This is a genomic window from Chloroflexota bacterium, from assembly GCA_020850535.1.
Lineage (GTDB): Bacteria > Chloroflexota > UBA6077 > UBA6077 > JACCZL01 > JADZEM01.
In genome coordinates this window covers 1-56,213 of the sequence record JADZEM010000068.1, presented here as the reverse complement: position 1 = coordinate 56,213, position 56,213 = coordinate 1, and the positions used below count along the sequence as shown (strand labels likewise).

General features: G+C 71.3%; 56 protein-coding genes. 27 read left to right on the top strand and 29 right to left on the bottom strand.

Going from position 1 to position 56,213, the window contains the following annotated elements; genetic code table 11:
* Positions 1 to 80 precede the first annotated feature (80 nt).
* The 3 genes from IT306_10210 to IT306_10200 are packed head-to-tail and all read left to right on the top strand — an operon-like array spanning position 81 to position 4,040.
* The gene (locus IT306_10210; GenBank protein ID MCC7368786.1) at positions 81 to 737 is read left to right on the top strand and encodes a hypothetical protein; all 657 of its coding nucleotides are present in this window, start codon (positions 81 to 83) and stop codon (positions 735 to 737) included.
* Positions 721 to 1,773 carry a class I SAM-dependent methyltransferase gene (locus IT306_10205; protein ID MCC7368785.1) on the top strand — a complete coding sequence of 351 codons (1,053 nt, stop codon included), beginning with the start codon at positions 721 to 723 and terminating at the stop codon, positions 1,771 to 1,773. Before IT306_10210 ends, IT306_10205 begins: the two co-directional genes overlap by 17 nt.
* Complete coding sequence (locus IT306_10200) at positions 1,770 to 4,040, top strand: hypothetical protein (GenBank protein ID MCC7368784.1); 2,271 nt, start codon at positions 1,770 to 1,772, stop codon at positions 4,038 to 4,040. The genes IT306_10205 and IT306_10200 overlap by 4 nt, the downstream gene beginning before the upstream one ends.
* A gap of 286 nt (positions 4,041 to 4,326) precedes the next feature.
* Here IT306_10200 and IT306_10195 read toward each other — a convergent pair whose 3' ends face one another.
* From IT306_10195 to IT306_10150, 10 genes are all read right to left on the bottom strand, one after another.
* Positions 4,327 to 4,488: a DUF2933 domain-containing protein gene (locus IT306_10195; GenBank protein MCC7368783.1), complete on the bottom strand. Its 162-nt coding sequence runs from the start codon at positions 4,486 to 4,488 to the stop codon at positions 4,327 to 4,329.
* 341 nt (positions 4,489 to 4,829) lie between these two features.
* Positions 4,830 to 5,066 (bottom strand): heavy-metal-associated domain-containing protein, encoded by a 237-nt coding sequence (locus tag IT306_10190; GenBank protein ID MCC7368782.1) that lies wholly within the window; start codon positions 5,064 to 5,066, stop codon positions 4,830 to 4,832.
* 219 nt (positions 5,067 to 5,285) lie between these two features.
* On the bottom strand, positions 5,286 to 6,017 hold the full coding sequence (locus IT306_10185) for a DUF305 domain-containing protein (protein ID MCC7368781.1): 732 nt from the start codon (positions 6,015 to 6,017) through the stop codon (positions 5,286 to 5,288).
* Positions 6,018 to 6,191: 174 nt separating this feature from the next.
* Entirely contained in the window at positions 6,192 to 6,497 is a 306-nt protein-coding gene (locus IT306_10180; GenBank protein MCC7368780.1) for a hypothetical protein, read from the bottom strand.
* 58 nt (positions 6,498 to 6,555) lie between these two features.
* Positions 6,556 to 7,221 carry a hypothetical protein gene (locus IT306_10175; protein ID MCC7368779.1) on the bottom strand — a complete coding sequence of 222 codons (666 nt, stop codon included), beginning with the start codon at positions 7,219 to 7,221 and terminating at the stop codon, positions 6,556 to 6,558.
* A 478-nt stretch (positions 7,222 to 7,699) separates the two neighbouring features.
* Complete coding sequence (locus IT306_10170; protein ID MCC7368778.1) at positions 7,700 to 8,062, bottom strand: hypothetical protein; 363 nt, start codon at positions 8,060 to 8,062, stop codon at positions 7,700 to 7,702.
* 142 nt (positions 8,063 to 8,204) lie between these two features.
* Complete coding sequence (locus IT306_10165; protein MCC7368777.1) at positions 8,205 to 9,338, bottom strand: DUF1513 domain-containing protein; 1,134 nt, start codon at positions 9,336 to 9,338, stop codon at positions 8,205 to 8,207.
* Between the two features lie 196 nt (positions 9,339 to 9,534).
* Positions 9,535 to 10,248: a cytochrome C biogenesis protein gene (locus tag IT306_10160; protein ID MCC7368776.1), complete on the bottom strand. Its 714-nt coding sequence runs from the start codon at positions 10,246 to 10,248 to the stop codon at positions 9,535 to 9,537.
* A gap of 4 nt (positions 10,249 to 10,252) precedes the next feature.
* Positions 10,253 to 10,597: a cupredoxin domain-containing protein gene (locus tag IT306_10155; GenBank protein MCC7368775.1), complete on the bottom strand. Its 345-nt coding sequence runs from the start codon at positions 10,595 to 10,597 to the stop codon at positions 10,253 to 10,255.
* A 294-nt stretch (positions 10,598 to 10,891) separates the two neighbouring features.
* Positions 10,892 to 11,332, bottom strand: a complete 441-nt coding sequence (locus tag IT306_10150; protein ID MCC7368774.1) for a hypothetical protein — start codon at positions 11,330 to 11,332, stop codon at positions 10,892 to 10,894.
* Between the two features lie 176 nt (positions 11,333 to 11,508).
* Between IT306_10150 and IT306_10145 the strand changes: the two genes are divergently transcribed.
* Positions 11,509 to 11,838 carry an MFS transporter gene (locus IT306_10145; protein ID MCC7368773.1) on the top strand — a complete coding sequence of 110 codons (330 nt, stop codon included), beginning with the start codon at positions 11,509 to 11,511 and terminating at the stop codon, positions 11,836 to 11,838.
* A 100-nt stretch (positions 11,839 to 11,938) separates the two neighbouring features.
* Here the strand turns inward: IT306_10145 and cadA are convergent, their stop codons facing one another.
* From cadA to IT306_10105, 8 genes are all read right to left on the bottom strand, one after another.
* Positions 11,939 to 14,092, bottom strand: a complete 2,154-nt coding sequence (gene cadA, locus IT306_10140; GenBank protein ID MCC7368772.1) for a cadmium-translocating P-type ATPase — start codon at positions 14,090 to 14,092, stop codon at positions 11,939 to 11,941.
* Positions 14,093 to 14,102: 10 nt separating this feature from the next.
* Positions 14,103 to 14,426 (bottom strand): helix-turn-helix transcriptional regulator, encoded by a 324-nt coding sequence (locus tag IT306_10135; protein MCC7368771.1) that lies wholly within the window; start codon positions 14,424 to 14,426, stop codon positions 14,103 to 14,105.
* A 115-nt stretch (positions 14,427 to 14,541) separates the two neighbouring features.
* Entirely contained in the window at positions 14,542 to 15,879 is a 1,338-nt protein-coding gene (locus IT306_10130) for a HAMP domain-containing histidine kinase (GenBank protein ID MCC7368770.1), read from the bottom strand.
* Positions 15,880 to 15,978: 99 nt separating this feature from the next.
* Positions 15,979 to 16,653 carry a response regulator transcription factor gene (locus tag IT306_10125; GenBank protein ID MCC7368769.1) on the bottom strand — a complete coding sequence of 225 codons (675 nt, stop codon included), beginning with the start codon at positions 16,651 to 16,653 and terminating at the stop codon, positions 15,979 to 15,981.
* 212 nt (positions 16,654 to 16,865) lie between these two features.
* Positions 16,866 to 17,663, bottom strand: coding sequence for a prolipoprotein diacylglyceryl transferase (gene lgt, locus IT306_10120; GenBank protein MCC7368768.1), 798 nt, complete (start codon positions 17,661 to 17,663; stop codon positions 16,866 to 16,868).
* A 16-nt stretch (positions 17,664 to 17,679) separates the two neighbouring features.
* The gene (locus tag IT306_10115; protein ID MCC7368767.1) at positions 17,680 to 18,729 is read right to left on the bottom strand and encodes a multicopper oxidase domain-containing protein; all 1,050 of its coding nucleotides are present in this window, start codon (positions 18,727 to 18,729) and stop codon (positions 17,680 to 17,682) included.
* A 133-nt stretch (positions 18,730 to 18,862) separates the two neighbouring features.
* A complete protein-coding gene (locus IT306_10110; GenBank protein ID MCC7368766.1) occupies positions 18,863 to 19,360 on the bottom strand; it encodes a hypothetical protein in 498 nt (165 codons plus the stop codon).
* 156 nt (positions 19,361 to 19,516) lie between these two features.
* On the bottom strand, positions 19,517 to 19,705 hold the full coding sequence (locus tag IT306_10105; protein MCC7368765.1) for a zinc finger protein 385: 189 nt from the start codon (positions 19,703 to 19,705) through the stop codon (positions 19,517 to 19,519).
* Between the two features lie 729 nt (positions 19,706 to 20,434).
* Between IT306_10105 and IT306_10100 the strand changes: the two genes are divergently transcribed.
* The 12 genes from IT306_10100 (at position 20,435) to IT306_10045 (ending at position 31,297) form a co-directional block, all read left to right on the top strand.
* Positions 20,435 to 20,551 (top strand): YHS domain-containing protein, encoded by a 117-nt coding sequence (locus IT306_10100; GenBank protein ID MCC7368764.1) that lies wholly within the window; start codon positions 20,435 to 20,437, stop codon positions 20,549 to 20,551.
* 68 nt (positions 20,552 to 20,619) lie between these two features.
* On the top strand, positions 20,620 to 20,982 hold the full coding sequence (locus IT306_10095) for an NADH-quinone oxidoreductase subunit A (protein MCC7368763.1): 363 nt from the start codon (positions 20,620 to 20,622) through the stop codon (positions 20,980 to 20,982).
* 4 nt (positions 20,983 to 20,986) lie between these two features.
* Complete coding sequence (locus IT306_10090) at positions 20,987 to 22,306, top strand: hypothetical protein (protein ID MCC7368762.1); 1,320 nt, start codon at positions 20,987 to 20,989, stop codon at positions 22,304 to 22,306.
* Positions 22,303 to 23,235 carry an NADH-quinone oxidoreductase subunit H gene (locus IT306_10085; protein MCC7368761.1) on the top strand — a complete coding sequence of 311 codons (933 nt, stop codon included), beginning with the start codon at positions 22,303 to 22,305 and terminating at the stop codon, positions 23,233 to 23,235. Before IT306_10090 ends, IT306_10085 begins: the two co-directional genes overlap by 4 nt.
* A complete protein-coding gene (locus tag IT306_10080; protein ID MCC7368760.1) occupies positions 23,172 to 23,801 on the top strand; it encodes an NADH-quinone oxidoreductase subunit J in 630 nt (209 codons plus the stop codon). The genes IT306_10085 and IT306_10080 overlap by 64 nt, the downstream gene beginning before the upstream one ends.
* 66 nt (positions 23,802 to 23,867) lie before the next feature.
* Entirely contained in the window at positions 23,868 to 24,173 is a 306-nt protein-coding gene (gene nuoK / locus IT306_10075) for an NADH-quinone oxidoreductase subunit NuoK (protein MCC7368759.1), read from the top strand.
* Positions 24,170 to 26,122 carry an NADH-quinone oxidoreductase subunit L gene (locus IT306_10070; protein ID MCC7368758.1) on the top strand — a complete coding sequence of 651 codons (1,953 nt, stop codon included), beginning with the start codon at positions 24,170 to 24,172 and terminating at the stop codon, positions 26,120 to 26,122. The genes nuoK and IT306_10070 overlap by 4 nt, the downstream gene beginning before the upstream one ends.
* 55 nt (positions 26,123 to 26,177) lie before the next feature.
* A complete protein-coding gene (locus tag IT306_10065; GenBank protein ID MCC7368757.1) occupies positions 26,178 to 27,683 on the top strand; it encodes an NADH-quinone oxidoreductase subunit M in 1,506 nt (501 codons plus the stop codon).
* Positions 27,684 to 27,832: 149 nt separating this feature from the next.
* The gene (locus tag IT306_10060; GenBank protein MCC7368756.1) at positions 27,833 to 29,236 is read left to right on the top strand and encodes an NADH-quinone oxidoreductase subunit N; all 1,404 of its coding nucleotides are present in this window, start codon (positions 27,833 to 27,835) and stop codon (positions 29,234 to 29,236) included.
* Between the two features lie 48 nt (positions 29,237 to 29,284).
* Positions 29,285 to 29,998 carry a methyltransferase domain-containing protein gene (locus IT306_10055; protein MCC7368755.1) on the top strand — a complete coding sequence of 238 codons (714 nt, stop codon included), beginning with the start codon at positions 29,285 to 29,287 and terminating at the stop codon, positions 29,996 to 29,998.
* 4 nt (positions 29,999 to 30,002) lie between these two features.
* Positions 30,003 to 30,770, top strand: coding sequence for a sulfite exporter TauE/SafE family protein (locus tag IT306_10050; protein MCC7368754.1), 768 nt, complete (start codon positions 30,003 to 30,005; stop codon positions 30,768 to 30,770).
* An 86-nt stretch (positions 30,771 to 30,856) separates the two neighbouring features.
* Positions 30,857 to 31,297, top strand: a complete 441-nt coding sequence (locus tag IT306_10045) for a DedA family protein (GenBank protein ID MCC7368753.1) — start codon at positions 30,857 to 30,859, stop codon at positions 31,295 to 31,297.
* An 851-nt stretch (positions 31,298 to 32,148) separates the two neighbouring features.
* Here the strand turns inward: IT306_10045 and IT306_10040 are convergent.
* On the bottom strand, positions 32,149 to 33,561 hold the full coding sequence (locus IT306_10040; protein MCC7368752.1) for a 4Fe-4S binding protein: 1,413 nt from the start codon (positions 33,559 to 33,561) through the stop codon (positions 32,149 to 32,151).
* Between the two features lie 11 nt (positions 33,562 to 33,572).
* Positions 33,573 to 34,490, bottom strand: coding sequence for a hypothetical protein (locus tag IT306_10035; protein ID MCC7368751.1), 918 nt, complete (start codon positions 34,488 to 34,490; stop codon positions 33,573 to 33,575).
* 88 nt (positions 34,491 to 34,578) lie between these two features.
* Between IT306_10035 and IT306_10030 the strand changes: the two genes are divergently transcribed.
* Positions 34,579 to 35,397, top strand: coding sequence for an IS5 family transposase (locus IT306_10030; GenBank protein MCC7368750.1), 819 nt, complete (start codon positions 34,579 to 34,581; stop codon positions 35,395 to 35,397).
* Between the two features lie 339 nt (positions 35,398 to 35,736).
* Here the strand turns inward: IT306_10030 and IT306_10025 are convergent, their stop codons facing one another.
* A complete protein-coding gene (locus tag IT306_10025; GenBank protein MCC7368749.1) occupies positions 35,737 to 36,393 on the bottom strand; it encodes an isoprenylcysteine carboxylmethyltransferase family protein in 657 nt (218 codons plus the stop codon).
* A 169-nt stretch (positions 36,394 to 36,562) separates the two neighbouring features.
* Positions 36,563 to 37,180, bottom strand: coding sequence for a sortase (locus IT306_10020; protein MCC7368748.1), 618 nt, complete (start codon positions 37,178 to 37,180; stop codon positions 36,563 to 36,565).
* 369 nt (positions 37,181 to 37,549) lie between these two features.
* On the opposite strand from IT306_10020, the gene IT306_10015 reads away from it, so the two are divergent.
* Complete coding sequence (locus IT306_10015; GenBank protein ID MCC7368747.1) at positions 37,550 to 38,662, top strand: C39 family peptidase; 1,113 nt, start codon at positions 37,550 to 37,552, stop codon at positions 38,660 to 38,662.
* Between the two features lie 52 nt (positions 38,663 to 38,714).
* Here IT306_10015 and IT306_10010 read toward each other — a convergent pair whose 3' ends face one another.
* The 4 genes from IT306_10010 to IT306_09995 form a co-directional block, all read right to left on the bottom strand.
* Positions 38,715 to 39,161, bottom strand: a complete 447-nt coding sequence (locus IT306_10010) for a rhodanese-like domain-containing protein (protein MCC7368746.1) — start codon at positions 39,159 to 39,161, stop codon at positions 38,715 to 38,717.
* Positions 39,162 to 39,208: 47 nt separating this feature from the next.
* On the bottom strand, positions 39,209 to 40,399 hold the full coding sequence (locus tag IT306_10005; protein ID MCC7368745.1) for a redoxin domain-containing protein: 1,191 nt from the start codon (positions 40,397 to 40,399) through the stop codon (positions 39,209 to 39,211).
* A gap of 106 nt (positions 40,400 to 40,505) precedes the next feature.
* The gene (locus tag IT306_10000; GenBank protein ID MCC7368744.1) at positions 40,506 to 41,291 is read right to left on the bottom strand and encodes a L,D-transpeptidase; all 786 of its coding nucleotides are present in this window, start codon (positions 41,289 to 41,291) and stop codon (positions 40,506 to 40,508) included.
* Between the two features lie 326 nt (positions 41,292 to 41,617).
* Complete coding sequence (locus IT306_09995; GenBank protein ID MCC7368743.1) at positions 41,618 to 43,099, bottom strand: HAMP domain-containing histidine kinase; 1,482 nt, start codon at positions 43,097 to 43,099, stop codon at positions 41,618 to 41,620.
* An 887-nt stretch (positions 43,100 to 43,986) separates the two neighbouring features.
* Here IT306_09995 and IT306_09990 point away from each other — a divergent pair.
* From IT306_09990 to IT306_09980, 3 genes are all read left to right on the top strand, one after another.
* The gene (locus IT306_09990) at positions 43,987 to 44,289 is read left to right on the top strand and encodes a hypothetical protein (GenBank protein MCC7368742.1); all 303 of its coding nucleotides are present in this window, start codon (positions 43,987 to 43,989) and stop codon (positions 44,287 to 44,289) included.
* Between the two features lie 199 nt (positions 44,290 to 44,488).
* Complete coding sequence (locus IT306_09985; protein MCC7368741.1) at positions 44,489 to 45,013, top strand: hypothetical protein; 525 nt, start codon at positions 44,489 to 44,491, stop codon at positions 45,011 to 45,013.
* A gap of 125 nt (positions 45,014 to 45,138) precedes the next feature.
* Positions 45,139 to 45,501: a hypothetical protein gene (locus tag IT306_09980; protein ID MCC7368740.1), complete on the top strand. Its 363-nt coding sequence runs from the start codon at positions 45,139 to 45,141 to the stop codon at positions 45,499 to 45,501.
* Positions 45,502 to 45,846: 345 nt separating this feature from the next.
* Here IT306_09980 and IT306_09975 read toward each other — a convergent pair whose 3' ends face one another.
* From IT306_09975 to IT306_09965, 3 genes are read right to left on the bottom strand one after another with little or no spacing between them, the layout of a single operon-like run.
* The gene (locus tag IT306_09975) at positions 45,847 to 47,454 is read right to left on the bottom strand and encodes a ThiF family adenylyltransferase (GenBank protein ID MCC7368739.1); all 1,608 of its coding nucleotides are present in this window, start codon (positions 47,452 to 47,454) and stop codon (positions 45,847 to 45,849) included.
* Positions 47,444 to 48,025: a Mov34/MPN/PAD-1 family protein gene (locus IT306_09970; GenBank protein ID MCC7368738.1), complete on the bottom strand. Its 582-nt coding sequence runs from the start codon at positions 48,023 to 48,025 to the stop codon at positions 47,444 to 47,446. The genes IT306_09975 and IT306_09970 overlap by 11 nt, the downstream gene beginning before the upstream one ends.
* Entirely contained in the window at positions 48,022 to 48,783 is a 762-nt protein-coding gene (locus IT306_09965; GenBank protein ID MCC7368737.1) for a hypothetical protein, read from the bottom strand. Before IT306_09965 ends, IT306_09970 begins: the two co-directional genes overlap by 4 nt.
* Before the next feature lie 203 nt (positions 48,784 to 48,986).
* Here IT306_09965 and IT306_09960 point away from each other — a divergent pair, with 203 nt between their 5' ends.
* The 6 genes from IT306_09960 to IT306_09935 all read left to right on the top strand — a co-directional run bounded on the left by IT306_09960 (position 48,987) and on the right by IT306_09935 (position 55,669).
* Positions 48,987 to 49,748: a sigma-70 family RNA polymerase sigma factor gene (locus IT306_09960; GenBank protein MCC7368736.1), complete on the top strand. Its 762-nt coding sequence runs from the start codon at positions 48,987 to 48,989 to the stop codon at positions 49,746 to 49,748.
* A 14-nt stretch (positions 49,749 to 49,762) separates the two neighbouring features.
* Positions 49,763 to 50,386, top strand: coding sequence for a hypothetical protein (locus IT306_09955; protein ID MCC7368735.1), 624 nt, complete (start codon positions 49,763 to 49,765; stop codon positions 50,384 to 50,386).
* A gap of 9 nt (positions 50,387 to 50,395) precedes the next feature.
* Positions 50,396 to 50,848, top strand: coding sequence for a hypothetical protein (locus IT306_09950; protein ID MCC7368734.1), 453 nt, complete (start codon positions 50,396 to 50,398; stop codon positions 50,846 to 50,848).
* Positions 50,845 to 51,711, top strand: coding sequence for a helix-turn-helix transcriptional regulator (locus tag IT306_09945; protein MCC7368733.1), 867 nt, complete (start codon positions 50,845 to 50,847; stop codon positions 51,709 to 51,711). Before IT306_09950 ends, IT306_09945 begins: the two co-directional genes overlap by 4 nt.
* Positions 51,712 to 51,716: 5 nt before the next feature.
* Positions 51,717 to 55,175, top strand: coding sequence for a UvrD-helicase domain-containing protein (locus IT306_09940; GenBank protein MCC7368732.1), 3,459 nt, complete (start codon positions 51,717 to 51,719; stop codon positions 55,173 to 55,175).
* Between the two features lie 191 nt (positions 55,176 to 55,366).
* Positions 55,367 to 55,669 (top strand): DUF2188 domain-containing protein, encoded by a 303-nt coding sequence (locus tag IT306_09935; GenBank protein MCC7368731.1) that lies wholly within the window; start codon positions 55,367 to 55,369, stop codon positions 55,667 to 55,669.
* Positions 55,670 to 56,213: the final 544 nt, after the last annotated feature.

Sequence of the window (56,213 nt, the reverse complement as noted above, 5' to 3'; positions counted from 1 at the left end):
CCGGCTGACGCGCGCCTCGACGCGGCCGGCGAGGCTGGTCGGAGCTTCTGGCCGCTCACTTCACCCATCGGAGGTAGCTAATGGCGATGTCTGTCACGATCCCCTCGACGACGCCTAAGGGGGAGCCTCTGCCCATCCTGCAGGCCGGCGGCTTCACGGCGACCGTCGACGCCTTCGCCTGGGAGCCTGACCCCGACCCGGCCGCCCGCCGGATGCAACTCTGGTTCCTCTCGCTGCTCGGGCCGCGGCAGGCTCTCAAGGCGCTCTGGGCGCGCCTGCTCAAGGGCGAGCCGGCGACGCTCAGCCGGGAGGCGCTCGGGCAGGCGCATGTCTGCGTGCTGGCGCCCGAGGGACCCCGGACCTGGCGCGCCTACACCGCCAGCCTGACGGCAGCGGCCGGCCACCAACTGGTGCTGCTACCCGAGACGGCCCGGTACGCGGCGGCGCGCGAGGACTTCCTGCTCCTGCCGCGCGCCGAGGCGGAGGCTCCGCTGCTCCACTGCCGCTTCCTCGACCGCCGGGTGGACCTGCCACTCCACGCGGGCTGGCACGGCTGGCTCTGGGAGCGGGCGGTCCGGAGAGGTGAGGCGACCGCGCTGGAGGCCGAGGGCATCCGGGCCTACCGCTGCGCACCCAACGTGGATGCGCTCGCCGCCGACCTCTCGGCCGCCGTCCGGAGCGGTCGCCTGCGGGTGCCCGACGGGACGGAGGGGGATCGCGGTGGCGCGCCTCGCTAGCCAGGCCGTCGCCGGCTTCTTCCCGACCCCGCCCGGGGTTGTCGCGGCGCTCGGCCACCACTTGACCGCCGCGGCCGGGGGCGCGAAGCGGGTCGTCCGCGTGCTCGACCCGTGCGCCGGGACCGGCGAGCCCGCGGCGACGCTCGCGCGGGCGCTCGGCGGCGAGAGCTACGGCATCGAGCTCAACGCCGAGCGGGCCGAGCAGTGCCGCGCCCGCCTCGACCACCTGCTCGCCACCTGCGCCTTCTCGGTCCGGCTGGCCAACGGGGCGTTCTCGCTCCTGTGGCTGAACCCGCCGTACGACGCGGACGACGAGGGGCGTCGCCTCGAACACGCGTTCCTGACCGCCCTCTCGCGGGCGCTCTGTCCGGGCGGCGTGCTGGTCTTCCTCATCCCCCAGGCGCGCCTGGCCGTCTCGGCCCGGTACCTGGCGGCGCACTACACCGGCTTCCGGGCCTACCGCTTCCCCGACCCCGAGTTTGCCGCCTTTCGCCAGGTCGACCTGCTAGCGACGAGGAAGGCCCGGGCGACGCCCGACCCGCAGGCGCAGGCCCGCCTGGAAGCGTGGAGCGGCGCCGGGCTGCCGCCGCTTCCCGACGGGCCGGACGGGCCGCCGGTGGTGGTGCCCGCCCTCCCGCGAGCGGACGTCCTGTTCGCCCCGCTCGCCTTCGACCCGCACCATGCCGCGCAGGAGGCGCGGCGGCGCGGCGTCTGGGCGCAGCCCGCCTTCGCCGAGCAGCTCTGGCCGACGGAGGAGCGCCCGGTGCGGCCGCTGATGCCCTTGCGGCGCGGCCACCTGGCGCTGCTGATCGCCGCGGGGCTGCTGAACAACGTCGTGCTGCGCCAGGGCGGCCGGCGCGTCCTGGTGAAGGGCCGCGCCCGCAAGGAGCTCGTCCCGGTCGAGAGCGACGAGCCCGACACCGAGGTCGCGTGCGAGGTGCTGCGCACCTCCGTCGTCGTCCTAGACCTCCACTCGGGCGCGCTGGAGGTCGTCGAGCAGGGCGGCGCGGTCGAGCCGGAGCAGAGGGCGGCGTGAAGCTCCGGGAGTTCCTGGACGCCTATCGCGACGCGATCGAGGACGCCGTGGTGCGGACCTACCCGCCGCTCTACGACGCCGACACGCGCCGCGCCCGCGGCTTCGACCTCCACCGACTCCTCCGCCGGCCGCTCGGGGGGCAGGCCGACGCGATCCGCGCTACCGCCCTGTCGCTCCGACGCCAGCCCGGCACGATCCTCGTCGGCGAGATGGGCTGCGGGAAGTCCACGATCGCGGCAGCGGCGGCTTACCTGGCCGACTGCCGGCGGGTGTTCGTCCTGAGCCCGCCGCACCTGGTCCGCAAGTGGCGGCGGGAGATCGAGCGGACCGTCCCGGGCGCCCGGGTGGCGATCGTCCGCTCGATCCGGGACCTTGAGGGCACCCGCGCGCTCGGCGGGGCGGTCCAGTTCGTGGTCTGCTCGCGCGAGCAGGCCAAGCTCGGCTACCGCTGGCGGCCGGCCGCGGTCACCCGGCTCGCGCGCGGCCCGGGCGGGGCGGCGGTGCTCGACCAGACCGGCACCGTCGCCCGCCTCCACTGCTGCCCGACGTGCTTCGCGCCGATCGTCGATGACGAAGGCGTGCCGCTCGCGTGGGCCGACCTGGAGCAGAAGAAGCGACGCTGCGACCCGTGCGGCGGCGCGCTCTGGGAAGCTGACCGGACCGGTCCCCGTCGGATCCCCCTCGCCGACTACCTGCTGCGGCGGATGCGCGGCCACTTCGACCTGCTCATCGCCGACGAAGTGCATGAGCTGAAAGGGCGAGGGACCGCGCAGGGGCTGGCCGGGGCGGCGCTGGCCGAGGCCTGCCCGCGGACGCTCGTCCTGACCGGCACGCTGCTGGGCGGCTACGCCTCGACCCTCTTCCACCTGCTCTACCGCTTCAGCCCGGCGATCCGGACGGAGTTCGCCCACGGCGAGGAGGCCACGTGGGTGGCGCGCTACGGCTACCTGGCCCGCATCACCAAGCGCGACCCGGACGCGCGCGTCGACGACGGGCGACGGTCCAAGCGGCGGACCTACCAAACCCGGGTCGTCGAGAAGCCAGGCGTCACCCCGCCGATCCTCTTCCACCTGGTCGGCAACACCGTCTTCCTGCGGCTGCGGGACGTCGCCCGGCACCTCCCGCCTTACGAGGAGCAGGTGCTGCTGGTCCCGCTTGATGAGGCGGCCACCACCGAAGAGCCATCCCAGGCAGGCTGCTACCGACGGCTCGCGGCCGACCTGCGCTCCGCGGTGCAGCGGGCGCTCAGGGCGGGCTCGAAGCGCCTGCTCGGCACCTACCTCCAGGCGCTCCTTTCCTATCCAGATGCCTGCACGCGCGAGGAGGTCGTCCTCGACCCGACGACGAACGAGGTGCTCGCCCACGCGCCCGCCCTGCCGGACGACCGGCTCTACTCCAAGGAGCGGGCGCTGGTGGACCTCGTGCGGCGGGAGCGCGTTCGCGGCCGCCGCGTGCTCGTGTACGTGACCCACACCGGGCTCCGGGACATCACCCTGCGCCTGCGCGCGATCCTCGAACGGGCCGGCTTCGGGGTCGCCGTGCTGAAGGCGGACACCGTGGCGGCCGAGCGGCGCGAGGAGTGGGTCGCCGCCCGCGTGCGCGAGGGATTGGACGTCCTCCTCACGAACCCGCGCCTCGTGCAGACCGGGCTCGACCTGGTCGACTTCCCCAGCGTCGTCTGGGCGGAGGTCGACTACTCGGTGTATGTCCTGCGCCAGGCCAGCCGGCGAAGCTGGCGGATCGGGCAGCGTCACCCGGTCGAGGTCACATTCCTGACCTACGCGGGGACACTCCAGGCCGAGGCCCTGGCGCTGGTCGCGGCCAAGACGCGCGCCTCGCTGATGGTTGAGGGCGAGCTACCCGAGGACGGGCTGGCCGCGCTGGAGGGCGACGGCGGCGACGTCTACCTGGCGCTGGCGCGGCGGCTCGCCGAGCCGGGCGACGGCGAGGGCGGCCGGGCGCACTCCCTCGAAGCGTTGTTCGCCGAGGCACGCCGGAGCGAGGACGAGGCGGACGAGCTGCTGGTGGAGGTCGGCTGGGATGGCGCGGAGGGCGCGTCGGAAGCGACCGCATCACCGGCCCGATCGGGACCCGGGGCGACGGATGCGCTGCCGCTGTTCGCATCCGATCTGGTCCGATATCCGTCGGCGTGCTCGCCATCGGCGAGCACGAGGATGACGCTAGAGGAACTGGCCTGCCTCCTTCGGCGTCCGAAGCCTCGACGGAAACGCGTGCCGGAGGGGCAGCTGGGCCTGTTCAGCAGCTAGTCGAAGCACCACTGTCGATGGACAGGCCGACGCATGTGGGCTGGGAGAGCAGTCCCCGGCTCACATGCGTCGGCCCTTTTCTTTGTCCGCGATGTTGCGAATTAGTGATAAGATACAGGCACCGCCCACATGAAAGCGTTGATGCTATGGTCAGAACCGCCCAGGCATGAATCGAGGCGTGTACAAGGGCAGTAAATACGCGGACATGCACACATGCGGCAGCAGCAGAGCGGCGCGTCAACGAGGTCGGGGCAGACATGCAACCACCGCGCCGGCGCCATTGCGTTCAGCGTTGCGCCTGCTCCTCATACCCCCCACGATCGTGGCCCCCGTGCATGAACAGGTGCATGAGTGGGCAGAGCAGAACGAAGGCGAATGGGAGGGCGGCCAGGACGTGCTCAGTGTGCTGTGTCGCCGTATAGACGGCTGCCAGCACGACTGCCGCCATCGCGAGGAGGCCGGTGGGTGACCGCAGCCACGCGCGCCAGCTCGTCGATTCCGTCGGTCTCATGCTCGATCTCCTCTCGATCGCTGCCGGGCATTGCTGCGAGCTGACGTCCATGTTTCCGCCGCCAGGCTGCCGGCCGGCAGCGACTCTCGTGTGATTGACGTCTATGCCGCAGCCGGGATCGCGGTCGCCAGAGCCGGCTGGTGCTTCAGGCAGGTGTGTTGCCATGAGTGCCTCGTGAGGGGACCCCGAATGGCCGTCTCGTCGGGGTCAGTATCGGATCGCCACCCGGGACGGGGCTGAGTGAGGCTTGATGAACACGTGAGCGATCGGGCGCGGACTCAGCGCGGTTCTGGCGCACTGGCGTCGAAGCCGGCGTGGCGCACCGCGGCGACGAGGCGGTCGTGCGTGGTGGAGCCGGGATCAAGCTCCACGTAGGCCATCTCCGTCAGCGGATTGACGTACGCGCGCAGGACGCCCGGCGTGCCCTCGAGCGCCCGCTCGACGCCGAGCGCACCACCGCCACCGCAGGACAGACCGTAGATCGCAAGAGTCACGCGTTGGCACGAGGTGGCCATGGTGAGGCTCCACAGAAGGACTCGGCGGGCAGCCGATCCTGGATCCGGTCACGCGGAGCTGTCCACGATCGGCGCTCGGCCTGCGCCTACTATCGCGAACGCCGCTGAGCGAGGGCTGAATCGCGCCTGAGTATTCCCTGAGCGTCTCCAAAAAGGGAGGCATGACGAAGGGGCCGGTCCGTCTAGACCGGCCCCTGATGGCAGCGCTGCCGACGTCGGTTACAGGTTGTACCAGGCGGCGAGCCACTGGTTGAACGACTGGATCTCGCCGGACTGGTCCTCGACGATCTTCCGCGCCAGCGTGCGCAGCTCCTCGTGCGTGGCCCGCTCGGCGGCCAGCCGCGCCATCGTGATCGCCCCCTCGTGGTGCGGGATCATCATCGCCATGAACGTGGCCTCCAGGCGTGGGCCGGCGAGGCCGGTTATCATGCCCATCATCTCCATGCCCATGCCGGAGCACTGGTCCATCGGCATGCCGCTGCCCTGACCGGGCGTCTGCCCTTGCCCCATGCCTGGCATCATGCCCTGGCCCTGGCCGGGCATCATGCCCTGATTGCCCGCTCCGTGCATGCTCTCGTGCATGCCGGGCATCATGTGCCCGCCCTGGCCCATGCCGGAGCCCATGCCCTGGCCCGGCTGCATCATCGGCATCGGCTGGTCGATCCCGTACCAGTCCCGCAGCCAGGTCCGCATCTGCTCGATCTCGGCCGTCTGGCTGGTGATGATGCTGCGCCCGACCGCCTTGAGCTCGTCGTGGACGGCCCGCTCGGGGATCGGCTGGGCCATCATCACGGCCATCGCGTGGTGCATGATCATCTCGCGCAGGAACGCTTTCTCGAACTCCTCGCCACCGAGCGTGTCGAGGGTCTGCGCGCGGGCCGGCGTGAGCCACCAGGTCGTCCCGACCACGAGCGCCGCAACCGCGGCCAGAGCAACAAGCCATCGTTTCATGGGGGCTACCTCTACGATCCGGAGCGTCGCGCCCCGGTGATGGGAGGCGGGGGGCCTCTCCCGGAGTGTAGGCGAGCCACCTGAGGGCGGCCTAAGCGCAGGCTGAGGGCTGGCTGAGGGCCGAGCGCGAACGCCCGGCCCTCGCTCACCACGCCGGGCGGGGACCGTCGGCGGTCACGCGACCGCTCGGACCGGCGGCTCAGCCCCCGCACCTCGGGAGATGAGCCGGCGCGCCAGGGCGTTGTAGAGCCAGGCGTAGAGGGCAGATCCGAGCGCGGCAGCGGCGGCGATCTCGATCAGGCCGATCGTCACGCCGAGGACGGACCAGCTGAAGCCCGGGAAGATGGCGACCCAGCGATCCAGCTCGTACATCGCCCAGCCCGGAAAGACCAGCCGGAACGCGACGCAGACGAGGTAGAGGATCACCGCGAACGCTGTCGTGGTGGAGCTGACGAGCAGGATGTCAAGGCGTCTCATCATGTCGCTCCTTTCGGCTTCCTGTGACCTGCTGCGACCGTCGCTCTCCTGCTCGGGTCGCTCACCGAGCGCCGAGCGAGGCGGACATGCGGTCGGCGTAGGCCACCATCCGACCGCCGGTCGCTTCGAGGCCGTGACCGGCGCGGCGGAGCTCCTCCGTCGCGGCGAGCAGGTCGGGCAGGTTCCGCGCTGTGCCGGCGTGGCGGACGGCCATGTCGCTGACCGCCTCGCTCATCACGTGGGCGTGCCAGCGCATCGCCTGTCCTTCGCCGACCATGGCCTGGCCGTTCTGGCGGAGTGCCCGGAGGTCGGTCGCCGACGCTCGCTCGGGGACGTGGCGCATCGCCTGGGCCGTCCGCGTGAGCTCTCCCCACGTTCCCTGGCGGGCCAGCTCGGCGGGGGGCGTCGCCAGATTGGCCGGCGAAAGCGGGTCCATGCTCATCCAGCGTCCGCCCGTCAGGAGTCCCGCTCCATCGTCGAGCCAACGCTGCCCATCCGCGGTCATCGCGGCGTCGGCGCGCTCGCTCCCCTCGGCCAGCATCGCCCGACCGTGTGTCTGCATGACGGTCGCCACGCGATCCATCGCGCGTGCGCCGTCGACCATCGAGACGGTGACGGGCGATGCCGGTGCGTCGTTCGCGGTACGGACCAGCACCAGGCCGAGACCAGTCACCGCGACCACCGCGGCAAGGACACTTCCTCCGTTGCGGAGACGCCTGCCGATCATGTTCGCCCTCCTTCCTCTGCGCTGGCTCCGACACGTGGCCGGTGCGCGACCGCGTCCGGTCCGTGGCACGCCTTCGACCGGGGCGCTCCCGCGCCCTGGCTCATCGGCTCGCCATCCTGGCGCGTACCGGAGCGCTGGTCTGACGGGGACGTCCCCGTCGACGGGCTGGGATGCCGGTCGTGGCTCATGCCGCACCCAGCCGCGCGATGCATCAGGAGCATCGCCCCGAAGAGAACCGCGAGCATCAGCCAGCTCGCGTTGGCCTGCACGAACTGGACGATCTCCGACACCACCAGGCCTCCTCCGCACGCTCTCTGCTCTGAGTGTCCGGCCGGTTGCTGAGGCTGCGCTGAGGCAGGCCTGTGGTCTTGGTGAGGATCGGCGGCCACGCGGCGTGCCGTGTAGCGGACGGCCTTCGCGAACCGGACCGCGCCGACCTCAACACGGTGCCTGCCCGGGCCCGAGGGGCGGTGTGTGGTCAGGCCGACCGGCAGACCTGGACTCGCTCGGCTTCAGTTGCAGCGGCAATCGCGTGGTCGAAGACGGCCAGCAGGTCGGCGTGGGCCGTGCGACCCGGCCTGTCGTTGACCCAGCGGACCGATCGCTTGAAGAGCGCGGCGGCGGCCATCTCCAGCAGATTGACGGCGCGGACGAAGGCGGCCGGATCGTCGGCGACGCGGAGCAGGGCCCCGAGCGCGCACCACTGGATCGCCGCCGGCTCCGTCGCGGACACCGGGCGGTAGTGTCGGTCGCGAGCCGTCACGTCCCGCGTCCAGCGGCGACGGTCGGCGATGAGGGCCCGCGCCCGGAGCAGGATGTCGCGTGTCGGTGATGTCGTCACGATGCCTCCGTACGCTGCCGAACCGGCTGGCGGCTCACGAGAGCCGCGCGCCCTGTCAGGGCAGCGCAGCGGCCCCACCTCCGCCGCGAGCGGGGGGCGGGCCGGGCGCACCCTGACAGGGCGCAGCGGCCCCGGGACGGACCTAGTGCCCCATGCCGGGCATGGTCTCCTCGTGCCCGGGCTCGTCGTCATGCGCGGGCGTGTCGTGTCGCGGCACGGCCAGGCGCACCTCCGCCGCCGGTGCCGGCGCCGGGGCGAGCGGCGAGAAGCTCACGCCGTTCGGCGCCCCGCCGGACGGGACGGTCGCCACGACCGTGCGCTCGATCAGGTCGACGACCGCCACGTCGTCGCCGTAGATGTTGGTGATGTAGGCGTGACGACCGGAGGGCTCGATGGCCACGCCGTGGGCCCCGCGCCCGGTCTCGATCGTGCTCGTCACGGCGAGCGTCGCGGCGTCCACGATCGAGACCGTCGTGCTCGGGGTCGCGCGGGTGCCCTGATTCGCGACGACGACCTCGCGGCCGTCCGGCGTCACGAAGACCTGGATCGGCCCGACGCCGACGCGGGTCGTGCCGGTCACCGTGCGCGACGCGACTTCGATCTTGACGAGCGCATCCTCGCCGCCGAGCGAGGCGTAGACCGATGCCCCGTCGGGCGAGAACCCGACCTGGACCGGAGCCTGCCCGACCTCGATCTCGGCGACGCGCTCGTTTGTCTGCGTGTCGATCACGCTGAGCGTCGTGCCTTTCGCGTTCGCGACGTAGACCCAGCGACCGTCCGGGCTGGGGCGCAGACCGTGCGGGTAGGCGCCAACCGGGATCGTCGCGACCGTCTGCATGGTCGCGGCGTCGATCGCGCTGACGGTGTTGTCGTCGCCGTTGGTGACGTAGGCCATGTTCCCGTCGGGCGTCACCACGACGTGGGCCGGGCTCTTGCCCGTCGGCGTCACCCCCCGCAGCTCGTAAGTTGTGCCGTCGATCTTCACCGCCAGGGCATCGTGGCCGCTCACCGCCCAGACCGTCCGCCCGTCCGGGGCGACCTGGACGTTGTGCGGCCCCTCGACGCCGATCAGCCGGGTCACCACCCGATTGGTCGACGCGTCGATCGCCGTGCGCCCGTTGCCCTCCTCCTCGGCAACCCAGACCGTGCCCTGCACGCCGGCGGTGGCCGGTGCCACTGGCTGCGCCTGTGCCTCGGCCTGGAGCCCCGTTGTCAGCACCGCCCCGATCACCAATCCAGCCAGGGTCAGCAGCGTGCCGGCGCCGCGCAGCAGCATGGTCTTCATCCTCATACCCGGTCTCCAACCCAGTGCTCGCCGGCCGAGCGCCTCGCCCGGCCGGTACGTCCACGTGCATGACGGTATCCGGGCAGCCTGTGGCCTGGCTGAGGCGCACCTGAGCGTTCGCTGAGAACCGCGGCGGCACCGATAAGGCGGTGAGGACGGCGGCTGCCATCTGCCCGTGCCGCGGGCGCTACAGGGTTTCGAGCAGGACGATGCCGAGCCCGATCGCCGTCACGCCGAGGCCGCCCTTGAGCGCCTCGCGATGGTGGAGCTGCCACCGGCCGAGCCGATTGAAGACCGGCCGCGAGCCGGCCAGCGCCAGCATGACCACGAGCGGCAGCACGAAGACCAGGTTGTAGAGCACCAGATAGCCAACGCCCTCCAGGTAGGTGGCCTGACTTGCGAGCAGGCCCAGCACCGCGAGGTAGACGGCGCCGGAACACGGCACGGTGCACAGGCCAACCAGCACGCCGGCCGCGAACGCCGCCGGTACGGTGGCCCGTGCACTCAGCGCCTTGAGGCGGCCGTGGAGGCCGGCCGGCACCGTCAGGCGCGAGCCCCACTCGGGTACCAGCGCCTCCTGGAGCGCCAGCAGTCCGAGGAGCATCGCCCCGACGGCCGCGGTCCGCCCGACCCAATGCGTCTGACCCAGCGAGGTGGCGAAGGAGAGGAGGCCGAGACCGAGGCCGAGGTAGGTGACGAAGATGCCGCCAACGTACACTAGGCCCAGCCGCCAGAGGAGCCAGCGGGCACCCGGGCCGGTCGCACTCGCGCGCTCGGCCAGGACGAGCGTCGCGGCAATGAACGTGAGCAAGACGGCGAACGCGCACGGGTTGATGCTGTCGATCAGCGCCGCCCCGAGGACCACCGGCAAGGTCAGGTCGAGTGCGCCCAGCGCGCCCATGGCGTCAGGCCGTGACGATGAGGACGCCCTGCATCGACGGGTTCTCCTTCCCGCCGCAGCAGACATCGCAATAGAAGGCGTACTCGCCGGGGGCCGCGGCGGGGATCTCCACAACCGACTCGCTGCGCGGCGCCACGCGTGCGTCAACCCGCAGCTCGGGGATGGCGAGCTGGTGCCAGCCGCCGCCATCGGTGTGATAGGAGCTATCCGGGTTGACGATCTTGACCCGGAGCGGCTGGCCGGCCGTCGCGCCGATCACTGGTGAGCTGAACCCGCCCATCGTGATCTGGACCGTCTTATCGGCCGGTCCGGCTGAGCCTCGCGCCGGGAACAGCAGTGCACCGGCCACGAGAACCGTCCCGATGGCGACGAGGGCGAATAACGCGATGCGAACGGGGAGTCGGCCGCGCCGGTGCCTGTCGGCATGGCAGGATTGCCTGTCTCGGTGCTTCGCGCGTGACATCACGCGTCCTCCGGATGGTCGGATCACGCGCGGAGCCCCGCTCCGGGCATGCGTCCGACGGTGTCGACGGTATCGTCGACCCTCGACCTGAAACCATGCTGAGGCTGGCCTGATGACTCGCTGTGGGAGTGCCCCGACCCGCCAACACCCGCGCGGTCAGGGCCGTTGAGAGCCCGGTTGTCACCCCTCCCGAGCCACGGCGATGGCTCGTCCGACCTCTCCGAGGCAGCAGCGGCCGGATGGATTGGCCGACTCGCACCGGCACAGCCCCTGTCGAAGACGCTCCTCGATAGCTGCGCGGATGGTGCTGCGGCCGTGTTGGCGGTGGTCATCGACGATCTGACGCCGGCTGACGTTCCAGCAGTAGCAGACCGGAACGGGATCCTCCGTCTCCTTGATCCCCACGCGCGTCGCTAGCTGAGCCTTCTCGATCAGCAGGCCGTCGGCGCCGACGTAGACGACATCGCACGTCGGCATGTCACAGAACCCCAGCGCCGTCTCGGGGAGATCGGCGAGGGCCGCGTGGGCCAGGACCGTCGAGCGGGAGACGGGAAGCGTGGGCCGCCCGGTCAGTGGGCAGACCGGTGCAGGAAGCGTAGGAGCGCAGCACGTCTCTGCCATAACACCCTCCCGGGTTCTTGTGGAGCAGGTACCGTGTCGTCACCTGGCCAACGGTGCGGGGCGACTTGCCCTCACGATCGTAGCCGTGTAGACAGATCCGGCCATACTGTACCGATGACCCCTCTGACAGGGCGGCTCGGCCGAGTCGCAGGCGCGTATGGCGAGGTGATCCGCGGTTGGCGGCCAACATCATCACACCGCTGCCCGTCGCCCTCGTGCTGCGCTTCGTCTACGGGCTCAAGACCTCAGCCGGCATCGTCGTGTTCAACTCCGTGGTGCAGGAGGCCGTGCCCGACTCCGTGCGCGGTCGCGTCTTCACCCTGCTGGACGTGACGTGGCACGCGACGCGGCTCCTGTCCCTGGCGCTCGGGGGACTGCTCGTCGACCGCGTTGGCATCCAACCGCTCTACTGGTCAGGCGGACTGGGACTGCTGACTTCCGGCGTCCTCGGAGTCCTCCTTCTCGGGCGGGAGCTGCTCACGAGCACACGGCGCATGGATCGCTAGCGCTTCGCCCGATCGGAGGATCTCATCCTGACGCGACCCCACGCTCTCAGCGAGCACTGCGAACGGCGCCAGGGATCCGTCGTGGGCATACGCTCGCCCGTCACTCGGTGTCGGAGCGGGGTGGTCCTGCGCGGGGGACCCGGAGTAGCCGCGCGGAGTTGGCCATGATCGCGACGTCGGGCAGGCTCTGGGCGGCCGCTGCCCACACCGGCGGCAACAGGCCGACGAACGCGAGAGCAATGCCGATGACGTTGTACGCGGCCGTGAAGCCAAGGTTTTGGCGGATCACGCGCGCCGAGCGCCGGCCGAGGCGAATCGCCTCCGGGACCATCGCCCAATCGTCGCGCATCAGCGCCACATCTGCCGCCTCGATCGCCACGTCGGTCCCGGCCGCGCCCATCGCCACGCCGACGTCGGCCTGGGCCAGCGCCGGCGCGTCGTTCACGCCGTCGCCCACCATCATGACCACCGCGCCTTCCGCCTGAAGAGCCTTGACAGCCGCGATCTTCTCGTCCGGCAGTAGCTCGGCGCGGTATTCGAGCCCGAGCTCCTGCGCGACGGCCGCGGCCACCCGCTCGTTGTCGCCCGTGAGCAGGAGCAGGCGCCGCACGCCCAGCCGCTTCAGGTCGAGGAGCGCCGCCCGCACCTCGGGGCGCACTACGTCGGCCACCGCCACCAGCCCGGTCACGCCGGCGCCGTCCGCGACGAAGAACACGGTCTTCCCGTCGCGCTCGAAGGCCTGGGCCCGCCGCTCGTGCTCGGGCGACGGGGCGACGCCGCGCTCGGCGAGCAGCCGGCGGTTACCCACCGCCCACTCGCGCCCGGCCACCGCGCCGACCAGCCCGCGCCCGGGCAGGGGCGTGAACGCGTCGGGCTCCGGTCGCGCCAGGCCCCGCTCGTCGGCCGCCCGCACGAGCGCCTTCGCCAGCGGGTGCTCACTCCGTGCCTCCACGGCCGCAACGGTCGCTAGCAGATCGGCCTCGCCGATGCCGTTGAGCGGCACGACGTCGGTCAGGCGCGGCTCGCCACGGGTGAGCGTGCCGGTCTTGTCCATGACGACGGTGTCGACCCTGGCGAGCTGCTCCAGCGCGATCCCGCCCTTGACGAGCAGGCCCCGCCGGGCCGCGTTGCCGACGCTCGCCAGGACGACGACGGGAGTTGCCAGCGTGATCGCGCAGGCGCAGGCGACGACCAGCACCGCGACGGCGTTCACGACCTGCCCGGTGGCCAGGTAGGTCATGGCGGCAATGAGCAGCACGGCCGGCAGGTAGTAGGACGAGAAGCGGTCGGCGAAGCGCTGGACCGGCGCCTTCTGCGACTCAGCCTCCTCGACCAGCCGCACGATCCGGCCGAACGTCGTGTCGGCGCCCACCCTCGTGGCGCGAACCTTCAAGAAGCCGGCCTGCGTCACCGTCGCGGCGAACACGGCGTCCCCCAGGCCCTTCTCGACCGGCACGCTCTCGCCAGTGATCGGCGCCTGGTCGACCGGCGCCTGCCCCTCCATCACCTCGCCGTCGACGGGGATGCGCTCACCCGGGCGGACGACCACGATATCTCCAACCGCGACCTCGGCGACCGGCACGTCGACCTCACGGCCGTCGCGCTGGACGCGCGCCGACGGCGGCTGGAGCGCGACGAGCTGCTTGAGTGCCTGGCGGCTCCGCTCGGTCGTCAGCTCCTCGATCCAGTCGGCGAAGCGCATGAAGAACACGATCAGCGCGGCCGTCGTCCACTGGCCGATCGCGGCCGACGCGATGACGCCGGTCGTCATCAGGGTGTGGCTCGTCACCTCGGCGCGCCGGGCGGCCCGGAGCACGCCGCCGAACACGCCCCAGCCACCCAGGATAATCGCCAGGGCCGGAATCCACCACGGCAGGCGCTCGAGCACAGCGTCGAGCAGACCGAGCCGCTCGCCGAGCGCGGCGACCAGTACCACGACGGCGACCATGCCCAGGGCGCCCCAGCCGATGATCTGGCCGATGTCCCGACGACCCTCCGCCTGCGTCTCAGCCGCGGCCGGCTCGTGCTCGTCGCGGACGCTGCACCCCGTCTGCTCGATCGCGGCGACGATCTGGGCGGGCGTCACGCGGACCGGGTCATACGTCACACGCGCTCGCTGAGCCGCGACGAGCGCCCGTACCTCGAGCACGCCGGGTACCTTGCCGACCGCGGCCTCGATGTGCGCCGCTTCGTCGGCGCAGTCCATGCCGACGATCGGCAGGTCGACGCTTGTTCGGCTCGCAGACGTCGTCATGCTGGTGCCCTCAAGACTCGTAGCGGGTACAGGCGTAGACGCGGTCGGCAACACTGACCAGGATGCCCTCGGCCTGGCGCAGCAGATCCTCGACGCGTGCATCGGCGAGTCGGTAGTACACGAAGCGACCATCCTGCCGACTCAAGACAAGCCCGCAATCCCGCAGGCACGCCAGGTGGCTCGACACGTTCGGCTGGGACAGCCCCGTTGCCTCGACGACGTCCGACACCGTCCGCTCGCCCGCACGCAGGATCTCGAGGATCGCCAGGCGCGATGGATCGGCAAGGCCGCGGAACAGCTTCGCCTTCAGACTGAACTGAGGATCCTGCCGCATGGCGACCGACACGCTCCCCAACGACACATCAAGCATAAACATATAACCATAGGATAATGCATCGTCCGCCGGCGAACAGCCGATGCCGCGGGGGGGGCGGTCAGGCGCCGGGGCGTCAGCCGTTCGTCGGCAGGGTGACGGAGACCGTCGTGCCGCGGCCCACGGCGCTCTCGATGCCGATCTGGCCGCCGTGCTGCTCGACGATCCAGTGGGCGATCGACAGGCCCAGACCGGTGCCGCCGGGATCGCGGGCACGGGCTGGGTCCGCCCGGTAGAAGCGGTCGAAGACGCGCGGCAGCTCGTCGGGCGGGATGCCGACGCCCCGGTCCGCGACGGTGAGGTCCGCCGTCCGGCCGTTGCGCCGCAAGCTGAGGGTTACCGTCCCGTCTGGCGGGCTGTACTTGATGGCGTTGTCGAGCAGGATCAGCAGGAGCTGCCGAAGGCGGTCCTCGTTACCCTCGACAACGGTCGGATCGAGGGCGGCGATGTCCAGGCGGCGCCCCCGGGCCAGGTGCCGCGCCGAGCCGAGCGTGTCGAGCAGGACGCGGTCGAGCTCGACCGGGTGGCGCGGGATGGCTGCGCCGGCGTCGGCGCGGGCGAGCGCCAGCAGGTCGGCCACAAGCTGGGTCAGTCGGTGGGCCTCGCGGCTCGCCTCGGCCACCGCCTCCTGGCGCGCTTCGACCGGCATGTCGGGGCGGCGCTCCAAGAGCTCGAGGTTGGCCTGGATGGCCGTTAGCGGCGCCCGCAGCTCGTGCGAGGCATCGCCCACGAACCGCTGCTCGGCCCGGTAGGCCTGCTCCAGGCTGTCCAGCATCTCGTTGAACGTCGTCGTCAGCTGCCCCAGCTCGTCGTCGCGCGGCCCCACGGGGACCCGGCGTCCGAACCCGCGCGAGCGGGCGATGGCGCTCGCCGTCGCCGTCACGACGGCGAGGGGATGTAGCGCCCCACGCGCGAGCAGCCAGCTCACCATGAACGTGAGGAGCGTCCCGACCACGGCGAACCCGAGCAGGAGCCCCCGGAACCGCGCAACCGACGCGTCGATCCGATCCAGGGGCGCCGCCACGACGAGGATCTGGCCGAGGCTCGCGAGCGGCAGGACGTGCAGCCGCCAGCGATTCCCCTGCCGGTCGGCGGTGACGTCGAAACGGCCGTGCCCGGCCGGGGGCCAGGCAAAGGCCGGCGCGAGCCCGGCGATCGCGTCGAAGGCTGGCCGACTCGGACCCGCCAGGGATGTCCGGGGATCCGTGGCCGGCACGCTGGCCGCGTTCGGCGACTCCGCGACGAGCCCGCCGTCCGTCCGGTAGAGCCGCATCACCAGATCCGGCACGATCGACGTCGCCATGCTGGCCGCCCGGTCGGCCGGGGTCGCGGTGCCGAGGTACTCCTCGGCGATGTGCTCCGCGGCGCTCGCGAGCATCGCGTCCATCTCGTCGTAGTGGGCGCGGCTGTGCATGGCGTAGGAGACCAGGCTGACGACGACGATCGCCAGCCCGGTCAGCGCGCCGTACCAGAGGGCCAGCCGCAGCCGCAGCGACACAGGGCCGGTCCTCGTCTACGGCTCGCGCAGGACGTAGCCAGAGCCGCGCAGGGTGTGGATCAGGCGGGGCTGGCCGTCGGCTTCGAGCTTCTGCCGGAGCTGCTTGACGTAGACCTCGAGGACGTTGGTGTTGCCGCCGAAGTCGTAGCCCCAGACCCGCTCCATCAGGAAGTCCCGTGTCAAGACGCGGCGGGGGTGCTCCAGGAACTGCTGGAGCAGATCGTACTCGGTGCTGGTGAGCGTGATGCTCCGCTCGCCCCGGTGCGCCATCCGGGTGCCGGTGTCCAGGGCGAGGTCGGCGAAGCGCAAGACGGCCGGGCGGTCGCTCTCTTTGCGCCGCAGGAGCGCCTTGACGCGGGCCACCAGCACCTCGAAGGTGAACGGCTTGACGACGTAGTCGTCGGCGCCCAGCTCCAGCCCGAGCACCTGGTCAGTCGGCGCGTCGCGGGCGGTGAGCAGCAGGACCGGCAGGTCCCGGTCGGCCCCACGCAGCCGCCGCAGCACCTCCAGGCCGTCGAGCCCCGGCATCATGATGTCGAGGATCACCAGGTCCGGTGCCTGCTGGCGCGCCAGCTCGAGGCCTTCGACGCCGGTCGCGGCCGTCTCGACGACGTACCCCTCGTATGAGAGGCCCCGCTTGAGGACGCTCGTCACGGACAGGTCGTCGTCGACGACCAGGATCCGCTGCATTGCCACGGCCTTCGACCCTCCTTCCTCCGAGCTGTCAGCGCGCGCACGGAGCAGCAACTGGCCGAGTCCCCGTGCCTCCTGCATTATGGCCTCCCCGTCTCGGCCCTCTCGGCCGCCGGCGACCCGCTCGGTAGCGGGCTAGGGGACCGGGCCCCGTTACCCGGCCCCCGCCGTGTTCGGCACCGCCTCCGCCGGCGTTCGTCCACCAGCCTTCATCCCCCCGACAGCCGTGGCCGGCTCGCCGGCCAGACGAACCGCGCCGAGAGCGCCCACAGGCCGGCGACCAGCAGCAGCCCGAGCGCCACGAGCTGGGCCTGCTGGAGCCCCCACAGCCAGACCGTCTCGGTTCGCAGGAAGGTCAGCCCGAACTTCCCAATGGCATAGAGGCCGAGGTAGAGCGCGAAGAGCTGGCCGTCCTGGTGCAGCCGTCGGCGGACCGCCCAGAGGAGGCCGAAGATGGCGAGACCCAGCACCATCTCGTAGAAGAAGGTCGGCTGGTAGGCGACGCCGAGCGCCGGCGCCATCGCCCCCGGGTTGACATACACGATCCCCCAGGTGCCGTCCGTGGCCGGCCCGAGGGCGTCGCCGGTCACCAGGCAGCCGAATCGGCCGATCGCCTGGCCGAGCACGACACCGGGCGCGGCGGCGTCGGAGAGGCGCAGGACCGGAAGGCCCAGCCGCCGGGCCGCGACGACGCCGGCCAGTGTGCCGCCGGCGATCGCGCCGAGGATCGCCAGGCCACCATTCTGGATCGCCAGGATCGCCAGCGGGTCCGCGGCGTAGGCGTCCCAGCGGTCGACGACGTGGAACAGCCGGGCGCCGACGATGCCGCCGACGACGATCCAGACGAGCAGGTCAGAGAGCGGCTCGGTCGGGATGCCCCGTCGCGCCGCCTCACGCCAGGTGAGCCAGGCGCCACTCGCCACGCCCGCCAGAACGGCCAGGCTGTACCAGGACAGCGCCAGCGGGCCGGCGTGGAAGATGATCGGGTCCAGGTCGATGGTCAGCATCGTCATCTCGTCCAGTCTAGTGCCGCATGCCGGGCATGTTCGGGGAGTGTCCGGGTGGGAGCGCGGTCGGCGTGGCGGCCGGGGCAGCCGGGGCAGCCGGCGCTGCTGGGGCAGCCGGCGCTGCTGGGGCGGCCGGGGCGCCCGACGCCGGCGGTGATTGGACGCCCGCGTACTGGATCACCTGGATCAGCCCACCCGGTTCGACGCCGTCGTTCTCGGTGTGGTGCAGCTCGTGGCAGTGGAACAGCCACGTCCCGGGGTTGTCGGCCCGGAAGACGGCGTCGAACGTCTCGCCCGCGTTCACGGAAACCGTATTCATCGTCTGCTGCAGCTCGGGGCGAATCGGCTCGCCATCCTTCGCTACGACGGTGAAGTCGCCCCCGTGCAGGTGCATCGGGTGGACGACGTTCGAGATGTTGATGATCCGGACGCGCACGAGGTCGTTCTCGCGGACCGTCCAGGCCTCGTTCGACGGGAACGCCTTGCCGTTGATCGTGAAGTAGTTGTAGGTCATCGTCATGCCGGGCATGCCATGGCCGGCCTCACCGCCGCTGCTGAGAGCCGTGGTGTCCCAGGCCGACAGCATCATGGTGAAGTCCTTGTCGAAGGTCGTCGCCGGTGGCGTGGCAGGGTCGATGATCAGCGGGGCGTAGAGGCCCCGGTCGATCTGCTCGACCGAGTTGACGTGCGGGTGGTACAGGAACGTCCCGGCATGGCTGGCCTGGAACTCGTAGGTGTAGCTCTGGCCGGGCTCGATCGCCGCCTGCGTGACGCCCGGCACGCCGTCGGCCGCGTTCGGCACGTGCAGGCCGTGCCAATGGATGCTGGTCGCTTTGGACAGCTCGTTCTTCAGCGTCACCCGGAGAGTGTCGCCCTCGGTGACACGGATCGTCGGGCCGGGCACCTGACCGTTGTAGGTGATCGCCGGTACGGTGACCCCGGGTGCGATCTCCCAGGGCGCCTCGCGGGCGACGAGCTGGTACTCCTTCACCTGGCCGGTGGGGGCCGGCTTGCCGGCGACCCCGATGTTGTAGCCGGTCGGCGCGGGCGCCGCGCTGGCCGTCACGGCCGGCGCGGTCGCGCGGCCGGCGCTCCAGGCGGTGGCCGCGACGAGCGCGAGGGCCGCCGCGACCGCCGCCCAGCGACCGGCGCGCGTGGTCGTTACACCTGACATCCCTCTCCTCCCCATCACGGCGGCGTCAGATCACCCAGCGGAAGGCGCGCTCGGCAACGCCGGCGACGTCGCGGATCACGAGCTCGACCGTGCCCGCGCCGGCTTCGAACAGGGGCAACCCGTCGGCCGTGGTGGTCGGGAACATCAGCGTCCCCTCGCGGTGGTGGCCGCCCGCCGGCGCCTCCCAGGCGAGCGGGGCAATCTCCTCGCCCTGCTCGGTCCGGAGGACGGCGAGCTGGCCGAGGTCGATACGGTCCAGGTTCACCGAGTGGGTGTCGAGCACGATCTTGAAGGCCAGCCCCTCGGCACTCTCCAACCGGCTGACCTTGACTGTGACGCCGCCGCCGACGTTGGTCTGGACATCAGCCGTCTGGACGTCGGCCGCCTGCTGTACCACCGCGAGACCGTCGGTAGCCGCTAGCGCCGGGCCGACCGGTCCGATCAGCGCGAGGCTCACGGACGTGGCGAAGACGGCGCGTCCGAGCCAGCGTGCGATGCTTCGTGGGCTCGTGCGAGTGGTCATGATCGAGTTCCCTCTCCCCGCCGAAGCGGGGCATCAGCGTGTTGCCTGGAGCGTACCGGCGGGGGCTGAGTCCAGCCTGAGCCACACCTGAGGGTTGGCTGAGGGGCTGAGGCGTTGGACTGCGCGCCTCACGCCCGCCGCCCAACTCGGCGTCGATCAGGCCCAGCGGCCTGCTGCGTCCCAGCGGAGGACCGGGTGCTTGTGGCCGACCAGGTGGTTCGCCGCGTCCAGGTCGTGCCGGAAGTCGCGGTCGCAGATCGGGCAGTGGTAGAAGGCCGCGCCCCACCAGCGGGACGCCTGTTTGAGGATTGCGACCTTCGCGTCGCCGACGGTCACCAGCTTCATCGCCCGGGCTCGTCGCATGAGGGCCAGGGGTATCGATGTCGACAGTTCAACTCTCATCACAACGTCCTCCGCGGCAATCACGCGGGGTCCCCGATCGTCCGTAGTGTCCGCGCCCCCTTGCCAGGGGCCCGGACATCCGGGCGCCGGCTGCTGCCTGCGTGTCACGCGCAAGCATCGCCGAGCGGGCTGAGGCCCACGTGAGGCGCGGCTGAAGATTCGGTGAGGCTGACAGCTCGGCACGGCGGCCAGCTCGGCACGTCGGCGCGTGTTTCAGCGGACGCTCAGCCCCTCCTCAGCCAGCCCTCAGCTTGCCGGCGTAGAGTTCCTGGTGTGGGGATACGTAAGTGGCGGCGTCGCGGACCGCGGCCGTGGGACGATCGACGTCGACGTGAGGGCGGGCGACGTCTTGCTGGTAACCGGCACTGACCGTCGGGTCTGCCTCCGACTGCCCCTGTCGGCGGCCCGGCCAGGCGCCCGTCGTCGCGGCACGCCGTCTGCGGCGTCTGGCCGCAACACGTCTCCATCCCGGAGCGATCTCGAGCGTCGGAGGAGGTCTCGCGTCCAGGGTCGCGGCTCGACAGCGGAGATGACCGGGGGTCGGCCCGCCCCCGTTCGGGGTTCCATCGACCGGGCCATGACGGCGTTGCATGGTGGAGCCCGGCGCACAGCGTGGCGCGAAGGAGAGATGACGTGGCAACCGAGCAGCAGGTAACCGATCCCGTGTGCGGCATGAAGATCTCACCGTCGGACGCCGTCGCGACAATCGAGCACAACGGCACGACCTACTACTTCTGCAGCCAGGATTGTGCGGACTCGTTCCGCGAGTCGCCGGACGACTACCTGTAGCCGATCGGCCCCGACCGGTGTCACCTGGCGCAGCCTGACGACCCGCTGGAGGAACGTTGATGGGGGGGATGCTCGGCCCACTCGGGGTCGCGCTCGCGGTCTTCGTCGGTGCGCTGGGCGTCCTGCTCCTGCTCTGGTGGATCGGCGACGGCCCGCGCCGGGGCGCGGCGGGGCTGACGTCCTCCGACCGCGTGCCGTTCGCCGGGGGCGTGCCGCCTGGGGTCCACGCCTGGAGCCGCTATCACGCTCGCTACTACGTGATGGCGCTGGTGTTCCTGGCCTTCGATATGGAGATGGTCTTCATGTACCCGTGGGCGGTCGTGTTCGTCCGCGAGGGCTTCGTCGCCTTCGTCGAGATGGGGATGTTCATCACGATCCTGCTACTCGGGGTGCTCTACGCGTGGCGGGAGCGGGCACTCGATTGGTCGTGATCGCATGAGGCTGCACGACGCGCTCCGCTGGCTTGCGGCGGATGCCCCGGTCCCGGTCTTCGCCGTGGCGGGCGCCGGGGCGCGGGAGGCGGTCCAGCGCCTCCGACTGTCCGAGGAGCTGCGGCTCGTCGACACGCCACGGGCGGGGAGCGTGCTGCTCGTCGCCGGGGGCATCCCGGAGTCGCTCGCCGAGCCGCTGGCTCGCGTCCACGACGCCCTGCCGCACCCGCGCTGCACTGTCTGGTGGGGGCCGGAGTCGGAGGGGATCGTGGCCCGTTTCCCCGACTCGGTGCTGGTCCACGACGACCCTGTGGGTGCCATCGTCAGCGCTCACCGCGACCTGCTCGCCGGGCGGCGGCGCTCGGACCCACCGATCCTGCCGGATGCGGACCCGGCGCCCTGGCGGGGCGTCGGTCCCTACGGGCAGGGCGGCAGCGGCATGACCGGCGGCATCCCTTACGGGCGGCCGATGGCCGAGCTCGGACCCGACCGCGATGGCCTGCGGCTGGACGTCCTGCCGGTCACGGTCGGGCCGTTCTTCCCGCGCTTCCCGGTCGGCCTCGCCCTGGACGTCACGCTGGCCGGCGATGTCGTCGTGGACGCCACAGTCCACCCGAACCCGTTCGTCGCCGACGGCTCGCCCCCGCTCGCCGCTCGCCCTGGCCTTGCCGCCTTCGTCCGGGCGCTCGCCGAACCGGTCCGGGTGGCCGAGCTGGAGCTGGCGCGAGCGCGAGAGCACCTGCGCTGGCTGGCCGACGCGCTGGTCGCCCACGGCTTGCCCAGCCTCGGCAGCCGCGTCCTCAGGCTCGCCGCGCGGGTCGGGCCGGGGGACGGGGCGAGCGTGCGCGACCTGGCCCGCACGCTCGGCTGGACGCAGGTGCTCCGGTGGTCCACCGCCGGCGTCGGACGAGTCGCCGGAGAAGACGCGCGCGGGATCGGCGGCCCGGTGGCACGAGCGGCCGGGGCGGCCGAGGATGCCCGTGCCGAGGATCCGGCCTACCGGGCGCTCGGCTTCGCGCCGGTCCTGCACCGGGGCGGTGACGCGGCCGACCGCTGGCGCCAGCGGCTCGCAGAGGCCGCCCAGTCCCTCGACCTGGCCGCGCGGGCCGGTGACCGCCGCGCCGAGCCGCGCGGGCGGGTCGAGTCGCCGCGCGGCCTTCTGACACCCGAGAGCGCCGCCACCACGCGCCTGCTACCGCTCCTGCCACCGCTGCTGGCGGGTCAGGAGTGGGGCGACGCCGTGGCGACCCTGGTCAGCCTCGACCTCGATCTCGAGGAGGCGGCCCTGGTCGCGCGGCAGGTGGCCGGGGCGGTGGTCGGATGAGGCCCGACGCCTCCCCGCTCGTCGCCGCCCTGGCCGTTGGCGGCGTGCTGCTCGTCGGCGTGTACCTCGTCGCGGTCCTCGACCGCGTCGTCGGGGCGGTGGTCGCCGGCGCGCCCGTTCGGGTGGGCGGACTCCTGGCCGGCCCGGTCCGGGCGGCGGCGCTCCTGCTCGTGCAGCGCTACCGTGGCACCGAGCGGTTCGACGCCCCGGGCTGGGCGCTCGCGCCGGCCCTGCTCCTGGGGCTGGCGGCCGTGGCCCTCGGCCTGGTGCCGCTCGGGCCGGACCTCGTCGCGGCGGACCCGGCGACCGGCTTCGTCGTGTTCTCAGCCGCGATCGCGTTCGTGATGATCGCCGTGTTTCTGCACGGCTGGTCGCCCAACGCGGTCTTCCCACTGCACGGCGCCTACCGCTATGCGGCCCAGGCGCTCTCGTTCCAGATCCCCTTCCTGCTCGCGATGCTGGCGACGGCGCTGCCAGCCGAGTCGCTCTCGATCGTGGAGATCGTTCGGGCGCAGGCGTCGATCTGGAACGTCGTCCGCCAGCCGCTCGGCCTGCCGTTGTATCTGGTCGTCGGCCTGGCCGTGAGCTTCTGGGGGCCGCTGAACCTGCCGGACGGTGCCGACCTGGCCGAGGGAACGTCGGCCGAGGACGCCGGCGTCGCCCGGCTGCTCTGGCAGGCCGCCCGCGCCGCCATGCTCGTCGCGGTGGCGGCGATGGGCGCGGCCGGGTTCCTCGGCGGCTGGTGGGGGCCGTGGCTGCCCGGCCCGGTCTGGGTGCTCGTGAAGAGCGTGGCGCTGCTGGTGGTGCTGGTGGCGGCGGGCCATCTGCTGGCGCGGATCCGGATCGAGCGGTTCGTCGTCGTCGCCTGGGCGGTGCTGATCCCGCTGGCGCTGCTGAACGTGTTCATCGCGGGGGCGGTGTTGCTGTGACCGAGTCGCTGCTCGTCGACGCGCTGTTCTGGCTGTTCGCGGTCGGCAGCGTCCTGACCGGGTACCGCGTGTTCCGGACCGACTCGATGGTGCGGGCGGCCTTCTACCTGCTGGCCTCCTTCGCCGGGGTCGGCGGGATCCTGGTGCTGCTCGGCGCCGAGTTCCTCGGGATGGTGCTGATCCTGATGATGGCCGGCGAGATGCTCGTCATGGCGATCGTCATGGTGATGTACATGATGAACCCGGCCGGGCTGAACCCGATGTGGATGGTCCACCAGCACCGGGTCGCCGTCGCGGCCGGTGTCGGCGCCTTCCTGGTGCTGGCCGGGCTGGCCCTGGTCGCGGACTTCCCCGACCGGCCAAACCCCCGGCCCGAGATGGCGACCGAGCAGCTCGGGATCGAGCTGCTGGGCGACTCGATGCTGGTCTTCCAGACGGCTGGGGTCGCGCTCCTGGCCACGATGATCGGAGCGGTCGCCATCGCGAGCCGGCGGGGCCGCTACGGCGAGGCCGATGAGGGCTCGCAGGAGCCGCCGCTCGCGCCCGAGTCGGACGCCAGGCGATGACGGGGGCGGGGCCAGGACGGGAGGCGGGGCCATGACTGCAGGCGACGCGATGAGGGAGGCGACGCGATGACCCTCGAAGCCGTGCTCGTCGTGGCCGCCGCGCTGTTCGGCATCGGTGTCTACGGCGCGCTCAGCCAGCAGTCGTTCGTGATGCTGATCATGGGCCTCGAGCTGATGATCAACGCCGCCATCCTCGCCCTGGTCGCCTTCTGGGCGCGCACGGCCGGCGGCAACCCCCAGGGCCAGATGCTGGCGATCGTCTTCATGACCGTGATGGCGATCGAGATGGCGCTCGGCTTCGCCCTCGTCACCAACGTCTACCGCGTCCGGCGCGCAGACATCACCGAGAAGCTTCGGCGGCTGCGCGGATGAGCGTGCTCGCCCTGCCGCTCTTGCCGCTCCTCGCCGCCGGGCTCCTGGTGCTACTTCGGCGTCGGAGCGGGCTGCTCGGTCCGCTCGCGGTCGGGGCGCTCCTTGCGACCCTCGCACTGGGCGGGTGGACGGCGGCGGCCGAGCCGGCCGTCCGCTGGCGCTGGAGCCCGGCCATCGAGCTGGGACTGGCGGTCAGTGGCTTCGGGCGCGTGATGGCCGTGCTCGTCCCGCTCATCGCGGCGCCGATCGTCGCCTACGCGGCGGTGAGCGAGGAGGGGGGGCGTGCCCGTCTGCTCGCGCTGCTGCTGGCCTTTGTCGGGGCGATGGAATGGCTCGTCCTGGCGACCGACTTCCTGACGCTGTTGATTGGCTGGGAGCTGGTCGGCGCCGCCTCCTGGGCGCTGATCGCCCACGACTGGCGGAACCCCGAGGCGCCGCGCTCGGCCACGGTGGCCTTCGTCACCACCCGCGTCGGCGACCTGGGGCTGTACGCGGCGGCCGGGCTCCTGTTCGCGGCTACCGGGAGCTTCGCGTTCGACGGGCTGAGTCTGGCCGGACGCCCGGCGTTGGACGCGGTTGCCGCCGGCGTGCTGCTCGCCGCGACGGCGAAGTCGGCCCAGCTTCCCTTCTCCTCATGGTTGTTCGCGGCGATGGCCGGCCCCACCCCCGTGTCGGCGCTGCTCCACTCAGCGACGCTGGTGGCGGCCGGCGCCTACCTGCTGATCCGCCTGGCCCCGGCGCTGGCGTCGGTCGGCTGGTTCCTGCCGGTGGTGGCCGGCGTCGGGCTCGCGACCGCGCTCGCGGGCGGGGTCGTCGCGACGGTCCAGCCGCACGTCAAGCGGGCACTGGCGGCCTCGACCTCGGCGCAGTACGGGCTGATGTTCGTCGCCGTCGGCACCGGTGCGACGGCCGCCGCCGGTGCGCACCTCGTGGCTCACGCGGCCTTCAAGTCGCTCATGTTCCTGGGTGCTGGCATCGCCATGCACGCGGTGGGCACCGGTGACCTGGCCGGCCTGCGGCTCGGCCGGGCGCTCCCGCGCGTCGCGGCGCTGTCGGCCGTGGGGGCGCTGGCCCTGGCGGCCGTGCCGCCGCTGGGGGGCGCCTGGACGAAGGAACAGATCGTAGCCGCCGCGGTGCACGCCTCGCCCTGGCTCGCGGCCGGCGTCTTCCTGGCGAGCTTCCTGAGCGCGGTCTACGCCGCCCGCTATCAGCTCCTGGCCTACGGCCCCCCACCGGCTAGACCGGCGGGTGGGGGCGAGGCCACCGCGCAGGCGCCTCACCACCGTCCGGGCGCGGTCGAGCTGGCCGGCGTCGCCGCGCTCGCCGGGACCACCCTGCTCCTGTCCGCGCTGTGGCTACCGGGTGCTGGGTCGGTCGTCGAGGCGGTGGCCGAGCGGACGTTGGGAGAGGCGGCTGCCTGGGAGCTCGGCGTCGCCCTCGCCCTCATCGTCGCCGCCTTCGCGCTCGTCTGGGGGCTGGACCGGGGCGGTCGCCTGGCGAGTCTCGGCCTGCCGTCCGCGTTGCACGCGCGCGCCGCCGACTGGCTGGGCCTGCCTCTCGCCACCCGCCTGCTCGTGGTGAACCCGGTCCTCAGCCTGTCCCGCGCGCTGGCCTGGGGCGACGCGCGCGTCGTGGACGCCGGGGTGCGCGGGGTCGCGGTGCTCGCCGCCGCGCTGTCACGCCTGTTCTCGCGGCGGGCTGAGTGGACGATCGACGGCGCCGTCCGGGCCACGGCGCTCGGCACGCTGCGGCTTGCCGGCGGCTCGCGGGTGGCCGACGAGGCGGCGATCGACGGGGCAGCCGTCGAAGGAAGCGCCCGGCTGACCGGCCGCGCCGGTCACGCCAGCCGGCGGCTCCAGACGGGCCTGGCCCACCACTACTACGTCATCCTGGCGGTTGGGCTGGCCGTGATGGTCGCCGTCCTGCTGCTGGTTCCGGCGCTGGTGTAACGAGGGGAGCCTGCCTGTGCTGACCGCCGCCATCTTCCTCCCGATCCTGGCCGCCATGGCGTTCGCCTTCGTACCGAGGAGTGTGTCGGGCGCTCTCGCCAGCGCGGACGACGCGCCCGCGGCGCCGCCCGAGGGGCACGTCCGCGCCACCGAGCGGCGGCTCCAGGCGGCGGCGACGGCCGTCGCCGCCGTGCCGCTGGTCCTGCTGGTCGTGGCCTGGCTGCGGTTCCAGGGCACCGGGGCGTTCGAGCTGGTGGAGGCCGTCGCGTGGATCCCCACGCTCGGCGTCGGCTACCGCGTCGGGGTTGATGGGCTGTCGCTGCCGCTGGCCGCGATGACCGCGCTGATCTTCGTCGTCTCGATTGCCTACCCGGTCGACCTGCGCGGACGGCCCCTCCCGTACTTCGCCCTGATGCTCTTCCTCGAGGGCGTCTCGCTGGGGCTCTTCCTGGCGCTGGACCTGTTCCTCTTCTTCGTCTTCTGGGACGTCTCGCTGGTCGGGATGTACTTCCTGATCGGCGCCTGGGGGCACGGCGACGCACAGCGCTCGGCGCTGAAGTTCTTCATTTACACGTTCGCCGGCTCGCTGCCGCTGCTGCTGGCGATCCTCGGCCTGTATCTCGCCGCCGACCCGCGCACCTTTGACCTGGCCGACCTCGGTCGCCAGCAGCCCCTGGCCGGCGGCGGGCTCTACGCGACGCTGGTGTTCCTCGGCTTCTTCATCGGGTTCGCCGTCAAGACGCCGCTGGTGCCGTTCCACACCTGGCTGCCGCCCGCCCACGTCGACGCTCCCGCCCCGGCCTCGGCGGTCCTGGCCGGTGTGCTGCTGAAGATGGGCACCTATGGCTTCGTGCGGGTCATGCTGACGCTCATGCCCGATACGTTCGCCCGCTTCGCGTTCCCCCTCGCCCTGCTCGCCGTCGTCGCGATCGTCTACGGCGCGCTGGTCGCGCTGGCCCAGTCGAACCTGAAGCGGCTGATCGCCTACACCAGCGTCAACCACATGGGCTACGTCATCCTCGGGGTCGCGGCGGCCGGCGCGGGGTTCGGGTCGGCCGAGGCACGGGCGATCGCGCTCGTCGGCGCGACGACCGAGATGGTCGCCCACGGGCTGATCACCGGCGCCCTGTTCTTGATCAGCGGCTCGATGCTGCTGCGCGGCGGGACCTACGAGCTGGACGCCTACGGCGGGCTGGCGGCGCGTGCCCGGTTCCTGACCGGCCTGACGGTCGTCGCCGCCTTCGCCAGCCTGGGGCTGCCGGGCCTGGCCGGTTTCGTGGCCGAGTTCCAGGTATTCGCCGGCACCCTCTCGGTCTACCCCTGGCTCGCCGGCGTGAGCCTGCTCGGCATCGTCGTCACCGCCGCGCTCTTCCTGCGGATGCTTCAGAAGCTGTTCCTCGGCCCGCTGCCCGAGCGCTGGAAGGCGTTCCCCGATCTCGGCCCGGCCGAGATCGGCGCGCTCGGCGCCTTGCTGGTGCTCGTGATCGCCATTGGTGTCGCCCCGGCCTGGCTGCTCAACATGATCGACTCCTTCGCCGGGCCGCTGGTGGGACGCCCATGAGGTGCCTGCCCGTGATCCGGCCGCCGCTACCCCGCGACAGGAGCGTGTGCCCGGTGCTGCGCCGCACGCCGCCGCGCCACGCACCGCGCCGGGCGCTCGCCCGAACGCCGTAGGCCAGACCGATGGACATGACCGCGAACATGGCGGCGATGGTCGCCGACGTGATCCCGGAGATCGTGCTGGTCGTCGGCAGCGTCGTCGTGCTCCTCTACGCGCTCGCGGCCCCCCGGCGGCTCCAGGCCGGGGCCGCGCTGCTGGCCCTGGCGACGGCGGCGCTCGCGACCGTCGCCACCCTGGCGATGCTCGGCGGCCCGGAGTACCTGACGTTCGCGGACACGTACGCGCGCGACGGGACGGCGGTCTGGGGCAAGCTGATCGTCCTGGCCGGCACGGTTGGCGCGATCGGCCTCTCGGTGCCCTGGTTCGAGTCCGATCACCGACATGGCGAGTACTACGCGCTGCTGCTCCTCTCCGCGCTCGGTGCCGTGTTCCTGGCCGGGGCGACCGACCTGAAGCAGTTCGTGATGGCGATGATGCTCTCGTCCGCGACCGGCTTCGTGCTCGCCGCCTACCACCGCCGCTCCTCGCCGGCCTCGGAGGCGGCGATCAAGTACTACCTGGTCGGCGCCTTCACCAGCGCGAGCATGCTGATCGGGGTGGCCTACCTGTTCGGCCTGGCCGGGTCCACCACGCTGTCGGGCCTGACGCGCGGGCTCCCGACCGGCGGGCTGGCCCTCGCGACGGGCGCAGCGCTGGTCATCCTGGCGGTGACTTTCAAGATCGGCGCGCTGCCGGCCCACGCCTGGGTGCCGGACGTGGCCCAGGGGGCACCGGCGCCGGTCGCCGCCTTCGTCACCTCGATCCCGAAGGTCGGCGGGCTCATCTTCCTCGCGCGGCTCGTGCTCGCGCTGCCGACGGAGTCCGTCGAGTGGCGACCGCTCGTTGCCGTGCTGGCGGCCGCGACGATGACGCTCGGCAACCTGGCCGCCCTCTGGCAGAACGACGTGCGGCGGCTGCTGGGCTGGTCGGCCGTCTCCCAGATCGGGTACGGGCTGATGGCGGTCGTAGCCCTCGAGCGGAGCGCCCTCGCGGTCCCGTCGCTCTTGTTCTTCCTGCTGGCCTACGTCGTCGGCAACGTGGCCGCGTTCGGCGTGGTGGTCGAGCTGCGCGGGCGAACGGCGCTTGGCGAGTTCACCGGGCTGGCCCGGGCCCGCGCCTGGCTCGCCGGCGCGCTCGCGGTCAGCTTCCTCTCGTTCATCGGCGTCCCGCCTCTGGTCGGATTTGTCGCCAAGCTGCTGCTCTTCGGGGCCACCATCGAAGCTGGCTACACCTGGCTCGCGGCGCTGGCGGTCGTGAACACCGTCGTCTCGATCTTCTACTACGCGCGGGTGCTCGGCCCCGTCTACTTCGGTCCGCTCGCCGGGCCGGTGCCGGTGCTCGGGCGCTGGGCGGCGGTCGCCACGCTGGCCTGCGCCGCGGCGCTCGTCCTGGTCGGCATCGTCGCCGAACCGTTCTACCTCGCGTTCACCAGAGCCGGTCTCCTGGGAGGCTAGCGAGTCACACGCCGGTCGGCCCGGACGCGTGATGGGCAGGAGGACTCCATGACACGCCAGCAATCGCCACCAGCCGCCGCGACGGACCGGTACATTCCGGCGTTGAGCTATCGGTGGCTGACGCCGCTGTACGATCCGCTGGTCAGCCGCGTCATGCCGGAGCTCGCCCTGAAGCGTCGGCTCGTAGAAGGCGCCCGCGTCGAGCCCGGACAGCGCGTCCTCGACGTCGGGTGTGGGACCGGCACGCTCGTCATTCTGGTGAAGGAGCGGCAGCCCGAAGCCCAGGTGGTGGGGCTCGATCCGGACGACCGCATCCTGCGGCGCGCCCGTGCCAAGGCGGCGCGGCGCGGGCGCGAGGTCACGTTCGAGCGCGGCACGGCGACGCGGCTGCCGTACCCAGATGGGTCATTCGACCGGGTGCTGACGACGCTCGTCCTGCATCACCTGAAAACGGACGACAAGCGCCGCGCCTGCCGCGGGATGCTCCGCGTGCTCCGGCCCGGAGGCGAGCTGCACGTCGCGGACTTCGACCGCCCGCACACAGGGCTGATGCGCGCGATCTCGCTCGTCACCCGCCACTTCGAGGAGGTCGGCGACAACATCCAGGGCCTTCTCCCGTCGATGGTGTGCGATGCCGGGTTCGAGGAGGTACGGCGGACCTCGCGGCTGGCGACGGCCTTCGGCACGGTCGCCATCTACACGGCGATCAAGCCCGAGGATCGTGGTCCGCGAGCTCTCGGCTCGATAGAAGAGCGGGGGTGAGCGGGTGGACCTGCGCGGGCTGGTCATGTCCTGGTACGCCGTCCTGAGTGCGCTCAACGCCGCGGTGGTCGACCCGGTCCGCTCGCTCGGGGACGGCATCGGCATCCCGCTGGTGAGCGCGCTCCTGTTCGGGCTGCTCGGGGCGACCAGCCCCTGCCAGCTCACCACGAACGCGAGCGCGCTGGCGTATGTGGTCCGCGGGGCCGGCGAGCGGCGATCTGTCGCGGGCGGGGCGCTGGCGTACCTGCTCGGCAAGGTGCTGGTCTACACCGTCGTCGGCGTGGCGGTCATCCTGCTCGGGCGGGAAGCCGCGCAAAGCTCGATCCCGGTTGTCGTGGCGGCGCGCAAGGCGCTTGGGCCGCTGATGATCCTGCTCGGGCTGCACCTGCTCGGCTGGCCGCCACTGCGCTTCACGGTTGGCCAGGGACTCTCGGAGTGGCTCGAAGCGCGGGCCGGGCCGGGCACGAGCGGCGCATTCGTGCTCGGCGTCGCCTTCGCGTTCGCCTTCTGCCCGACGCTGTTCCTGCTGTTCTTCGGGCTGACGATCCCGCTGGCGCTGGCCTCGCCGGTCGGGATCGTCTATCCGGGCGCCTTCGCGCTCGGCACGACCCTGCCGCTCCTCGGCCTGGCGGCGGTGCTGAGCGCCGGTCTCGGCGCGACCCGAAGCTATCTGGCGGGTGCGCGGCGCCTGGATGCGTGGCTGCGGCCGCTCGCGGCGGCGGTGCTCCTGCTGGCCGGAGCGAACGACACCCTCGTCTACTGGTTCCTGTAGCGTGCCGAGACGGCACTGGCTCGGCCTGATCGAGGCGCGACGCATCGGCGACGTGACTGAGCGCCCGTTGGCGCAGGCGCGACGTGGTGGATGAGCTGATCGCCGGAACCGGCTACCTCGGCCTGCTGCTCGTCAGCTTCCTCGCCGCGACCCTCCTGCCGATCTCATCAGAGCTGGCAGTGGCGCTCATGGCGAGGTCGGGGTATGACTCTGTGCTGACGGTTGCCGTGGCGACCCTTGGCAACTCCCTCGGCGCGATCGTGAACTACTGCATCGGGGCCGGCGCGGCCCGCTCCCTGGCTCGCCACGTGGGCACGTCGTCCGACCGGCTCACCAGGGCTCGGACGACCTACGAGCGGTGGGGGGCGCCGATTCTCTTCTTCTCCTGGCTACCCGTCATTGGCGACCCGCTGACCGTCGTCGCCGGCGCCGTGCGGCTACCGTTGCTCGTCTTCACGGTCTGGGTCGTCGCCGGCAAACTGGCGCGGTACGTCGCCGTCATGGTCGGAGCGCATCACGTCCTGTGAGCGACACGGTGGCCTGGCCCCGTGGCTAGGATGCACGTGCGAGGTAGCAGCATTGCCCCGATCCCTCCCGACCAACAGCTCGGTTAACGGCGGCTTCGGGGCAGATGGCGGCTGGGCACTCTTCAAGGCGGGTTGCTCCTGGTACTCCCAGGCAACGCCCGACACGGAACGCTGCACCAGGGATAGTTGAGGGCCAGGCAAGTGCTGCCTGGCCCTCGTACGTTGGGCTTGGGATCACCTGGAATCGCGTACGCCGACGTGAGAAGCCTGGACTCCTTCCAGTCAGGCTGCCGGACGGTCGCGATCGCGGCCCACGGGCCACCACGACACCAGTGAAAGCCGCACGCCGTTCGGAAGTCCGAGCAGACTACCTCGCCACAATTCGAGGTGAGGTAGCTGCTCACTCACCAACCCCGGGCTGCAGGGATTGGCGGCCGCAGCCGCCGCGGAGTGCGCTCTCTCAGCGGCGTGCGCGAGCGCCATGTATCGCTGGCGTCGAGGTCGGTCAAGGTATGCCCAGGACACAAGGCCGAGGAAGAGGGTCACTGGCCCCAAGACCATCAACCAGACCGATGCGCTCGGTGGGGGCGCTTCGGCGGCCTGGACTCCCGCACCGCGCATCGGACGGGTCGCCTGCGTGGGGCGGGTCCCTCCCTGTCGGCGCGGTATCAAGCGCAACCGGGTCGCCGCCCGCTGCCCGAGCGAGGAGCTCGGGCAGCGGTGGTGGCGCGCTCTCGGATGACCGCTCGACGGTGGGCCTGATGGAGAGCGCGGTTGCGGTCAGCGCCCCGGCCAGGGCCAGTAGGGCGACGCGAGTTGTCACGCTCGTCATGAGAGCTCCATCCCCGTCCCTACACGCGGTGGGCCATCGGGAGGGTGAAGAGATAGACGTTCACCAGTCCGAAGATGACCAGCACCACGAGCTGGGGCACGAAGGCACGGAGGGGCGTGGCCTGGCCAGGACTGCGCTGGGCGATCTTGTAGGCGGTGAAGATCGAGCCGCCGATGCCGAGCGCGAGCACGGCGAACTGCATCGCCTGGATGGTCGGGGTCGAGACCAGGGCGGCGTCCCCCGTCACGTACGTGCCGGCGAGGGCGGCCGTGTTGAAGAGGATCGCCTTGCCCTCGGCGAACAGGTGGAAGAAGTTGTGGGCCATGTGCCCGGCCAGGTCCAGCGGGATCACCGCGTACCCGAAGCGGGCGAACGTCCGCGCGATGTCCTCGCCGGTCTGGGCGCCGGTCAGCTTTGCCGCCGCCAGCATCAGCACGAACGGGACGGCCATCGCGACCAGGAAGACCGACGTGAAGGCCGCCACCCGGCTGCCAAGCAGGACGCCCTGGAGCGTCGTCATCAGCGGCTCCCAGAACGAGAGCATCGTGATGTTCTGGACCAGCACGATCCCGACGATGACGACCGCCAGGAACGCCTCGGCGAACTTCGGGCGAGCCAGGAACCAGAGCTCGCTGGTGGGCTTCCTGAGGAAGAGCCGCAGCGAGCCCTTCTCGCACGACTTGATGCAGGCCGCGCAGAAGTTGCAGTTCGCCATGTTGTTCATGGTGCGCGGCACTTCGAAGACGGGGCAGCCGGGGATGCCGTCTCTTCCCTTGTAGCAGTACTGGTCCTTGCAGGTGGCGCAGATGTCCGGGGTCGCCTGGAGCTGGATGCCCGAGGTCCGCGCGTAGTTGCCCGAGAGGCCGCCGAGGAAGCAGAGGTAGCGGCACCAGGTCCGTCGCTCGAAGAAGACGGCCGTCACGACGCTGGCCGTCACCAGCAGCCCGAGCAGGTAGCCGGAGCCACGCGGCGACTCGACGATACCGAAGACGTGGTCGGCCCAGGTGATCAGCAGGAAGACGGCGTCGATCACCCAGATGCCGTACTTCTTCAGGAATGCAGGCACCGGGCGGCCGAGGCCGGCGACCTTCTGGACCAGGTCGATGGTCGTGCCGAAGGGGCAGATCCCGCACCAGAAGCGCCCGAGCGCGAACATCGCCAGCGGGATCAGCGGCCACCAGAGCACCCAGGTCAGGCTGGTGCCGAGGTTCGCCGAGGCGGCGGCCGGCCCCCAGAGCAGCGAGTAGATGATGTAGCCGAAGACGACCAGGACCGGGTAGGTGAAGACGGCCGGGTAGTAGCGGCTCTGGAGGAACCCCAGGACGAGCGGGTTGTCGAGCAGGCCGCGCGAGTGGGGTGCTGGCGCGGCGGCCGTCAGGATGGTCAAGGGGGTGGGGGCGCGCTCGGGGCGCGCCGGCTGTCGGAGAGCCATCGATCCGCTCCTTAGCGCGTGGTGCGCGAGCGTGGGTCGCGCGAGCGGGTCGGCTCCCGACGCCGCTGGATCATGCCGAAGAGCATTGAGCCGAAGATCAGGCTGCCGCTGACGCCGAGATACAGGCGATTCGGGCCGCCCTGCTCGACCTGGACCGGCGCCTCACCGACCATCTCCTCGCCGTGCGCGTCACGGATGACGAGGCGCGCGGTCCAGGTGCCGGTCGAGGGGAGCGAGACCGCGCCACGCGCCATGTACTCCTGAGTCTCATGGCCGTGGTCGGCATCCGCCGCCGCCGGCCCGGCCTCGTCATGTCCGGTGGCCGGACTCGGCGAGGACGCGGTAGTGGCGTGGCCGTCCTGGGTGCCGGCCCCGTGCGGATCGGCGGCAGCCGGGCTCGCCGCGTGGCTGTCGACGGCGGTGGCGAGCTTCGCCTGCACCGGGGCGCCTTGGCTGTCCCGTGCGGCCGGTGCCGTCACGCTCGTCCCGTGGCTCTCCGCGGCGCCGTGGGCGTCCCTGGCTACCGTGCCATGAGTGTCGGCCTTCGCCGAGGACGCGGCCGGCGCGGCGGCGTGGTCGTCGGCAGGAACAGACGCATGGTTGTCCTCACCATTCGGGGCGCTCGCTTCGCCACCGCCGTGGCCGCCGCCCGGCCCGTCCAGGACGATGACCGGGCCGAGCGGGACGGCGATCTGCTCGCCGCGCGGACCGATGAGCATGAGGCTCACCCGGTGATCGGCCGTGAGGTCGCCGATCTCGACGGTCAGGGTGTTGCTGCCGGTCAGCAGCGACGGCGAGTCGTTGTGGACGGCGGCCCGGTGGGGACCGACCTCGATGCTGGCGACCTTTGGCAGGCCACCGCCCGCGAGCGCGGGTGTGGTGCCGGCCGCCAGGAGCAGCGCGGCGACGGCGACAGCGGTTCGACGCATCTCTTCTCCTCTCGGGAGTGTGCCTCGTCGCGGGGCCGTCCTAGAGCCTGTTATGAACTTTGGGCCACGGCTTCCGTAAAGTGGGGGCATGAGCGATGTCACTCCCGCACGGAAGTCGTACCCGAGTGATGTGAGCGACGACGAATGGGCGTTTGTCGCCCCGTACCTGACCTTGATGACGGAGGATGCGCCGCAGCGAACGTACCCGCTGCGGGAGGTGTTCAACGGACTGCGCTACATCGTGAAGACCGGTGGGCAGTGGCGCTGGATGCCGCACGACCTGCCGCCGTGGCCGGTGGTGTACCAGCAGACGCAACGCTGGCTGGCGGCTGGCAGCTTCGAAGCGATCATCCATGACCTGCGGGCGCTGCTCCGGTTGGCGGAGGGGCGTGCGCCGGAGCCGACGGCGGTGATCTACGACAGCCAGACCCTCCAGAGCACGCCCGAGAGTGGGGCGCATGCCAGCTACGACGGGGCCAAGCGGCGGAAGGGGAGCAAGGTGCATGTGGCGGTCGATACCCTCGGCCACCTGCTGGCCCTGCACGTCACGCCGGCCAACGACCAGGATCGCGCCCAGGTGGCCGAGTTGAGTCGGCAAGTGCAAGCTGTGACCGCCGGGACGGTGGAGGTGGCGTTCGTCGACCAGGGCTACACGGGCGCTGACCCCGCCGAGGCGGCCCTGGCCCACGGCATCCGCCTCGAGGTCGTCAAGCTGCCCGAGGCCAAGCGTGGCTTCGTCCTCCTTCCCAGGCGCTGGGTCGTGGAGCGATCCTTCGCCTGGAAGTCCCGCTTCCGACGCCTCGTCCGAGACTACGAGCGCCGCCTCTCCGTCCTGGCCGGTCTGCATCTCGTCGCCTTCGCCTGCCTCGAACTCGCCCGCGCTACTGCCTACTTCGGCCTGACGTAAGTCCATAACAGGCTCTAGACGAGACGGCCCCGCGACGAGGCGCCGGGCACCATCGCGCGGCGGGACGAGTGAGGCTTCGCTAGTAATACGGACCGGCCCTGAATCCACGCTGAGCCGCACCTGAGGGTTGCCTGAGGAGCAGCCTCCCCGCCGACCAGCGGTATGGAGTCAATCGCCCGCTGTGACGGTGCGGGCCAGGGCATGTGACTGGACTCACCGAGCCGGATGATGACGAGGGCGGCGGGATCTCCCGCCGCCCTCGTCGCTGTGAGCAGCCCACCTGACGAACCTGCACCGCGCACCAAGCCGTCGCCAGCTCTCGCGGCTCCCGCGTGCGACCTACGCTGCCGAGGGTACGGCACGGGGCCGGGGGCGCGGCACGAAGGCCGGCGTGGCGGCGGCGTACTGCACGTAGGCGTCGCCGAACATGGCCATGGCGTCCCGCTCTTCGCGACGGGCCAGGCGGGCGTACATCGTGACGAGGATTGGGAACATGGCAAGCGTCGGCAGCGTGGGCCACTGAAGGAGGAAGCCGGCCATGATCAGGGTGAAGCCCACGTACTGCGGATGACGCAGACGCGCGTACGGGCCAGTCGTGGCGAGGCGTCCCGTGCGCTGGGCGGCATACAGGACCTTCCACGAGGCGCCGAGGAGGATGAACCCGGCGACGATGACCAGATCGCTCACCAGATGGAGCGGGCTGGTGTGCGGGTCGCCGGGCAGACCGAGCATGGTCTGCCAGAGGTGCCCGCCGTTGTGGGTCAGGAGATTGAGCTCGGGGAAGCGCCCCCCCAGCCAGCCCGCCAGGAGGTAGATGGTCAGCGGGAACCCGTACATCTCGGTGAACAGGGCGACCACGAAGGCCGCGAAGGCGCCGAACGAGCGCCAGTCCCGGGGCGAGCGCGGGCGGGTGAAACTGAACGCGAAGATCAGGAGCACCGCCGAGTTCACCACGACGATCGGCCAGAGGCCGTAGGCGGCGGGTTCATCAGGCATGGGAGTCTCCCGAAGGCAAGGTCATTGGGCCAGTTCTCTTGTCGTTCACGCTCAGCGTACCGGCCGATGCTGTGCTGGCCCTGAGAGGCCCCTGAGGATGTCCTGAAGAGCGTCGGGGGCGGCACCACGGAGGCTGCTGGCATGACAGGCCGGAGAACGCTCCGCGGCATCACACGAGCGCGGCGCGAACGATCAGGCGATCGGAGTACACGCCGTCCGGGACGCACATGATGAGGGTAGCCACCGGGTCGAGGGTGGGCTCGATGTACTGAACGGCGTCCGGCGTGACGACCAGTGTCGCCGTGACCAGGTAGAGCCAGTGGCGCTCCGAGGTGACGACGACGATGCCATCGCCAACCGTCACGTCCGGGAGCCGCCGGAAGACATCGCCTTCGCTCGGGCTGCTGATGTGGCCGGAGAGCACGAGATTGCCCGGCAGACCGGGCACGCCCGTGCCCTGGTGGTGCCCGACCGCGAACGGCGCCGTCTCCCAGACGAGCTGCCCCTGCTTGTCCACCCGCACTCCAATCGGCATGACCCTGGCGTCGACCGCGATGGCGGGCACGAGCAGTCGCTCGGGCGGCTGCTCCCGAACGCCAAACCCGCGGGTCGGGAGCGCGCGCGGCGACGGAGGCCACTGCCTCGGCACGGGCAGAACCCGATTCTGTTCCACGACCGGGCCAAGAACGGGCGGCACGCCGCCGAGCGGGCTCTCGGTCCCGGTGCGGCCCGGCACCCCCGGCGTCGGTGGAGCCATGGCCTCGGGGCTGCGCGCTGGATCTGTCATCAGCGGAGCACCGAGCGCGGTTCTTGCCGACCGCGCGGACACGCCGACGAGCCCGGCAAGAACGCCCGTCGCCAGGAGCGTCAGGGCATGCCGCCGAGCGAGACGCCCTCCGGCCCGCGATCGACGTTCTGGGTCATCTGTCGGTCTGCTGCTGTACCAGTGTCCGCCCACAGAAGCTCTCCAAGGTCGAGTCTGCTCGCGCCCTGCGCCCAACCCGCGCGGCACGCGGTTCTCTCACCGGACAGTCGGCCGGGTGGCTGAACGCGTGCTGAGGCGCGGCTGAGGGTTCGCTGAGGGTTCGCCCCGCCCGCTCTCTTCCGTCTCGCAGACCGTAGACAGGTCTTCAATGTCTCCCGGATAATCGGCCCCATGCAGGCCATCCGTACCCGCACGCAGCCGACGACCGGTCACCTCGCCCGCCATGCGCTCGTCCTCGTGACCCTGGCCGTGACCGCCTGGACCGCGATCCCGGCGCCGACCCCGGACACGCCGCCGGCGCTGCGCTCCGCGATCGTCTGGCCGGGTGTCCCGGCTGCGCCTCCCGTGGAGTGGGCTCCGGTCAGGCGCCCCGTCGTCACGCGGATCACGCCGGCCGACCTACCGGCCGACGTGGCGGAGCCCGGGTCGGAGCAGGTTGCCGACGCGCCGGAGCTACCACCGGAGGTAGTGGACGACGGCGCGACGACTCTGGCCGGGCCGCTCGTCAGCGTGCGCGACGTCGCCCTGCGCGACGACGGGCATCCGGACTCGACCGTGCTCGCTCAGGTGCCACGCCTCTCCGTACTCGAGGCCGCCGGGCCGATCCGGGACGGCCGGATACCCGTCCGTCTCGGCCTGCCGGGCGGGCTCGACACCATCCTGGCCTGGGTGGACGCCAGCGCCGTCCAGGCCGGACCGACGCAGGGTCTGCTGCGTCCGTGGGACGGTCCGTTCGCCTTCGGCGCGGCGCAGGTCGCCCTGAGCGTCCCCTATCGCACCCAGCTTGACGGGAGCGCCGCCGCCGGCGCGAACTGTGGCCCGGCGAGCATCGGGATGATCCTGCAAGCTTACGGCATCACGGTGCCGACCGCGCGCCTGCGCGAGCAAGCCCACCGCTTCCAGGGGACGTCCGGGCCGGACACCGGCTTCCTGCTGGAGGCGCTCGAAGGCGTCGTGGAGTCGTACGGCCTGGAGGGTCAGGGGCTACTGGAGAATCGGCGCTACCGTCGCTGGACGCTCGACGAGGTCCGGACCCATCTCCGGGCGGGGCACCCGGTCATCCCGCAGCTGCGGTACCGGTTGATGCCAGGACGCGAGTGGGCGGCGGTCACCTACGACCATTACCTCGTCCTCACCGGGGTGGACGGGGACGACTTCCTGTTTAGCGACCCGGTGCCGTGGTCGGGGCGGGGGGAGGGCCGGATCACGGCGGCGCAGCTCCTGCGCGCCTGGTCCAACAGCGACGCCCCGCTGGCGGCGCTGGCCGTCGCCGACGCGCGGTGACCCAGTCATCATCTGGCCGTGCGGTGAAGCGCTCGGCGGGGGATTGGTGGGGCTACTCCGACAGCACGGGCAGGCCGGCCTCCCGCCAGGCGACCATGCCCCCGGCCAGGTGCGCGACGTTGCGGTAGCCCAGGTCGACGAGCCTCCTGGCCGCGATCTCGCTCATCCGGCCGCTCATGCAGTAGAGGACGATCGGGGCGTCGCGGTCGGCCGGTAGCTCGCCGATCCGGGCGGCAACCTCGGTGTACGGGATCCGCGCGTCCGTCCCGGCCAGGTACCCCTCGTTGGGCACGTGGACGTCGACGAGGACGGGGTCGCTCGATCCCAGGATCTGCTGAAGCTCGGCCGGACCGACGTTCCTGAAGCCGCCGGCGCTCGGTGCTGTCTGGGGGCCGGACGCGGCCATTCCGGGGCGCAGCATCGTGACCGCGAGCACGGTGGCCGCCATCATCGCGACGATGCCAACCGTGACGACCACCCCCCGTTGCCTGACCCTCATCACGCTGTCTCCTTATCTCATACGCGCTCTCATACGAGCGCCATGTCTCACGGGAGCAGGATCCGGACGCCGTCAGCCGCGCGCGCCGCTGCGAGCCACGGCTCGTAGTCGTCGAGCCCCTCAGCATTCTGGCCGGTCAGCACGCGCTCGGCCACGAACCTTCCGATCAGGCTGGCGGCGCGGTGACTGTCCCGGAGCACGGCAATGTCCGAGCCACGCTCTGAGAGGGCCTGTACGAGGGCCGGGGGCGTCAGGCCGGCCTCGCCGGCCGTCCGCGCGAGGTCGGCGTCGACCTCGGCATCCGTGACGGCGATGCCGGCCGCGCCGGCGCGCCGTGCGACGACACGCTCGTCGACCACCCGCTCGGTCATGATCCGTTGGAGCTGCTGGAGCTCCTCGCTGCGCTCCGGGCGGGTCAGGTCGGTGACGAGGCCCCCCTTAATCGCCGTCAGGCTCAGCTCCAGGTCGATCCGCCGGTTGACCTCGCCGAGGGTGATCGGCCCGCCCGCCACCTCGGCGACCGGCCGATCGTGCAGGGCGCTCGTCGCGGCGAACAACGATGGGATGCTCGCCTGCTGGACGGTCGAGCCCTGGCGCACCTGCTGGAGGTGGCTACGCATCTGCTCCAGACTGATCGGGCCAACGATCCGGGCGCGAACGACGCCGGCGGGATCGACGAAGAAGGAGTTCGGGAGTCCGAACACCTCGTAGCGCCTGGTGATGCTCATGTCGGGATCAACCAGGTTTGGGAAGGTAATCCCCTTCCGTGTCAGGAAGGTCTGCGCACGCTCCGGTGCTTCGCCTTCGTTGACGCCCAGGACGACGAAGCCCGCGCTGCTCTCCTCGGCGTACAGCTGCTGGAGATCGGCCATCTCGCGCTCGCAGGGCGGGCACCAGCTCGCCCAGAAGTTCACCATGACCGTCTTCCCGCGCAGGTCGCCGAGCGCGACGCGCGACCCGTCCAGTGCCAGCCCGGCGATGTCCGGCGCCAGCGCACCCGGGCGTGGCGCCGGTGGCCCCTCCGGAGCCGGCACCATCCCGGCACCCGGGGAGGCCGCGCCACCCTGCGCGCTCGAAGGCGCTCTGGCACCAGGGCTGCCCGGTGCCGGCAGGCCGAGCACGAGGTACGCCGCGACGCCCAGCAGGCCCCCAAGCACCAGGACGAGCACCGCCAGCCAGACGACGGTCGTGCCGAGCTGCTGGCGGCGTGGCCGCGATCGCTTAGCGCGCCCGCTCACCGCACCACTCGTCGTTCCCTGCATCTCACCTCCGTGCTACCCGCGCCGACCACGAGGTCCGGGCCGGAGCGTGTACGGTCAATCCGTCGTCAGCCCCGGTCGTCAGCTACTCGTGAATGGCGAGCGGCGTGCCGACGGTGGCCCAGTCCCACATGTAGCGGGCGCCGTTGAGGCGCATCCCGAGGCAGCCTTGCGAGCCGGGGGCACCCCAGGTGACAGCCCACCAGTTGTAGTGGATCGCCGACCCGTCGTTGTGGAAGTACTGGGTATAGAGGACGTCCTTCAGCAGGTATGAGCGCGTCGCATCCGGGACGGTCCGGCTGTCCATCGTCTCGTTCGCGACGCGACGCAGGATGCGGTAGAAGCCGGGTTTCGTCCTGCGGTCGATCCCGGCGGTGATGAGGTCGCGGAACACTTCCTGGTCGCCCTGCATGGCACGCAGGCGCTGCGGCAGCCCGAGGCTCACGTCGATCCAGCGGCCGTCGTCGGCGAACGCCGACCAGAATGGCTCGTCGGCCGGTCCGACCGCCTCCGATCCGAGGAAGACGTGACGGTTCTCGCGCGGATCCCAGACGAACAGGCGGTAGCCCCGCTGCGGGGCGTCGACCCGGAACAGCGCGCCCGGCTCGACCGGTCCGACCGAATCGTCGATCTCGGTCGCGGTCGGCCAGAGCTTCGTCGGCAGGAAGGTGGCCACCCATCGCGGCTCGAACGGCGGGTCACCGGCCGGTCGGGCGAGCACGCCGTCAGACCCACACGGCGAGAAGGGCCGGTCGCCCGTGTCGGTCGTACACGAGGCAGCCGCGGCAACCGTCGCGAGCGGCAGGCTGATGACGGCGGCAAGGCCAGCCTGGGCAAGTCCAGCTTGCAGGAAAGCACGGCGCGAGATCACGCAACCTCCGTTGGCGCCACCGCGTCGATCGGCGTGGGGCACCCGCGTCCACCTTGTACGGGAAACAACGGAGCCGCCGTGCGCGGATTCTTGCTTCGCGAGGGGCGCCGAGCATCTGGGACACCACCCGGCGGGGGGCGTCCGTACACGGGACGCGTTCCGCCGCCACGGAGTCCGTGTCCGTGAAGGAAACACGACCTGGCTGAGGCGGTGCTGACGACAGGCTGAGGGCTTCCTGAGCGTTTACGGCTGATGGGTAGCGCCGCCGGGGACGCCGGCGCGGCCAGTCACCGTGTGCGGCGGAGTCCTCCTGCTGGCGGAGCCGGTCAGGAAGTCGGAGCCTCGCCGCCGGCAGAGGTACGGGCAGCCGGTGCGTCACCAGTGGCCGAGATCGACCATGCCGAAGGGTCGGGGGCATCACTGTGGGCGCACGATGGAAGCAGGAGCGTGAACTGCGCGCCACCGTCCGCCGGATGCTCGACCGCGAGCGTCCCTCCATGATGGCGAACGATCTCGCTGCTCACGAACAGCCCGAGGCCCAGACCCGACCGGACGTCGGTTGGCTGCACCTGGTGGAACGCCCGGAAGATGCTCTCGCCGTGCTCGGCCGGGATCCCCGGACCATGGTCGCGCACGGCCAATCGAAGCATCGTGTTGCCGTGAGCGGCGAGCTCGACGTGGACCGCGGATTCGGCCGGACTGAACTTGACGGCATTGCTGACGAGGTTCGTTACGACCTGCTCTACTCTGATGGGGTCCACCCAGGCCTCGAGCCGCGAAGGCGCGGACACGACGATCGGACACCGAACACCCGCGAGCTGGATGTCCTCAACCGCACGCCGAACGAGTGCCGCGACATCGATGCGATGACGTTCGAGTTGAAGCTCGCCGGTCTCCAGTCGCGAGAGATCGAGGAGCTGCGCGATCATACGCGTGAGCTTGACGGCCTGCCGCTCGACCCTGGTGAGGGCGGCGTCCAGTCGGCTGGCGTCGATCTCGTTGTGCCGGACCTGCCGCAGGGCGAGCTGGGTAAAGCCCAGCATGCTGGTCACCGGGGTGTTCAGCTCGTGGGCCGCGATGCTCAGGAACCGATCCCGAGCCAGCAGCGCCTGGTGGGCTTCCCGGTGGAGCCGCGCATTCGTGAGCGACAGTCCCGCCAACAATGCCGTGCGCTCACCGAACCGCGCGCGCATGTCGTCGAAGTCACGTGCGAGGCGAGCGAGCTCGGTCGCTGGGCCGTGAGGCGATGCGACCGACGCGTGCTCGTCCTCCGCGATGACTCGCACGGCTTCCGCGAGGTCACGCAGGGGCTGGGCGAACCGGTTCCCCATCCAGATACTCGCCGCGACCGCGGCCCCGACCGCGAGCAGCACAAAGCCGTAGGTCGCGTCACGGGCCGCGGCGTCTCGCTCTGCGTGTAACGCCCCGTCGACCGCCATCGCGACGATCAAGGGGAAGGACACGAGCAACGCAACGAGCACTGACAGCTGCATGCGAAGTGCCTGCGGGTCGATCGCACGAAGCTGCGGGCCCACCCACGGCAGCGCCACCGTCAGCGCCCCGAAGCCCAACCAGTACCCGACGTCCGTCCAGTGTACCGGCGCGGCCAGCACAGACACGGCGACGCCGAGAAACGCGGGCACAACCGCCAGGTGGGCCGCTCGCACGAGGCGCAGAGGGGTGGTTGGCCGGGCGTGGACGGCCACCAGCGCAGCCCCGCTCATCACGAGAAGCACGCCGAACAGTCCGAGGTGGGATCGCACGAGATCGTACGTTGGCGCGCCAAACTGGTTCGCAGCAAGCAGCATCAGCAGCCCGCCGAACGTCGCCGACGCGCCGAGCGCCAGCGCGAAGAGGTCCGGCGCGTGACGGACCGGTCCCGACCGCCGTTCGATCAGCGGCGCGAGGAGCGTGGTGACCGCGAACGTGACGTACACCGCGGCCTCGCTCCAGGCCTGTGCGCCGGCAGCGTTGTACGTCAGTAGCAGGATCCCACTGCCCGCGAGGAGGTGAGCTGTCACGACCAACTGGCGTGGCGGCATGAGCACGGACACGCCGATCAGCGCGCCGCCGATCCCGAAGAGCGCGACGCCAAGCGGAAGGAGCCAGGCCGAGGAGGATTCGTACACCGGCCCACGCATCTGGTGCGGGGCGATGAGCAGCAATGCTCCGGTCATGCAGAGGAACAGCCCTACTGCCCAGCGGTGAACCGTCGCATCGAAGCGGGCCGCCGCGAGCGCGCGGCGCGTGACTTGAAGCATCGTACGCGCGCGCATCGCCGGACTCGTCGGCGGACTGGTCGGCTCGTGACGCGCGCCGTTCCACCGGGATGGCGCAACGTCTGGATATGTCGCCCGTCTGTCCTCGGCCATCTGAGTCCCCAGCCCCGACCGCTCCAAAGGCTGACGGATAGTGTCCGATACCAGGCTGTGAGCGTCCTGTGGGCGACCTGAGGGTTCGCTGAGCGGCGACGGCCTGCGGTCGGTAGCGAACCGCACCGCCGTTGGTCGAGGCTCCGGAACCCGAGAGGGTACAGCCCTACTACCTCGGTCTCTATCGCTTCGTCAATTGACGCGCTGGTCCTCAGGAAACTCTCAGCCGGGTCTCAGCCTCCACTCAGGTCGGTCGCGTTTCATCATCGTGAGCGAACGATGCTCGCGCTTCGCGGCCCCCCAGCGGAGAGAGGTCATTTTCGATGTCACGACGACGCAGCCGAACGCGGACCGCCCGCCGACTCAGGCTCCCCTTGCTTGTCGCCGGCTTGCTCGCGCTGGCCGGCGTCGCCGCCGGGCTGGTCATCTGGCTTCGACCGGCAACCCCGGCCGTGGCGGTGGATGCTGACGCCCCGGGCCGGCTGGTCGCCAGCCAGCCAACGATCGACCTCGGTCGCGTCCCGTTCGACGTGATGAAGGAAGCTCGCTTTGAGCTTGCCAACACCGGCGGGAGCGAGGTCCGGCTGACGGGACGGCCGCAAGTCAAGATGCTGGAGGGCTGTTGACCGGCCACGCCGGCCGTCAGTTCGACGGCCATCAAGCCCGGCGAGACCCTCGTCGTCCGCTACCCATACATCATGCACGCGGGTATGGGCGGGCCGCACCGCTTCGAGATCACGCTGACGACCGACAGCCCCGAAACCCCAAGCGTCGTCTTGACACTGGTGGGCGCCTCGGGCTGAGCCCACGCTGGGTGAGCACACGATGATGACCGCGACTCGCTACTCCCGACGACGAGCGATCGCGCTGCTCGGTGGATTCAGTGTCCTGGGGCTCGTAGGCGCCGGCTGCAGTCGCTTGCCGGGCACCGCCATCGCGGCCGGACCGCCCGCGGCGTCGGTTGCCGCCTCGGTTGCCCCCACGAGCGCCGGCGCGACCGGCGGGGGATCGACCGGGCCAGGGGTCAACTTCCCGGCCTGGGTCGACACGATGCCGCGGGGCCGGGCGGCCTACACCGCCGCCCACTCCCGCCTCGACGTCATGGCGGCACTCCCCTGCTACTGCGGCTGTGGCGTCTTCCAGGCGGGCGCCCACACGAACCTGAAGGACTGCTTCATCACGCCAGCGGGTGAGATCGAGCCGCATGCCGCCTTCTGCGAGACGTGTCAGGACGAAGCGCTCGACGCTGCCGACTGGTCCGACGCGGGACTGCCGATCGAGGAGGTCCACCGCCGCATCGTCGCGGCGTACTCCGATCGGGGCCCGGCAACGCCGGGCGAGCACGAGTGAGTGCCAGTCACGCAGCCGGCTCACCGAGAAACCGCAGGGGCATTCGCGCTCCGCTCACATCACCGGGCATAAAGCGCACTTGCTCCCCTCTTCGCTGAATCTGCCAAATTCGGTGTGCAGCGAGCATGGCAGATTCAGCGAAGAACGGCGATGCTGCCGACCTCGCGGGCGCAGCCAGAGAGGCTCTCGCGACGCTGCCCGGCGTCAGGCCGGGTGCCGAGCGCGGTGACGCGCGGCGCGTCGACCGGGGCGCCGGCCCCGTCATCTCGGCCAAGGTCGGGGGACGGCCACCCGACATCCTCATCGCGGTGAAGGCGAACGCATACCCGCGCTCGGCACCCCGGCGACACTGCCCCGAAGGGCGCACCGGCCGGCACGGGGTGAACGGCTACGCCGACCAGGAGACGGTGACCAACAGCCTCATCAGCCCCTGCTCAACACGGTCCCGTCACCCCGATCTCTCGCGTGTGAGCCAGTCGTCGAGGTAGTCCTCAGCGCCGACGACGAAGCGGCGCAGGTAGTCAGTGACGTCTGCTTGAGACCTCTTAACCCTACTGAACGTTCCGGACGTGCTTCGCAGCGGCTCTCGCGATCCTGCCCGGTCGCGAGCTTCACTGGCAGCCCACGGAGTGAGCTGCGGCGGAACATCGCCGCAGCCCGGGCCGCCGGCACCGTCCAACAGTACGGCGAGCCCGGGACCGTTTCGCGGTCCAAAATGCCACGTCGTTCTGCGCAGTGTGGGACGCCTTGACGCGGAGATGACTTGCCGGCTCAGACGCAGTCGCCCGGTCTCCCTGCCCGCAGCTATGGCTGCGCCCCCGCCAGGTGACCGGCTATGCGTTCGCTGCCCAGGTCCAGCGCCGCTGGTAGGCGGCCTGCATGACTTTGTTCCGGCAGCGACAGCCGCGGCTGGACTTGGCGTGCTCCAACTCGTCGGCCAAGCCACCGAAGGTGTCCATCCGGAAGATGTTCCGGTTCCCTGAGAGGGGTGGCCGACCGGTAGCCAGGGCGCCCATCGCCGCCTCCTTTATCAACTCGGCGGCGAGCAGGAGGCCGGGCAACGCCGCGACGAAGCCGATCGTGGCGACCGGTTGGCTCGGCCGTACTACCGCGGTGGTGCAGGCAGCGCTCGCGAGCGCGCCGATGCCCTCGCGAGCGGCGCGGGAGAGCGCATCCGGCGGGAAGACCAGGCCGCCCGAACCTGCGATGCGGGAAAGCTGATCGGCGCCGACCGGTGCGCCGGTCGCCTGAAGATCCAAGATCTCGCCGACGCTGAGTCCCGTTTGGGCGGCGACGATCTCGGTCGGCGACTTCACCGCCGCCGGCCGCTCCGGGTACAGGCACTCCGCGCATGGCCCGGCCCCATAATCGTGGCGGGACACCACGAACTCGGAACCGACCGTCCCGGCATTCAAGAGCACCCTCGGCAAGTCGAATTCGAGTCGGCGCCGCGGGTCCGGCCGGTCGACGGCGGCGATGACGGTAGGCCAAGGCTGCGGAGGGAGCGCCTCGTAGCGGCAGATGCGGGGATGCAGGTGCAGGCCATTCCAGACGCCATTGCCGAACACCTCGGCCAGTCGGCGCGCCTTCGGTGCGCCGATGTCGGTCCAAGCGGAGATCAGGTGTCGTTCGAGATTGGTCGCGTCCAGCGCGTCGTCGTCGACCACGTCGAGGGTCCCGGCCGCACGGCCCAGACTCGCGAGGGCGAAGGCCACCCCGGAGGCCACCGCGCCACCGCCGACGAGCAGCGTCGGACCGGCCGGTCGCAGATCGACCACCGCGGGGAGGTCGGGCTCCGCGGCGGGATCGTCCGGACGGCTATAGGAGTAGGCCGACAGCGTCGCCTCGGAGGGCAGTGGCCGCGGCGAAGACGCCGGAGCCGCCACGCGGGCCAGCAGCAGCCGACTGGCCGCCGTCGCCCCGAGCATGCCGGCAAGCAGCGCCCCGAAGGGGTTCGGCCCGTGGTAGCGGGGCGGCCGGGGCGTGCTCCGGAACCCGCCGGTCCATCGCTCGTACCAGGCGTAGAGCGTTCGGCCCGCGAGTACGCTGGTGGAGCCGATGGCAAAGGCCAGATCGAAGCGCTCTGCGGGACCGGCGACCCGGTATCGACGCGCCGAGCGGTCGGCGGGCCGCTGAACCTCGGTCATGAATTGGCAGAGCGCCGGGGCGAGCGCCGCGCCGGCCGGAAGCAGTGGAACGCCCGGGGCGACCCGGGCCGCCTGGGGCGCGGAGACGGTGATCGCCGGGCAGTACGGTCCCAGGCGGCAGAGTATGTTCGCGGCGGTCAGGAGGGTAAGCTGGGCCAGGCGGTCCTCGGCGAGCTCGCGGGAGATCACCAGCGCGATCTCGCTCGCCGCCAGCCGCGTCCGCGCGAGGGGGAGGTCCGACACGCCCAGCTCCTGGCTGAGGAACAGCTCGGCGCGGCTCTGTTCAGTCGTCATGCCAGTTGGCTCCGTCGTAGCGCAGAAGATCACCGAAAACCTGGACCAGCCCGGTCGTCACCGCGCGCCCCTCGTGGACCCACCCCTGCTGCGTCCGGCGGAACGCCTCCGCCGTCTCGAGGCCGCCCGAGGCGAACGAGGGCAGCACCAGCGACAGGAAGCCGACCTCGTCGGTGAAGGCGCCCTGGTCGTCGGTCGGACTGTGCCAGGCATCGGCCGGGTGGGTGTGCAACTGACAGAGCACCAGCTCGTCGTGCTCGTGCACGAGCTCCGTCATCGACAGTAGCTGGGCGTCGTCGTCGATCATGACGTGGCCGTACCCCTGGCTGGTGCGCGGGTGGAAGGCGCGCCCGACGATGCCGATCCGGTCGCCGACGACGTGGCCGCTCCAGAAGGCGAACTCCTCGCAGCCGCGGGCGCCGCCGGCCTGCAGGTGCGTCAGGCTGGCCCCCACGATGGTGCGCGGCACGAGCAGGGTCTCCAGGTGGGCGGGCCGGCCGGTCGCCCCGAGGACCCGCAGCCGCGGGCGCCGTGTCGGCAGCATTGCTAGGAGGGTGTCGAGCGCGCTCACGGCCGACACCGCCCGCGGTACCCGGTCGAGTTGAGGCTGAAATGGATCGCCTCGACGATGTTGGCGAGCGTCCAGTGCTCGGGCCCCCGCAACTCGACGTGTCCGTGACCGTACCACTCGCGCGTGCCGGGCGCGCAGACGAAGGCGTCGCGCACGTTACCGGGGTTGGGCCGGAAGATGGCGCCCGGGCCGGTTGGCACGTCCGGCCATGCGTCGGCCACCTCGGCGCGGGTGCTTGGGTGCACCATCGTGACGGATGGGGGCTCGAGGTTGTAGCCGGTGCAGCTCAGGCGGACGGTGTAGCGGTCGCGACCGGCTCCCAGGTCGCGCGCGAGCAAGGTCACGTAGACGTCGACGCCAGCCACGTCGATCGCCACGATGGCGAACTCCTCGGCCCGCTCCTGCAGCTCGGCAACTGCCCGCTCGATGTAGGTGCGGGTCGGCTCGGGGGCGACCGCCGCCGGGGCGGAGGCCCCGGCGAACGGCTGCTTCTTGAGGTGCAGGATGACCTGCTTATCCGAGTCGTGCTCGCCGACGACCTGGGCCAGGGTCGCCGCATCGTCGTTGAGCTGCTCGCCCCGATAATGGAGGAACCAGACGACGTTCGGATCGGGCTGGATCCCGAGGGCATCCAGCACGGCGTCGCGCAGCTGGCGGACCGTAGTGCTCGAAGGCGCCTGGAGTTCGGCCTTCTTCCCGCTCTGGGCCAGCACCCTGAGGTGGTACGTCGTCGGGATCGTCGTGGCGTGCGTCGGCATCTGCGGTGCCTCCTCTTGGACTGCGGAGGCGGCGTCTCGACCGCCCCTCGACACGGATGGTCGTTCGGCGCCGCGGCGACGCGAAGCCCGACGGACCGCTGCTCCTTGCCGTGGGCCATTTCGCTTCCTCCCCGGGACGGACGACTATCTTGGCGTGGGTCTCGATCATGGTGCGGCCGCACCACATGAGGAGCGTCGGGAGCGTGAGCAGCCAGCGATTGGGCGGCGGCAACCCGGTCTTCGGTCCCGGGGAAGCCGAGGAGATGGTCCGCGAGCTCCGGGGCCATCTCCGGACCGAGCAGGAGCGACGCGCGCGGGGGGAGGCCGAGGCGGCGGTGCGGGCGCGGGCGCGGGCCACGTCGATCGTCGGAGAACTGGCCCGTCGGCTCGAGCGGCGCTTCGAGCGCTACGCCCGCGCCGCGTTCGACGAGGCGCCCCAGCTGATCGAGGACGCGGTGGCCGAGATGTTCGCCGAGCTCTGCCGGCGGGTCCGCGACACCTCGGGCACCAACGCCCTCATGGAACGACGCTTCAACCTGGTCGTGAAGACCCTGATCATCGACGCCATCAGGAAAGTGCGGGTGCATCACGGCCTCACGAAGGCGGGCGCACCGAACTCGGCAGGCTTCACCCTGCTGAGCCTCGAGGCCGCCAACGAGCGAGCGGCAGCGGCGGCAAGCGGCGAGCGAGTCGCCCGGCCGCTGGAGGTGGCGGACCCGGCCGGTGAGGATGCCTACGCGCGGATCGCGGAGCAGGCCCTCGGCCGGACGGCGGTGGGCTGGCTGGGCCAGCTGCCGCCGCGCCAGCGGCGGGTGGTCGAGGATCGCCTGTTCGACGGGCGGGCGTGGGCCGATGTCGCCGCCCGCGTCGGTGTGTCGGCTAAGACCGCCCAGACCGACCTGGAGCAGGCGCTGGCCACGCTCCGGGCGATGTACGCGCAACGACTAGAAGGGGACGCGACATGAGCGCCGAGCGGGACGTGGACGAGATCAAGGTGGCATACCTCGAAGCGCACGAGGCGGGACAGGCGCCGGCGCTGGAGGAGGTCGTCGCTCGCCACCCGCACCACCGGGAGGAACTCGTCGACTTCATCACTACGCTGCTCGAGGTGGAGCGGGCGCTCGACCGAGTGCCGGAGCCGCCGGAGTCCTCCGCCTCCACGCGGAGGCTGCGCGAGCAGGCCGTGCAGGATGCTTGCGGAGCCGAGACGCTGCGGGAGGCGCTGGCCGGGGCCGGCGTCTCCCGCGAGCAGGCTGCAGCCACGATCAATGTGCCCGTGAGCTTCATCGTGCGGGTCGAGCGCGGCCGGCTGATCGCGGATGACGACGAGCCGATCGACCCGGTCTTCTTGAGTCGACTGGGGGCTGTGCTCCGGCGGACGGCCGAGGAAGCGCTCGATGTCCTGCGAGCGACGGCCACGGCTCCCATCCGGCGATCCAGTGCGGGGCACGCCCGCGGCACCGGACGGCCGGCTACGGGCGAGCGGCCAGCCCCGCAGCCATTCCGTGCGCTGCTCGCGAGCTGCGAGGACTTGACCCCGGCGCAGCGCCGCGACTGGCTGGAGCGGCGCGGCGGCCTTGATCGGGAAGAGAGACAACGGTAGAATTGTCTTATGCTCCCGCCATTCGACGCGGCCACGGGCAACCTGCCACCCGGCATCCACGAGGCTACCTGGGATGGGCTCCTGGCGCGCTACGGCTACACCCCGCACCGCCTGGCGCTGCTCGCCGGCCTCAAGGCCGCGCTCGACTCGCTCCGCCGGGCCGGGTGCCGGCGGGCGTACATCGACGGCAGCTTCGTCACCGCCAAGGAGGCGCCCAACGACTTCGATGCCTGCTGGGAGATGGCCGACGTCGAATTCGACAGCCTGGACCAGCTCGCCCCGGTCCTGCTCGACTGGCGCAATCGGCGGGCGGCCCAGAAGGCCACGTTCGGGGGCGAGCTCTTCATCGCGGAGTCGGCGGCGGACCCGAGGGGCACGCCGTACCTCGACTTCTTCCAGCGCGACAGGGACACCGGCGACCCGAAGGGCATCGTCGCGATCGATCTAGGAGGCCTACCATGATCACGAACGAGCGGCAGTACCGCATCACCAAGAGCTGGCTGGAGCGCTTCGAGCAGGCCCGTGCCGGCGTCGACGAGGAGGGCGCCTCCCTTCCTCCCCGAGCGCGGCAGGCGCTGCGTGACCAGTACGACAGCCAGGTCGAGGAGCTGCGCGAGCAGCTCGCCGAGTACGAAGCCCTGCGCCGCGGGCAGGTGGCGGTCCTCGAGCTGGCCTCCCTCGGCGAGCTGCCGGAGGCGTTGATCCGCGCGCGGGCGGCGGCCGGGTTGAGCCAGGAGGCGCTGGCCGGTCGACTCGGGTTGAAGAAGCAGCAGGTGCAGCGATACGAGGCCACTCGCTACGCCGGCGTGAGCCTGGAACGGGTCCAGGAAGTCGCCGACGCACTCGGTGTGAAGATCCATGAGAGGGTCGTGCTGCCGGTCGCCGCCGGCGCGCCCGACCAGTCCGGCGCCGGTTCGACGCACGACCCGGCCTCGCTCGCGGGGTTGCTGGCTCGCGCCGGCGTGACCCACGACGACCTGGCGGGGCGACTCCGGGTGCCCCCGAGCGTCACGCTCAAGCTGCAGCGCGGCCGCATCGACCCGGAGACCGTGCCCGAGCCACTCCTCGAGGGGCTGGGAGAGGAGCTGGGCATCGGCGCCGCCGAGGTGCGCCGGTGCATAGCCCCGAGGGCCCGTACGGCCCAGTTGGCGCACGCGCGCGCCGGCACCCAGGGGCGCAGGGGCACGTCGAAGGCGAGCGTGGCGCAGCCCGCGGGAGCCGACGAGCGGGGGCTCGTGCCGTTCCGCGATGCGCTGGCGAGCGCGCCGGACCTGACCGACGAGCACCGGCGCGCGTGGTTGGAGACCGAGGGTCGGGAGGGCTAGAAGCCGTGGACCACTGGGCGATCATCCGTCGACGCGCGGCCGACGTGCTCAGTGCATACGAGCGGCGCACCGGGCGCCCGCCGTTCGGCCTGCACGCCGGTAGCCATGCCCACCTCAAGGCGATCGCCCGCGAGCTCTACCAACTGTCGGTCGTGCCCGACGATGAGCTCCCGGAGAACGTGTCCGGTCGCCTGTACCTGGACGACGGTGTGATCGGCTATCGCCCGGACGAGGAGGCGGCGCGGCAGCGCTTCACCGTCGCCCACGAGCTCGGACACCGCGCCCTCGAGCACCCGCCGCGCCGGTTCGACGACAGCCCAAAGCAGATCGACGACGCGCCGCACGTCGGGGCCCTGACGGTCAAGGACGGCGTCTACCGGGCCTACAGCGACCGCGACCGCTGGGAGCTCGAGGCCAACGTCTTCGCCGCCGAGCTGCTGATGCCGGTTGAGCGAGTGCGTTCCATGGTCCTCGGCGACCCGAGCTGGACCGTGCGTCGCCTCGCCGCCTACTTCGGCGTGACGCGCACGGCGATGCTCAACCAGCTCGCCGCCGCCCTCCTGCCCGGACCGGCGCCGCTGGCGCCGGCCCCGTCGGCGGGCGACCGGCCGGTGCCCGGCATGGATTCGTCGCAGCAGGCCGCCGCCACCGTGGACGGGGCGGGCCTTGTGCTGGCCGGGCCCGGCGCCGGCAAGACCCGTGTGCTCACCGAGCGCTACCGCTACCTCGTGCAGGAACGGGGGGTGCCCGCGAACCGCGTCCTCGCGCTGACCTTCGCCAACAAGGCGGCTGAGGAGATGCGGGCGCGCCTCGCCTCGCTCCTGCCAGCGCAGGCCCACGCCATCGACGTGGCGACCTTCCATTCGCTGGGGTTCCAGCTCCTGCAGACCTACGGCCACCATCTCGGGCTGAAAGAAGACCCGCAACTCCTCACGGAGATCGACGCCTTCGTGCTGCTGCGCCGCCGCTTGGGGCAGCTGCCGCTCGGTAACTTCGAAGACCTCCACCGACCCTCGCGCAACCTGCGGCGCCTGCTCCAGACCATCTCCAGGGCCAAGGACGAGCTGCGCGGGCCCGAGGACGTCGCGCGGTCCGCGGCGGAGTGGCAACAAGAACTTGCCGCACGGCCGGAACCTGCCGACCAGGACGATGCAGAGGCGCTCGCAGCCGAGCGCCGCAGGGCGGCCGAGTGTGTCGACGCGGCCGCGGTCTACGCGACCTACGAGGCCTGGCTGCGCGAGGGCGGGTACCTGGACTACGGGGACCTGATCGCCGAGGCGGTCCGCCTGTTCGACGTGCCCGGTGTGGCCGACGACATCCGCGGGCGGTGGGACTTCATCCTGGTCGACGAGTTCCAGGACATCAACTACGCCAGCGGCCGCCTGGTCCACGCCCTCGACGGCGGGCGGGGCATCGTCTGGGCCGTTGGCGACCCCCGCCAGAGCATCTACCGCTTCCGCGGCGCGTCGCCGGTGAACCTGCGCGAGTTCAGACACGACTACCCGGGCGCCGAGGTGATCCCGCTCGTGTGGAACTACCGCTCGGTCGAGGACGTGGTCAAAGCCGGCCAGGCCGTGGATATCCCGCTACCGGCCGGATCCGACGGCCGGCCGCTTCCGGTCGCCGAGCTGCGCGCCCACCGGGGACGGCTGCGGGCCGAAGCCGCGGTGGAGCTGTCGGTGGCCGGTACGGGTGCCGACGAGCTGGCCGCGCTGGTGGAGCGGGTCAAGGGCGAGATCGCAGGCCGACCACCGGGCGACATCGCCGTCCTCTGTCGCAGGACGGCCCAGGCGCAGGAGATCTCGGATGCGCTGGAGGCCGCCGGCGTCCCGACCGACTGGGGCGGGGCGCTCGAGGACCGCGCGGCCTTCAAGGATCTCCTGGGGGTCCTGCTGCTCGCCGCGGACGACCCGCAGGGCCTGGTGCGGCTGGCGCGCCTGCCCGAGCATCACTTGGCGGAGGAGGACCTGCGCCGCCTACTCCGGACGGCGCAGATCCGCGGCCGGTCGGCGCGGGCCGCACTCTTCGCGGCAGTCAATGGGGAGGTCGAAGGATTGAGCGCCGAGGGGCTGGGCCGGGCGCAGCACCTGAAGGCGCTGGCGGGTGCGCTCGGTCACCTCGCGACTCCCTGGGGTGTCCTGGCCGCCTACCTGTTCGAGCACGCCACGTGGCTACGCGAGCTGCTCGCCGACGGTTCACCGGCCGGCCGGCGCCAGCTAGCAACGCTCGGACAGGTGGCCGATCTGGCGCGCGAGTTCGGCGAGCGGAGCGCGCTGATGGGCGGTGGCGACACCGCGGCGTTCATCGATTTCGTGCGCACGTGCCTGGAGTCCGGTGAGCTGGGGCTCACGGACGATGCCCTCGTCGCCAGCGACGTGGTCCATGTCTTGACCGTCCACCGCAGCAAGGGACTCGAGTGGCCCGTCGTCTTCGTGCCAAACCTGGCCGTCGGCCGCTTCCCGCTCGCCGAGCGCGACCCGCTGCCCCTCCCGCCCGGTCTGATCCGTGGGACCACCGACGAAGAGGAAGGGATCGAGGAGCTCTGCCTCTTCTACGTCGCCGCGACCCGTGCCCGCGACCACTTGGTCCTCAGCCACGCCGAGAGGTACGGCAATCGCGGGACTGCCATCCCCGCACCCGCCCTCCAGCCGCTGGTCGACGCCCTGGAGCCGGCGGGGTATCTGCGAGTGGGCCGAGCGGAGCCGACGGGTGCCGCCCCCGTGCCCACGCCAGCCGCTCGGTCAGGTGACCCCTGGGTGCTCGCTGCCGAGGTGCCGTTCGGTGCACTCGAGGACTACGAGGCGTGCGGCCAGCGGTTCAAGTACGGGCATGTCTACGGGCTGCGCGGGGAGGAGCGCGGCTCCATCCTCTTCCACCGCGCCGTGTATGCGACCCTCTCGTGGATGGCAAATCAAACGTCCGGCGGCTCTCCGCCGGACGTCGCGGCCGCGCTCGCGCACCTGGCCGGGCACTGGGACGACAGCGGTCTGGTGGGCCACTGGTACGAGCGGGGGTACCGACGTCGCGCCGAGCGCCTCGTGCGCGCCTTCTCCGAGCGCCTAGCGCCGGGCTTGCAGGTCACCATCCGTCGTCGCGCGGCGCTCCGGCTCGATGACAAACGGGTCGTGGAGGTCAACGTCGATGAGGAGGAGGTACGCGACGGCAAGCACATCTACCGCCGCTACCACTTCGGCCGGCCCGCCAAGTCCCACAAGGACGATCACCGCCTCGCCCTCTACGCGGCGCTGCACCACCAGGACCACGCTGGGGTGCCTTTCGAGGTGCGACTGTATTACCCGCTGAGCGGGCTGGAGCAGCCAGCAGACCCGACCGCAAGGGTGATCTCGAACCGTACCGGCAAGATGGCCGAGCTCATCCGCGCCATCGAGGCCGGCGGGTTCCGACCGAAGCAGAGCCTCGAGCACTGCCCACCATGCCCTTTCAACCTGATCTGCCCCGCCTAGCCCAGTGGCAGCGGAGACGGGGCGAAACGGGAAGGGCTCGGCCTTCCCCCGGGGCCTCTGGCTCGTTTCGCATTCCGCGGCGCGTGAACGACTAACTGATTCAAGACGCGGCAGGTACCCCGAACGGGGCCCAGGCAGCGAGGCTGCCTGAACCGTCACGCCGCGGGAGTCACAGGCTAGGAGGACAACTCATGGCGGGTAAGGGCGGCAGCGGCAAGGGTGGCGGGGGCGGCCGAACTGGCGGGAAGTCCAAAGGCCCTGAGCGGCGGACCGTGCAGGCCCGCCCCGGGGGAGGCTGGGACGTCGTCAGGCCCGGCGGCAAGCGCGCCAGCGCGCACACCGACACCCAGGTTCAGGCGATGCAGCGAGGCAGGGAGATCCTGGGTAACATCGGTGGCGGTGAGCTGACCATCAAAGGGAAGGACGGGAAGATCCGCGACTCCGATACCGTCGCGCCCGGAAATGATCCGAACCCGCCGCGGGACACCAAGTAGTCAGCCAGTAGACGCACCCTGGGCACCGCCTACGGGCAAGTCTCCGAGCGCCATCCCTGGACAGGGTCGACGGGTGGCGGAAGGCTATTCGACCTGCTGCAGGAGCTTCGCGAGGTCGATCGCCGTCGCGCTATCGAGTATGTCGCTGCCGTGCTGTACAGCGTGGCACGCCTTGGAGCGAGGTGACCTGATTGCCGGCGCTCCACTACACTGGCATCGGGCCGCGCGCAGGGGCAGCGGCTCTCGCTCAATAGAGACACCTGCTCGGTCGAGATCGCATAATCGCGCGACGCCAACGGTTTGCCTGGTAGGCAAAAGGTGGCGTAAACTCCCCCCGCAGCCTGGAATCCCGGCGCGGCTTCCATGGCAGCGGATCCCGGACGAGCACGGCCGCCTCAGCGAAAAACCCCTGCCCGGGGTAGCTTCCTTGGCATGGAAGAGGTCAGGGGTTCGATTCCCCTCAGGTCCACCAGAGCGATCTAGTGAACGCCCTGCGGGGCGTTTTTCTTCGAGTGGAGAGTCGTAATCATGCATTATAAGATGT

Coding starts and splice junctions, on each gene's coding strand:
- IT306_10210 (MCC7368786.1), top strand. CDS start 81: ATGGCGATGTCTGTCACGATCCCCTCGACGACGCCTAAGGGGGAGCCT.
- IT306_10195 (MCC7368783.1), bottom strand. CDS start 4,488: ATGGCGGCAGTCGTGCTGGCAGCCGTCTATACGGCGACACAGCACACT.
- IT306_10190 (MCC7368782.1), bottom strand. CDS start 5,066: ATGGCCACCTCGTGCCAACGCGTGACTCTTGCGATCTACGGTCTGTCC.
- IT306_10185 (MCC7368781.1), bottom strand. CDS start 6,017: ATGAAACGATGGCTTGTTGCTCTGGCCGCGGTTGCGGCGCTCGTGGTC.
- IT306_10180 (MCC7368780.1), bottom strand. CDS start 6,497: ATGATGAGACGCCTTGACATCCTGCTCGTCAGCTCCACCACGACAGCG.
- IT306_10175 (MCC7368779.1), bottom strand. CDS start 7,221: ATGATCGGCAGGCGTCTCCGCAACGGAGGAAGTGTCCTTGCCGCGGTG.
- IT306_10165 (MCC7368777.1), bottom strand. CDS start 9,338: ATGCTGCTGCGCGGCGCCGGCACGCTGCTGACCCTGGCTGGATTGGTG.
- IT306_10160 (MCC7368776.1), bottom strand. CDS start 10,248: ATGGGCGCGCTGGGCGCACTCGACCTGACCTTGCCGGTGGTCCTCGGG.
- IT306_10150 (MCC7368774.1), bottom strand. CDS start 11,332: ATGGCAGAGACGTGCTGCGCTCCTACGCTTCCTGCACCGGTCTGCCCA.
- cadA (MCC7368772.1), bottom strand. CDS start 14,092: ATGACGACGTCTGCGAGCCGAACAAGCGTCGACCTGCCGATCGTCGGC.
- IT306_10135 (MCC7368771.1), bottom strand. CDS start 14,426: ATGCGGCAGGATCCTCAGTTCAGTCTGAAGGCGAAGCTGTTCCGCGGC.
- IT306_10130 (MCC7368770.1), bottom strand. CDS start 15,879: ATGCACAGCCGCGCCCACTACGACGAGATGGACGCGATGCTCGCGAGC.
- IT306_10125 (MCC7368769.1), bottom strand. CDS start 16,653: ATGCAGCGGATCCTGGTCGTCGACGACGACCTGTCCGTGACGAGCGTC.
- lgt (MCC7368768.1), bottom strand. CDS start 17,663: ATGCTGACCATCGACCTGGACCCGATCATCTTCCACGCCGGCCCGCTG.
- IT306_10110 (MCC7368766.1), bottom strand. CDS start 19,360: ATGACCACTCGCACGAGCCCACGAAGCATCGCACGCTGGCTCGGACGC.
- IT306_10105 (MCC7368765.1), bottom strand. CDS start 19,705: ATGAAGCTGGTGACCGTCGGCGACGCGAAGGTCGCAATCCTCAAACAG.
- IT306_10100 (MCC7368764.1), top strand. CDS start 20,435: ATGAAGATCTCACCGTCGGACGCCGTCGCGACAATCGAGCACAACGGC.
- IT306_10095 (MCC7368763.1), top strand. CDS start 20,620: ATGCTCGGCCCACTCGGGGTCGCGCTCGCGGTCTTCGTCGGTGCGCTG.
- IT306_10090 (MCC7368762.1), top strand. CDS start 20,987: ATGAGGCTGCACGACGCGCTCCGCTGGCTTGCGGCGGATGCCCCGGTC.
- IT306_10085 (MCC7368761.1), top strand. CDS start 22,303: ATGAGGCCCGACGCCTCCCCGCTCGTCGCCGCCCTGGCCGTTGGCGGC.
- nuoK (MCC7368759.1), top strand. CDS start 23,868: ATGACCCTCGAAGCCGTGCTCGTCGTGGCCGCCGCGCTGTTCGGCATC.
- IT306_10070 (MCC7368758.1), top strand. CDS start 24,170: ATGAGCGTGCTCGCCCTGCCGCTCTTGCCGCTCCTCGCCGCCGGGCTC.
- IT306_10065 (MCC7368757.1), top strand. CDS start 26,178: ATGGCGTTCGCCTTCGTACCGAGGAGTGTGTCGGGCGCTCTCGCCAGC.
- IT306_10060 (MCC7368756.1), top strand. CDS start 27,833: ATGGTCGCCGACGTGATCCCGGAGATCGTGCTGGTCGTCGGCAGCGTC.
- IT306_10055 (MCC7368755.1), top strand. CDS start 29,285: ATGACACGCCAGCAATCGCCACCAGCCGCCGCGACGGACCGGTACATT.
- IT306_10040 (MCC7368752.1), bottom strand. CDS start 33,561: ATGGCTCTCCGACAGCCGGCGCGCCCCGAGCGCGCCCCCACCCCCTTG.
- IT306_10035 (MCC7368751.1), bottom strand. CDS start 34,490: ATGCGTCGAACCGCTGTCGCCGTCGCCGCGCTGCTCCTGGCGGCCGGC.
- IT306_10030 (MCC7368750.1), top strand. CDS start 34,579: ATGAGCGATGTCACTCCCGCACGGAAGTCGTACCCGAGTGATGTGAGC.
- IT306_10025 (MCC7368749.1), bottom strand. CDS start 36,393: ATGCCTGATGAACCCGCCGCCTACGGCCTCTGGCCGATCGTCGTGGTG.
- IT306_10020 (MCC7368748.1), bottom strand. CDS start 37,180: ATGACAGATCCAGCGCGCAGCCCCGAGGCCATGGCTCCACCGACGCCG.
- IT306_10015 (MCC7368747.1), top strand. CDS start 37,550: ATGCAGGCCATCCGTACCCGCACGCAGCCGACGACCGGTCACCTCGCC.
- IT306_10010 (MCC7368746.1), bottom strand. CDS start 39,161: ATGAGGGTCAGGCAACGGGGGGTGGTCGTCACGGTTGGCATCGTCGCG.
- IT306_09995 (MCC7368743.1), bottom strand. CDS start 43,099: ATGCTGCTTGCTGCGAACCAGTTTGGCGCGCCAACGTACGATCTCGTG.
- IT306_09990 (MCC7368742.1), top strand. CDS start 43,987: ATGTCACGACGACGCAGCCGAACGCGGACCGCCCGCCGACTCAGGCTC.
- IT306_09985 (MCC7368741.1), top strand. CDS start 44,489: ATGATGACCGCGACTCGCTACTCCCGACGACGAGCGATCGCGCTGCTC.
- IT306_09980 (MCC7368740.1), top strand. CDS start 45,139: ATGGCAGATTCAGCGAAGAACGGCGATGCTGCCGACCTCGCGGGCGCA.
- IT306_09975 (MCC7368739.1), bottom strand. CDS start 47,454: ATGACGACTGAACAGAGCCGCGCCGAGCTGTTCCTCAGCCAGGAGCTG.
- IT306_09965 (MCC7368737.1), bottom strand. CDS start 48,783: ATGCCGACGCACGCCACGACGATCCCGACGACGTACCACCTCAGGGTG.
- IT306_09950 (MCC7368734.1), top strand. CDS start 50,396: ATGCTCCCGCCATTCGACGCGGCCACGGGCAACCTGCCACCCGGCATC.
- IT306_09945 (MCC7368733.1), top strand. CDS start 50,845: ATGATCACGAACGAGCGGCAGTACCGCATCACCAAGAGCTGGCTGGAG.
- IT306_09935 (MCC7368731.1), top strand. CDS start 55,367: ATGGCGGGTAAGGGCGGCAGCGGCAAGGGTGGCGGGGGCGGCCGAACT.